We start from the raw sequence: 57671 nt of genomic DNA on the forward strand, positions 1-57671 counted from the left end.
GCGATGCAAAATCGGAGGATTTTGCACGCGTACTACACAATAAGATTTCTGAGTTGCGGGGTTGCATAAAAGTTCGGAGACGGTGTTTCAGTGGCTGTAAGGGGATTATCAAAATGGAAATCAAAGCCTGCCGGTTATGTCCGCGGGAATGCGGTGCGAATCGCTCAAAGGGGCTGGGTGCCTGCGGGGGAGGCTCTTTTGTAAAAGTGGCAAAAGCCGCATTGCATCAATGGGAAGAACCATGCATCAGCGGAAGTAACGGCTCTGGGACAGTCTTCTTTTCCGGATGCCCCCTGCGCTGTTGTTTCTGTCAAAATTATCAATTAAGTGCGCAGAACTTTGGAAAAGAAATCACTACGCAGCGGTTAGCGGATATCTTTTTAGAGCTACAGGATCAGGGCGCGCATAATATCAATCTCGTAAATCCGACTCATTATGTCCCATGGATCATTGAGGCGCTTGGGATCGTCAAACACAGGCTGCATCTGCCAGTGGTATATAATTCAGGCGGGTATGAGCGCTGCGAAACATTGCGCATGCTGGACGGCCTGGTAGATATCTATCTACCAGATTTGAAATTTGCGGAGTCTGACAGGTCAAAACGTTATGCGGGAGCGCCGGATTACTTCGATGTGGCAACCTCCGCAATTCTGGAAATGTACCGTCAGGTGGGCAAAATTGCTTTCGATCAGGATGGTTTGCTGAAGAAAGGCCTCATTATACGGCATCTTGTATTGCCAAAGGGCAGATTTGACTCTGTGGCTGTTTTGACATGGATTGCACAAAATCTGCCGAAGGAAAAGATTTTGCTTAGTCTTATGAGCCAATTTACGCCGTTTTACCGTTGCGCAGAGTTTCCGGAAATCAACCGCCGGATCAGTACATTTGAATACAACCATGTGTTGTCAAAAGCGCAGGAGCTGGGCCTGAAAGGATATATGCAGGAAAAAAGCTCTGCAAAAGAGGAATATACGCCTCTGTTTGATTTAAGCGGAGTATGACTGTGCAATCTTGCCTACAGGCATTGGAGCGGGTTTTCTGCGCCTGAACATACACCGCCGCTTTTTACTGAGCCTTTGCAGGAATATAGACAGACATTCAAATAAAGCGGCTTGCGCACAGAATTGATAGAAGCCGATACTGTCCGTTTCAAATGCGCCTGCTGTTCCAATCATAAAAAGTACACTGACTATTGAAAGCGCCTGTAAGAGAAAGCGGGTACGAAAATAAACTGCCATAATATTCACCACTTTGATGTTTTTATAGAACCTTGAGAGCGGTTCATTCAAATATGTTTTACTGCTTATACTATACAACAACCTATTGTAGTTGTCAATGCTTTTTTCACAACAAAATAGTTTGAAACAGTCTTGACATGTAACAACCAAAAGAAGTATAATATTTTCAAATTAGTGTATGAAATCTATATATTTTTATCATTACAAGCCGATTCTGCATGGATGGGCATTCAGATGGAAACCACGGAGGATAAGCGATGTTTTCAGATCGATTAAAGGCGCTTCGGAAGAGCTGTAAGATGTCCCAGGGGTCTTTGGCTTCGGAATTGGGAATCAGCCAGCAGGCGGTCGGCAAATGGGAAACCGGACGATCAACCCCCGATCCAGTCACGCTAAAGGCGATTGCGGATATTTTTCATGTCAGTGCGGATTTCCTGCTCGGGAGAGAAGAGGTTTCCATTAAGGTGCAGGCCGGCAGCTCTGCCGGCGAAGTGCAGGTGCCTGTTCTTGGCAGAGTAAAGGCCGGATACGGGGCATTGGCATTTCAGGAGGACTATGGCACAGAGCCTGCTAATGTCGGCCGCCCGTCGGATTATTTCTATTTGATTGTCCATGGCGACAGTATGGAACCGCGCATTCACAGCGGTGATTTGGCACTTGTTCACAAACAGCAGAATGTGGAAAGCGGGGAACTGGCAGTAGTGCTGGTTGATGGCGAAGAGGGGACACTAAAGCGTGTGATTAAAAAGGAAGGCGCAGTGATTCTGCAGCCCTTCAATCAGTCCTATCAACCCCAGATTTTTATGGGGGAAGAAATTGAACAGCTAATAATTGTCGGGAAAGTCGTGGAAACAAAAACAAAATGGTAATGCCTTAACTAAATTAAGCCCGCAGTCAGTATAAAAGCTGACTGCGGGCTTGTTTTTTCATCCGGTAATCAGAGTTTAAAAAGCGCCGCCCAATGGGCGGCGCTTTGCATATCATTTTGCGTATTCAATAGCACGGTTCTCACGAATGCAATGGACCTTAATCTGTCCGGGATAATCCAGTTCATTTTCAATTTTCTTGACAATTTCACGTGCAACAATGGCCATCTGGTCGTCAGATACCACATCAGGCTTCAGCATAATGCGAATTTCACGGCCGGCCTGGATTGCGTAGCATTTCTCCACACCCTCGAAAGTGTTCGCAATTTCTTCGAGTTTTTCAAGGCGTTTGATATAATTTTCAAGGTTTTCCCGGCGTGCACCGGGGCGGGCTGCCGAAATGGCATCTGCGGCCTGTACAAGACAAGCGACGATTGTTTTCGGCTCGACGTCATTGTGATGTGCCTCAATGGCATGAATAATTTCAGGATTTTCCTTGTATTTTCTGGCAAGATCGACACCGATCTGGACATGAGATCCCTCAATTTCGTGTGTCATTGATTTTCCGATATCGTGAATCAGCCCGGCACGGCGTGCCTGCGTTTCATCTGCCCCCAGCTCTGCCGCCATCATACCGGCAAGCTGAGAAACTTCAATGGAATGGCTAAGTACGTTCTGCCCATAACTGGAGCGGTAACGCATACGGCCAAGCAGTTTGACAAGTTCAGGATGCATACTGTGAACACCGCATTCCATGACAGCGCGTTCACCGTCCTGCTTAATCTTGTTCTCAATTTCCCGGCGGGCCTTTTCCACTGTTTCCTCAATGCGGGCGGGATGAATACGCCCGTCCTGAATCAGACGCTCCAACGCTACCCTCGCAACCTCGCGTTTGACAGCGTCGTGGCTGGAAAGCGTAATAGCTTCAGGGGTATCGTCGATGATCAGGTCTACGCCCGTAAGGGTTTCCAGCGTACGGATATTGCGGCCCTCGCGGCCGATAATCCGTCCCTTCATTTCATCACTCGGCAGCGGAACAACAGAAACGGTAATCTCCGCCACATAATCGGCGGCACAGCGCCCGATCGCTGCGGAAATAATTTCGCGGGCTTTCTGGTCGGATTCATCTTTGAGCTGCATTTCAAACTGGTTGATTTTCAGCGCTTTTTCATGTGTTAATTCGCCCTCCAGATTTGCGAGCAGATAATTTTTTGCCTGTTCGGCAGTAAATCCTGAAATTTTTTCGAGCATGTCAAACTGATGTGTTTTTACCTGTTCGGCTTCCTGCAGTTTGACATCGGCCTCTTTGATCTTGTTTTGCAGGGCTTCTTCTTTTTTCTCCAGATTATCAAGTTTTCTGTCAACGGATTCCTCTTTTTGCTGAATACGGCGTTCCAGACGCGAAACCTCCGAACGTCGCTCTTTCAGCTCCTTTTCGGAATCCTGTTTCAGTTTGTAAATTTCGTCCTTTGCTTCAATAATAGCCTCTTTTTTCTTTGTCTCCGAGGATTTAATTGCGTCGCTGATGAGTCTTTTTGCTTCTTCTTCGGCAGAACCAAGAACGGCTTCCGCCGATTTTTTTCTGTACTCCACTCCAAGGAAAAACGCTATGACAGCACCAACCAAAAACGCAACAATCACACAGATAACGAATGTGACTGTTCCTGGCATGAGTTAGAATAACCTCCTTCATTATGCAATTATCAATGTCCGCATTCCGGATACCGCGAAGGAAGCCGGAAAGAATATTTTCAGGCGCACCCATGAACCTATAAATCGATCTATAAATGTTCGTGAAGTCTATCTATAAAAAAATTTACAAATTATGAAGTGCCATAAAACATACTGCATGACACTCCTATTTTATATGGATTATGTATAGTTGTCAAGAAATTTTCTTGTTGACAACAAACCAGAGCGGTGTTAGTATCTAATATAGAAGATTAATACCGCAAAAATGCGATGACAGGGAATGCTGCCTGGCCAGATGCACCGCAGAGAGGCGCGCAAAAGCTGAAAGCGTGCTGTGCAGAACCCCGCAGAGACCGTCCCTTGAGCGTGTGCGATGAGCATGACGGCTGATCCCGTTACAGATCAACGAGTGGTGCGCGGCTATGCGTACAATTCGGGTGGAACCGTGGAGTTTTTGACTTCATCCCGTATGTAATTGCGGGATGAAGTCTTTTTATTTGGATTCGTTCAGAATCAAATCGGAAAGGAAGTTGTCTTATGATTCAAGTAACATTAAAGGGCGGCGTCATAAAAGAATTTGAGGCCGGAGTCACTGCGGCCGATGTGGCAAAAAGTCTGGGCGCAGGACTGTATAAGGCGGCTTGCGCCGCGAAAGTCAACGGGGTTACCGTCGATCTGCGCACCCCTCTGCAGGAGGACTGTGAGCTGGCGATTCTCACATTTGATGACGCGGACGGCAAAAAGACGTTCTGGCACACCGCTTCCCATATTTTGGCACAGGCGGTCATGCGCCTGTATCCCCAGACCAAGTTCACCATCGGCCCGGCGGTCGACAACGGCTTCTACTATGACTTCGACGTCGAGAAGCCCTTTACCCAGGAGGACCTCGAGAAGATCGAAAAGGAAATGGCGGCGATTGTTAAGAGCGGCATTGAGATCGAACGGTTTGTACTTGATGTGCCCGCGGCGAAAGAACTGATGAAAAATCAGCCCTATAAGCTGGAACTGATTGAGAAACACGCGTCCGAGGGTGGCCCCATCAGTTTTTATAAGCAGGGCGATTTTACCGATCTGTGTGCCGGCCCGCATCTGATGAGCGTGGCGCCGGTCAAAGCGGTCAAGCTGATTCAGTGCACCGGCGCCTACTGGCACGGCGACAGCAGTCTCCCAATGCTCTGCCGCGTATACGGAACCGCATTCCCCAAAGCAAGTGAGCTTCAGGGCTATCTGGATATGATGGAAGAAGCAAAGAAGCGGGATCACCGCAAGCTGGGCCGCGAGCTTGACCTGTTCGACATCTACGAGGAGGGCCCGGGCTTCCCCTTTTTCTTCCCCAAGGGCATGGTGCTGCGCAATACGCTGGAGAGTTTCTGGCGCGAGCTGCATAAGGCGCACGGTTATGAGGAGATCCGTACCCCGCTCATTTTGAGCGAGGAGCTCTGGCACCGTTCCGGACATTGGGACCACTATAAGGATAACATGTACACCACTAAGATCGACGAGAAGGATTACGCGATCAAGCCGATGAACTGCCCGGGCGGTATGCTGGTCTACAAGCGAAAGCTGCACTCCTACCGCGACCTGCCGGAACGCATGGCCGAGCTCGGCATTGTACACCGCCACGAGCTTTCCGGTGCGTTGCACGGTCTGATGCGGGTACGCTGCTTTACCCAGGACGATGCGCATATCTTCATGACCCCGGACCAGACCGAGGAAGAGGTGCTGGGCGTCATCCACCTGATCGACAGCATCTACAAGGTTTTCGGCTTCGAGTATTTTCTGGAGCTTTCCACCCGTCCGGAGGACTCGATGGGTACCGGGGAGCAGTGGGAGATGGCTACCAACGCCCTGCGCAACGCCCTGGAAAAGAACGGCAAGCCGTACACCATCAACGAGGGAGACGGTGCGTTCTATGGGCCGAAGATCGATTTCCACCTGCGCGATTCGATCGGGCGCACCTGGCAGTGCGGCACTATCCAGCTCGACTTTCAGATGCCTGAGCGTTTTGACCTGACCTATACCGGCAGCGACGGCGAGAAGCACCGTCCGGTGATGATCCACCGCACTGCCTTCGGCAGCATCGAACGGTTTATCGGCATCCTTACCGAGCATTACGCGGGCGCGTTCCCGCTCTGGCTTGCCCCGGTGCAGATCAAGGTCCTGCCGATCACCGACGATCATATCGCCTTTGCAGAGCAGGTCATGGAGCAGCTGAAGGGCGCGGGTCTGCGCGTCGAGATGGACAGCCGCAACGAGAAGGTCGGCTATCGTGTGCGTGAGGCGCAGCTCCAGAAGATTCCATATATGCTCGTAATCGGCGACAAAGAAGTGGAAGCGGACTCGGTCGCTGTCCGTTCCCGCCGCGACGGCGACCAGGGCGTCATGAAAGTGAATGATTTTATGGCGATGGCAGTAAAAGAGGTTGCCGACAAAGTGAAATAACAAATTTGTCCGCATGCCCGCTCTTTGCTTATAAACAAAGAGCGGGCATATTTTTGTCGTACGAAAACTCCCGGCTGTGCCGGGAGTTCAAAAAAGCTTTAGCGATGAGTATAGCAAAAAACCTCCTTTTGATATAATGAAGCTGCGGTCTGCCAACTGCAACGAGACATATCAAAAGGAGGAACATTCGACATGAAGACGAATGATATAGATAGTTTAAATCATACGAGCTGGAATTGCAAATACCATATAGTGTTTGCCCCAAAGTATCGAAGAAAAGTAACATACGGAAATATGCGGGCTGAGATAGGAAAAATACTGAGGGAGTTATGTAACTGGAAACAGGTGGAGATCATAGAAGCGGAGGTGTGTCCGGACCATATACACATGTTGGTGAAAATACCACCGAAGATGAGCGTTTCCGGATTCGTAGGATTTCTCAAAGGAAAGAGTACCTTGCTGATATTTGAGCGGCATGCGAATTTGAAATACAAGTATGGAAACCGGACATTCTGGTGCAGGGGCTATTTTGTGGATACGGCAGGGAAGAATGATAAAGCAATAGCCCAATATATCAAAAATCAACTGGAAGAAGATCAGGTTGAAGACCAGATGACACTCAAGGAGTACGTAAACCCGTTTACGGGTAGCAAGTAACAAACTTTTGCAATTGGCAGACCGTACCAGCGCCTTGAGGCGCAGCTAGTAAAACAGGGCTTTGCCCGCATATGGAGAACCCCCGGCTTTGCCGGGGGGTAACTATTATCTATTTTACAAACAAAACATAGATTTGTATTTATGAAGACAAAGATTGTTCACAGGAAACCACTTGCCTTAAAAGTTGATTTGAGATATAATAATGACCTACATATATTTTATAAATACATCCGCCGCCGTGTCTAATTGCGCGCGGCTTGAATGATGCGGCTTTCAGCTGATAAAATTGAGGGCTTTGGACCCACTAAAGCGGCCGAAAGGAGATGATGTGCTTGGCAAAACGCAGGAACAAGCGGAACAATCAAAACCGCTTTTCTGGCGAGAAACTGGGGGAGGCCGCCCGGCGTGAACATGACCGGGAAGCACAGGACTCCACCCACGATGATATGGCTGAGCTTGTTTTAGAAGAAGAGCCTTCGCTGCTTACTGAAAAAGATGAATTATTTGGACAAGCTGAGATAGAACCGTCGGAACTGATGGAGTTGGAGCATCCCGAGCCGGCAGAACCTGAACAAACGGAACACATTGATCAAATTGAACAGAAACCGGATTTGAAGCCGGATCAGCCTGATGATTCGCGCCATGAGACGGCGGATGCGCTGCCCAACAGGTTTTGGGTGGTTTTTTATGTTGTTTTTCGATACTGTTATTTTGTAGGAGTCCAACTGATACGGTTTGTCCGCCACCGTTTGCGCCGTGGTTCCGTTTATTTTCATAGATTTGAAAACAGTTTCAAACGCAGACGTGAGATGCATCGCCGTTCCCTCAAATGGTGGTTTCGAACAAAGTACCGCGAAATCTGCACCCCGTTTTGGGAACTTCGGGATAAGTACCACACATTCCGGACGGAGCTTGCCAACGCAAAGAAAAATGGTGCCGAAGGTCAGTTTGCCATATTGTGCCGCATGTTTGGGACGGCTCTTTTTCACCTCTGGCGCGGGATACTCTTTTTGCTGAGATGGTTGGCGCCTGTTGCCGGCGCTTTTGTGCTGCTCTATGTAATTCAGACCTATCAGAATCAAACATTGGCCTTAAAGGTCGAATATAACGGGGAAGACCTTGGCTATATCATGGATGAGGCGGTTTTCAATGAAGCTGAAAACGCCATGAAGGGAAGAATTATAAACGAGACTTACATAAAGCCGAAAGATATTGTTCCTCAATTTGAACTTTCCGCTGTGGACCCGGGCGAACTTCTTTCTGTGGATGAACTTACCAATAAATTAATTCGTGCATCCGGTAATAAAATTGAGGAAGCAACAGGACTTTATATTCAAAGCCGTTTTATCAGCGCTGTCCGCGAGGGAGACGGGTTGCTTGATTTTCTGAACGGCATGCTGGAAAAATACAGCGAATCTAGTATGGACCCAACCACCACCGTCCAATTTGTTAAAAAGGTGGAAATTAAAAAAGGGCTCTATCCGGCAAGCTCCATCCAGCCTTTGGAAGAACTGGAGAAAAAACTCAGCGGCGAAGAGCGCGGCGAGAAACGGTATATTGTTGAAGAAGAAGATACGCCGATACGAATTGCTTATAAAGCGGGCATTACGCTGAACCAGCTGAAAAATCTGAACCCCGGTGTGGAAGAAAATCTGCTGATCGGTGATTCCCTGCTGATTTCACAATCTGTTCCTTTTATGGGTGTGAAAGTAACCAAACTGGAAAAACATGAAGAGGAAGTGGAGTACAAGGTTCAGCAGGAGACCGACCCCAAACGCAATATCGGTTATACGGAAGTGAAGCAGGAGGGGGAAAACGGATTAATTGAAGTGACCGACCAGGTGGTATTGATTGATGGAATTGAAACCGAAAGGACTGCCGTCAACACAGTAACGCTGAAAGAGGCGGTTGATCAAATTATCATAGTGGGAGGAAACAAACCGCTGCAGTTTATTCCAAGCATTGCTTCCGGCAAGATTCCGTCAGGTACCTTTGGATGGCCGGCTGCGGGCGGATCGATCACCACGGGCTTCTTAGGCTATTATGGACATACCGGAAGTGATATCACGTTCTCCGGCTGCTATGGTTCACCGGTCTATGCTTCTCTGGACGGGCAGGTAGTCACGGCCGGCTGGCGCGGGGCATATGGTTATTGTGTCATTATCAACCACGGAGGCGGCATCCAGACGCTGTATGCACATTGCAGCAAGCTGTATGTAACGCCAGGCCAGCAGGTATCGAAAGGCGAGCAGATTGCCGCCATCGGCCGTACAGGAAACGCAACAGGGCCTCATCTGCATTTTGAAATCCGCATTAATGGTACCCCGGTCAATGCGGCACCGTATTTATACGGCTAAACTATTTTAGGTTCAATCTGTTCTGTTTATTAAAATGAAGACAGCTGAGCGGGAATTGCAGTTCCGCTCAGCTGTTTTTTGACGGCGAACGAATGAAAAAAATATTTAAAAGATGGATCGCTCCGGGTTTTGATTAATCGCTCTGTCATCGGCCCAAGATTATGTGTGAGAATTTTCGGATGAAAAGACAAAAAATGCTCTTTTAATTTAGATGCTGTGGTGGTATAATATAACTGTTGCAATATGCGTGTAACACGTTTGCATCGTTTCGGGGCCTGCCCGAAATGAGGGGAAAACCGCCGTGGAGGTTTTGTAATTTGGAAAAATTTATCATTGAAGGCCCAACCCGCCTGTGCGGTGAAGTAACGGTGAGCGGTGCAAAAAACGCCGCGGTAGCAATTATTCCGGCGACGATTCTGGCACAGGGAAAATGTGTCATTGAAAATATTCCAAATATCAGCGATATTACTGTTTTATTTAAAATTCTACGTGCGATGGGAGCAACCGTACGCGTATTGAATAGGTCTACTGTAGAAGTGGATACCACTTATATTGGCGAGCCGGTCGTTCCTTACGAGCTGGCTCGCTATATGCGTGCTTCTTATTATATGCTGGGTACGCTGTTGACCCGCTGCAACCGGGCAAGTGTTTCCATGCCGGGCGGCTGCAATTTCGGCGTGCGCCCGATTGATCAGCACATGAAAGGCTTTGAAGCACTGGGTGCTCATGTCTCCATTGACAGCGGTATGATTAATGCGCAGGCGGACATGCTTTTAGGCGCGCATATCTATTTTGACGTGGTTTCCGTGGGGGCAACCATCAATGTCATGCTTGCGGCGGTCAAAGCCAAGGGCATTACAATTCTTGAAAACTGCGCGAAGGAGCCGCACATCGTTGACCTTGCCAACTTTTTGAACTCTATGGGCGCGGATGTCCGGGGAGCCGGCACCGATGTCATTAAGATTCATGGCGTGGATATTCTGCACGGGACAACCTATTCCATTATTCCGGACCAGATTGAAGCGGGAACCTATATGGTTGCGGCAGCCGCAACCGGCGGGGATGTGCTGGTGAAAAATGTGATTCCAAAGCATCTGGAATCCATTATTGAAAAGCTGGAAAAAGCGGGCGCTGTGATAACAGAATACGATGATGCTGTCCGTGTTGCCAGAGACGGCGAACTGAGCAAGGTCAACCTCAAAACAATGCCGCATCCCGGGTTTCCGACGGATATGCAGCCGCAGATGACGGCGTTGCTTTCCATGGCATCCGGAACGAGCATCGTGACAGAGGGTGTATGGGATAACCGTTTCCGTTATGTCGATGAGCTGCGCCGGATGGGCGCGCTCATTCAGGTGGACGGCAAAGTCGCGGTTGTGGAAGGGGTTCCTCAGCTGACCGGGGCGCCTGTCCGCGCGGTGGATCTGCGTGCAGGAGCGGCAGTACTGATTGCCGCTATGGCTGCAAAGGGCACGACGGAAATAGAGGATATTGAACATATTGAACGTGGCTACGAAGATATTGCAGACAAGCTGACAGTGCTCGGCGCAAATGTAAAAAAGATGATTGTGCCGGAGAAACCTTTGCAGGCCGCATTGTAGCTTGATTTAAAGTGCCAGCGGATAAAACCTTATGGAGGATGTCCGTTCGCCGTACTGATTTTACCGGGAGGACACATGGCAAGATTTTGTTCGCTGTTCAGTGGTTCAAGCGGCAACAGCACCTATATCAGTTCATCAGACACCGCGATCCTGATCGATGCGGGACGTTCCTGCAAACAGCTTCTCGAAGCGATGCAGGCACGAGAAATTGACCCAAAATCAATACGCGCAATTCTGGTGACTCATGAGCACACCGACCATATCAGCGGGCTGCGCGTGCTGCTGAAAAAATTGAAAATACCGGTTTTCGCTTCCGCGGAGGTTTTACAGAAACTGGATTGGGATCATCTGCTGGAATCGGAAGCGGATGTCCGCCCCCTGGAAGGGGGGACAAGATTTACCGTGGGCTCGCTGGAAATTGATTCGTTTGATACGCCGCATGACAGTGTACACAGCTTCGGATACCGGGTATCCACTCCGGACGGCCGGAGGCTGATTGTAGCTACCGATATGGGGTACATACGCGAAAATGTTCGCGAAATGCTGACCGGATGTGATCTTGTGATGCTTGAATCCAATTATGACCAGCGGATGCTCAGTGCGTCCGATTACCCTTATTATCTCAAACAGAGGATTGCTTCTAATCTGGGACATCTTTCCAATGAGGACTGTTCCGAGGAACTGATCCGCCTTGTGCGCACCGGAAGTACCAGATTTATACTGGGGCATCTGTCGCAGAATAACAATCTGCCTGAACTGGCTTATCAGACCGCTTATTCCAATTTTGAACTGCATGGCATGCGCGAGGGCGTGGATTATACACTTCAGGTGGCGCCCCGTTCCAAACCGTCAGAGATGGTAGTGTTATGATTACCGCCCGCATACTTGCGGTAGGCAAAGTAAAAGAGGCGTGGATGCGGGACGGATGTGCGGAATATTTAAAACGTCTTGGCCTTTGGAGCGACGTTTCAGTCGTTGAAGTGGACGAATTCCGGCTTCCGGAAAATCCGTCTCCCGCCCAGATCGCAGAATGTATCGAAAAAGAGGGCGCGCGGATTTTGGATAAGACCCCCAGAAATTCCAGGCTCGTTGCCATGTGCATTGAAGGCAGGCAGTTTGCTTCGGAACAGTTTGCGGCGTGGATTTCGAAGTCTGCCGTAGATGGCTGTGGAGATTTTACGTTCGTAATTGGAGGGTCTTACGGCCTTTCCGATCAGGTTAAAAAACGTGCGTCGCTGCTGCTGTCCATGTCTTTGATGACATTTCCGCATCAGCTCGCGCGGGTTCTGTTATTGGAACAGCTTTACCGCGCATTTTCAATTCATGCGAATGCAAAGTATCATAAATAGGAAAAATAATTGAGAGGCTCCATTGATTTTATCAATGGAGCCTCTTTTCAGATTACTTTTTCATATATTGCGCCAGCGCGCGGGCCAGGCGCTCCGCCTGTTCATCGGACATCTCGGTTTCTGACTTCCTGGTTAACCGCTTTTCGGCGGGCGTTATTTGCTTCGGCGGTTTTTCAACCCTCTTCTTTTTGCTGAACAGTCCCATTGCAAAGCCCCCTTTTCTTTATATTACCATTTAGAAAAAAGAAAGGCAAGACAAGGGGGGACGGATAGAATCTGTTTATTTGCCGTTTAAAATTCGTTTGATATTGTCCTCAATTTCTGAAATTCCCGTTGTGGGTTCATAACGGACAATCACTTCCCCGTTTTTACCGATAAGGAATTTGGTGAAATTCCATTTGATGTCGTTGCCCTCAGCGTAATTTTCGTTTTCCGAAGATAAGATTTCATCCAGCTTTTTGCCGATCGGGTGTTTTAAATCGAACCCCTGAAACGGCTTTTGGGATGTTAAATAGGCAAACAGAGGCGACGCACCGGCCCCGTTTACCTCTACTTTTGCAAACATCGGAAAGCTGACGCCGTAGGTCAGCCTGCAAAATTCCTGAATTTTTTCATTGCTTTCCGGTTCCTGATTCAAAAACTGGTTGCAGGGGAATCCAAGAATGACGAAGTCCCGATCCCGGTAACGGCTGTATAGCGACTCCAGCTCTTCATATTGCGGGGTGAACCCGCATTTGCTGGCTGTGTTGACAATCAAAACCAGCTTTCCTGCATAATCGGAAAGGGAGATTTCTTTCCCATCAATCGATTTTACGGTAAACTCATGAATACTCATGCTGCACACCTCTCTTTTCAGTAGTATGTGTTGCATGGTTTTGAACTATGCGATTTTTACAGATCAGTAAAAATCTGGGTACCCAATAGAAAATCTGTTTAGAGATTTCTGGCAAAACCGCGGATCAGCTCGGCAGAGCGGTGGAATTTCTCCAGTTCGGTATCGGTCAGATGGAGTTCCACAATCTCTTTTACGCCGGTTCTCCCCAGAATTGCCGGAACGCCGCAAAACACGTTCCGTTCGCCGTATTCTCCGTCCAGCAGGGTCGAGATGGGGATAATCCTGTTTTCATCCTGCAAAATAGATTTGATGATGCCGGCCGCGGTGGTGGCGATGCCATAGTAGGTGGTTCCCTTGCGCTTCAAAATTTCCCAGCCTGCGCCAATCGTGTCATGGACGAGCTGGTCAAGGTCCACCCCTTTGAACCGATCCGGATTGTCCCGCAGGATTTCGGCGAAGGTTTTTCCGCCCACCGTCACGCGGGACCACGCGACCATCTGGCTGTCGCCGTGCTCTCCCAGCGCGTAGGCGTGGACGCTGCGCGGATCGATCTGCACCAGATCTCCGATCAGGTTTTTTAGACGAGCGGTGTCAAGCGCGGTTCCGGTTCCGATTACCTGACTTTTCGGAAGGCCCGAGAGCTTATAGACATACTGCGCAATGATGTCCACTGGGTTGGAAATGATTAAAAAGATGCCGGTAAATCCGCTCTCCATAATGGGCGAGACGATTGACTCGATAATTTTTTTGGAAGCACCCAGTGTATCAAGTCTCGTCTGGCCTTCACGAGGTGGAGCGCCGGCGGTAATCACCACAATGTCCGCGTCGGCACAGTCGCTGTAATCGCCGACATTCACTTTTACATTTCGGTTCAGATAGTCGATGCCATGGCGCAGGTCCATCATTTCGCCGCGGGCACGCTCTTTATTCAGATCGATCAGCAGTACTTCGTCGCAGGCGCCCTGTGTGACCAGGCTGAACGCAGTGGACGATCCTACCAGTCCCGTACCAATGATCGCTACTTTGCTTCGGTTGATTGTCATAAAATTCTCCCCTTTATCTCAATTGTCTCTTTCAGTATACCCTGATTTTAATTTGCTTTTCAACCACTTCAGCCGATCAGGTGCTTGGAACGCCATTTACCGCTGCGCCAGCGCAGGTATGACACCACCCCGCGGAAACCTTCGTCAATCGTCATCGCAATCCAGATACCCGGCAGTCCGAACCCCAGAATTTTGCCCAGCAGGAACCCTCCTCCAACCGCAACCGTCCAGACGGTCGTCACATTCAGGCAGATCGGGAAACGGATGTCGCCGGCTGTCTGCAAAGCGCGGAACAGAACAATATTGGCGGCGCGCCCCTGTTCCAGAAAGATTTCGATCAGCATAATGGTTTTGCACATCTTCAGTACCTGCGGATCGCTGGTAAACAGCCCGAACAGCGGCAGGCAGAACAGATAGAGCAGCAGTGAAATCATAAATGAAACAGCCATGGAAACGCGCAGCGTGGAATTCACACGCTGATCGGTCTCTTCTGTGCGCCGTGCTCCAATCAGGTAACCCACAACAATCTGCGTTGCCTGCGCAATTGCCGAAGTGAAAATATAGGACAGCATCGCGAACATATTGCAGTACGCGCGGGCGGTAATCACAAAGACAGGCAGGGTATTGCACATTGCCTGGATAAAAAGCTGCGTCATATTGTAAGAGATCGATTCGCCGCCGGATGGAAGCCCGATTTTCAGCAAAAGCGTCAGCTGTTTATGGGGGAAGGGCCGCAGATGTGACCAACTGATTGGTGCGGCAATGAATTTGCGGAACATCCAGATAATGATGCCTGCCCCAATCAGGCGGGACAGGTTGCTGGAAACAGCGGCTCCCGCGACGCCCATCATCGGAATGGGCCCAAAGCCGTTGATCAGAACAAAGTTTCCGGCGATATTCAGCAGGTTGATAATAATGGAGATCATCATTGTCTGCCGCGTCATGCCGTTTGCCCGGAAAAACGCTACAAACGTAAGATAAACAGCCTGAAGCGGCATCCCGATGCCGATGATGCGCAGGTAGCTCACGGACTCTGCCATCAACTCGCGCGGCACCCCCATCAGGCTGAAAATCTGCCCGGAAAATCCCGAAAGCCCCGCACTGATGACAAGGGAAAGCAAAAAATTGACCAGCAGGGAGATCGTATAGGTCTGCGCCACGCGATGGGTGCTTCCCGCGCCGATGTATTGCGTGATTAAAATGGTAGCTGCCATGGAAATCACGGAAAAGGAAATCAGCAGCAGGTTTGTAATCACGTTTGCGTTTCCAATCGCGGCAACAGCGGTGGAAGAAGTTTTTGCGACCATCAGTTGGTCGACATTGCTGACCAACATCTGCAAAACCAATTCCACAAAAATTGGCCAGGTGAGCCCCAAAAGGTAGCTTCGGGAATTAATTTTTTTGATGTCTTCCATATGTCCTGCAACCTCAGTTTTCTCCGGTGATTTTTATGCCCTAAAAGGCCGGCAGACATCATTATAGCGGTTTCAGCACCATTGTCAATATAGAAGCCTGATAAAATAAGCGCGAAAACGTTCTGAACGTTTTCGCGCTTATATGAATTATTTTTCCGCCATCAGGTCGCAGATGGCATTGGAAAATTTTACGGGATCTTCAATCGGCATGCCCTCAATCAGCAAGGCCTGTGTGTAGAGAAGATCGGCATAGGTTTTGATCTTTTCCTGATCGCTTTCAAAGAGCTTCTGCATGGAGGCAAACACGGGGTGGGAGGCGTTGATTTCCAGCACGCGTTCCGCTTTCACCTTGTTGTCGCCCGGCATCGTGTTCAGCACCTTTTCCATTTCCAGAGACAACGCGCCCTGGCTGGAAAGGCAGACAGGATGCGACTTCAGGCGGGAGGAGAGGCGTACGTCCTTCACTTTGTCTTTCAGGGCGTCTTTCATACAGGACAGCAGGTCCTTATTCTCTTCATTTTTCTGCTTAGCCTGTTCCTTCTCCTTCTCGTCCTCAAGACCGAGATCGCTGTCGGACACGGAACGGAACTCTTTCTTTTCAAATTCGAGCAGCATTTTAAGCGCGAATTCATCGACGTCTTCCGTCAGATAGAGGATTTCATATCCATTGTCGCGAACCAGTTCGGTCTGCGGCAGACGGTCAATCTTTTCCACGGTGTCTCCGCACGCATAATAAATGTATTTCTGCGATTCTTTCATGCGGCCGACGTATTCGGAAAGCGTGACGAGCTTCTTTTCACTGGAAGAATAGAAGAGCAGCAGATCGGAGAGCAGGTCTTTTTTTGCGCCATAATCGCCGTAAACGCCATATTTCAGCTGAAGGCCGAAGTTCTTGTAGAACGCTTCATACTTTTCACGTTCGTTCTGCAGCATGGAAAGCAGTTCGGAATGGATTTTTTTCTCCAGGCGCCCGGCGATCAGCTTGAGCTGGCGGTCATGCTGGAGCATTTCGCGGGAGATGTTCAGGCTCAAATCCTGCGAATCGACAAGCCCTTTCACGAAGCTGAAGCAGTCGGGCAGAAGGTCGGCACACTTCTCCATGATGAGAACGCCGCTGGCATAAAGCTGCAGTCCCTTTTCGTAATCGCGGCTGTAATAGTTAAACGGCGCGCGGGCGGGGATAAACATCAGCGCCTGATAGGTCGCGCTGCCTTCCGTACTGCTATGGATGATGCGGGCGGGATTCTCATAATCAAAGAATTTTTCTTTGTAAAACTCGTTGTAATCCTCATCAGTCACTTCGGATTTCATTTTTTTCCAGATCGGCACCATGCTGTTGAGCGTCTCGTTTTGGAGATACTGCTCATATTCCGGCTTATCCTCCGGGCAGCCTTCCTTCAGGCGGGAAGCGGGCATGTCCATCTTAATAGGATACCGGATGTAATCCGAATATTTCTTCACGATAGCGGAGATCCTGTGCGGATCCAAAAATTCGTCGTAGTTGTCGTCTTCCGTATTTTCCTTGATCTTCAGGGTAATTGTGGTTCCGTGCTCTTCTTTTTGGCACGGCTCAATTACATACCCGTCGGCTCCATGGCTTTCCCAGCGATAGGCTGTGTCCGAACCGAACTGTTTGCTTTCCACCGTTACGCAGGACGCGACCATAAACGCGGAATAGAAGCCGACCCCGAACTGGCCGATGATGTCTACGTCTTCTTTGGTTTCATTCTCCTGCTTAAACTGCAAAGAGCCGCTCCTGGCGATCGTCCCAAGGTTGTTTTCCAGTTCTTCCTGACTCATGCCGCACCCGTTATCCTGAATCGTAAAAATGCGGTTTTCTTTATCCACGGCGAGCCGGATAGAAAAATCATCCCGGGAGAGCCCGGTGTTTCCATCGGTCAGCGAACGGTAATACAGCTTATCGATCGCGTCGGAAGCGTTGGAAATCAATTCACGCAGAAAAATTTCCCGATGCGTATAGATTGAATTGATCATCAGGTCCAAAAGACGCTTCGATTCAGCTTTGAATTCTTTCGTTTCCATCCCAAATCCATCCTTTATCTTCATATAGTAAAAACAAGATTTAGCACTCATTTATATTGAGTGCTAACCTTACTATAATACACGGATGGAAAAAAATCAAGTATAAATTGTAAACAAATCCAGTAAGCCCCGTAGATACCGGGACCGGCCGGATTTTAAGGAATGCCTTTACGGCCAGCCGGAGAAAAACAGGCGTAGTAAAATGCATCTTACGCGGCAGTATTCTCAGCAAAATACACGCATTGTTTGCCTATCTATTTTGCATAGGCAAAGGAATGTTGCCTATCTTTTTCTACGAAAACGCCAAAAGCACCTGTTTTTTTATTGACTTAGTCCCTCGAAATAGGATATAACTAAAGCAAGAGATAGATTAACGATTGCCTGTGAAAAGAAGTTGAAATTTTCTAGTTTTGTTAATCTATTTTATTTTATCTATATAAGCAAACGATTACCGGTTAACGTTTGCTGATTCTATAAGGAGGACTTGGTAATCATGGCGGAACAATACGCGACTCTCAAAGACGTGGCCAAACGCGCCGGAACCACCGCGGCTACCGTTTCGTACGTGCTGAACAACTCGAAAAAACGTTACATCAGCGAAGAAATGCGCCGGCGGGTCGAAGAGGCCGCCCGCGATTTGCATTACGTCAAGAGCAGCGCTGCCAGCAGCCTGCGCGGTAAAAAACGCAAGATCATCGCGGTGCTTGTCCCGCAGTTCCAAAACCAGCTTTTTACTCAAATAATGCTGAGCATTGAAAATGTGGCGGATAGTTTTGGCTATATCCTTTCGATCTGCAATACCTTCGACGACCCGGAACGCGAGGCGGAAATCATTGACCGCATGCAGGCGCAGCGGGTAGACGGTTATATCATAACCCCTACGGCGCGCGGCGGCGAAAATACCCGACAAATCCGTCAGATGGGCGTGCCGCTCGTAGTGGTCGACCGTTCGCTTGACATTGACGAAGAATATTTCTGGGTTTCTTCCCAGAACTACGAAAGTATCCAGCTGGCAATGGATCAGTTTTTGCAGTGCGGCCACCGCAGGATTGCCTATATTGGCTGGAATGCCGATTTCGGTGGCCTCCAGATGCGCCAGAAAGCTTACCGTGACGCGCTGGAAGCGGCAGGAATCCCGGAGGAAGACGGAATCATCTACAACGGACAGTTTACAGAGGAGGACGGCGCGCGGCTGACTGAACAGGCGCTGCGGGAACATCCTGATGCAACCGCCCTGCTCTATGCCTATAACATCCAGGCGCGCGGCGGCGTACAGTACCTTGCAAAGAATCATATCCTGCCGGGGAAAGACATTTCGGTGATTATCGTCGGTTCGCCGGACTGGGCGCGCACCGGTTCAAATGATTTTACCTGTGTGGATCTCGGGGGTATCGGCCTTGGCAGGATGGCCGCCGAGATGCTCTTCAGGATTATTGAAAGCGAAAAACCCATTCGCCCGCATACCCGGATACAAAGCTGTTCTCTCATGGAGGGCAGTTCGGTATATAAACTATAAGGAGGATTCAGAATGGAAAAAAAGAAATCAATCCTGATCGTGGCGGCTATCGTTGTTGTGGTGGTTGTGGCCGGGCTTATCGCCACAAACTTTTTCAACAAAGAAGACAAGTACCCCTCGCGCGACATCAATATGGTCGTGCCGTGGAATCCGGGCGGGTCCACCGACCTGACCGGCCGCGCACTGGCCGACGCCATGGGCAAAAACATGGGATGCAACATCGTTGTCACCAACACCCCAGGCTCGGGCGGCTCAGTTGGTACATTAACGGTCATGAAGGCCGAGAAAGACGGCTATAACATCCTTGCCAACGGCATGCTGTCCCTCTCTACGCTGCCGGTGCTCGGCTATGCCGACACCACTCCGAAAGACTGGGATTTCTACCTTGCCACCTTTACTCCGAATGTGCTTGCCGTGCGCAAGGACTCTCCGTACCAGACCGCGCAGGATCTGCTTGACGCAATGAAAGCGAACCCCGGCGAGATCACCGACGGTACCGGCGGTATGGGCTCCGGCGGTCACGTTGGCATTGAAGTGCTCTGCGCGACGACCGGCCTTCAGTATAAGCACGTCCCATATGAGGGCGGCGGCAAAGCTGTTACCGCTGCGCTTGCCGGAGAAGTAGACTTCACCAGCCAGCTGCTCGTCGAAATGCAGGATATGTTTATTTCGGGCGATATGCGCGCACTCGCGAACTTCTCAGCCGAGGACATCACGCTTGAAAACGGGACAGTAATCCCTTCGATTCTGAAAGTTGTCCCTGAATTGGCCGACCGCCTCCCGATGGGCGAGACGACCGGAATTGCTGTCCCGAAAGGCCAGCCGGAATATGTCACCGCCGCTCTTTCCAAGTCGTTCTCTGAAGCACTCCAGAATCCGGATTTCCTCGCTTTCTGCAAGACGAAAGGCTTCCTTGTCAACGGCATGCAGGGCGAAGAGGCGGCTGCCTATATGGATAAACTGTCGTCTACTGTTACATGGACGCTGTATGACTGCGGTGTTGCTACAATTTCTCCCGAAAAATTCGGTATTTCGCGCTGAAAACTCTTTAGGTGATGCATCCAAAGGGGAAATGTGCTGTAAGCGATTTTCCCTTTGGATACCGGCCGGATTCGGAATAAGGCGTGTTTTGCACGCCGTATTGGAAAACGGTTAGATTTTGAAAAAGGTCTGACTGTTTTTCTATAGATAACCTTTTAAAGGAGCTGATTTTATGGAAAATGAGAGAAAGCAGTTTGATTTCCTCTCATCGATCATAATGTTTGCATTATCGGTCTATGTCATTCTTGCCGGCATCGGGATTTATCACAAAGCCGGCAAGCTCTTTTATGTTTCCCCGGCGCTGGTTCCAACCATGCTGGGTTTCATGCTCTGTTTGCTTTCGGTAATACTCTTCTTGAGCAGTATTCAGGATGGCGGCATATCCGTTCGCATCGCAGAGGTAAAAAGCTACTTTTCAGGAATCTTAAAAGATAAAAATACCATGCGCATGCTGATCGGTGTACTGCTGATGGCGCTTTACACTTTTGTACTGCTCGACCTGCTGCCGTTCTGGCTGTCGACCTTTTTATTCATGCTCCTGCTGATGTTCTTCCTTGATGCAGGTTCCCTTACAAAAATTCTTGTCATTACAGTACTCTGCTCCGCACTGATCGTACTTCTATTTCAGGTATGCTTCCGCGTGCCGCTGCCGTAAGGGGGAAAGATATATATGGCTTTGACCTATCTCGCGCAGGCGCTGGGGAACGTTCTGATGCCGTTGAATCTCGGCGTTTTGATCATCTCCACATTCGCCGGTCTTATCATGGGAATGCTTCCCGGACTCAGCGCAACCATGGCGGTAGCTCTCCTGACCGGACTTACCTACAGCCTGTCTCCGACCAGCGCAATCATCTCGCTGATCGGCGTCTATGTCGGCTCGATCTCCGGCGGCTGCCAGGCGGCTGTCCTGCTCAACATCCCCGGCACCCCGGCCAGCGCGGCAACCGCGCTTGACGGATTCCCGCTCGCAAATCAGGGCAAGGGAGGGCTTGCGATCTTCCTTTGCACCGCATCTTCCTGCCTGGGCACTTTGGTCAGCGTGCTCTGCGTGCTGACTCTGACCCCGTTGCTTACCAAGCTTTCGCTGCAGTTCGGCAGTTGGGAATTCTTTCTGCTCAGTATCTTCGGCGTTATCATCTGCGGAAATCTGACCTCCAAGGGCAGTGCGGTGAAGGGCTGGATTTCCGGTGTCATCGGTCTGCTGATCGCGCAGGTTGGGCTTGACCAGATCGATGCGTTTCCGCGCTTCTCCTACGGAAACGTCAACATCATGGCGGGGCTTGCGCTGATTCCGATCATGATCGGGCTGTTCGGCTTCCCGGAGATCATCAAAGCATTTAAAAAAACCGAGGAGCATATCCTTACCTATTCTCCCTACAAATTTAAAGAAGGGCTTGCGATTCTCAAAAAGCACATTGTTGCCATTATTCGTTCGTCTTTCATCGGCGTGGGCGTCGGTATTATCCCGGGTGTCGGCGAGGACGTTGGCGGCTGGCTCTCCTATTGGGCAACCAAATCGAACAGCAAGCATCCTGAAAACTTCGGCAAGGGCGAATACGCGGGCATCATTTCGGCCGAATCAGGCAATAACTCCTGCATCGGCGGCGCCATTATCCCGATTCTTTCGCTGGCCGTTCCCGGAAGTGCTCCGGCGGCGGTTCTGCTGGCGGCTTTCATGATGCACGGCTACCGTCCCGGGCCGCTTCTCATGAATGAAAGCCCTGAGTTCCTCTATCAGGTGGTCGTTGACCTGGCGCTTGCGGCGATTGTCATGTTTCTGCTGGCTCTGGTTATCGCGAAATTCTCCGTGCGCATCCTCGGCGTCAAGAAGGAAATTCTCATGCCGATTATCTATGTGCTCTGTGTTGTCGGCTCGTTCGTCATCAACCACATCACATTCGATGTGAAGGTCATGTTCTTCTTCGGGCTCGCAGGCTTCTTCCTCGCATGGGCGGAATATCCGGCCGCGCCGTTCCTGTTGGGTGTGATTCTTGGCTCGATGACCGACTCGAACCTGCGCCGCGCGCTGACCATCTCGAACGGCAGCTTCATGCCGATGTTTACACGCCCGATCAGCCTGATCTTCATTTTTGCCATCATCTGCCTGATTCTTTCGCAGTTTGGCGTATTCAGAAAGCTTAAGAAAAAGATGTCCGCCAAAGCGGCGTGACGCAGCGATAGAAAGGGGGGAGCCTGTTATGAAAAAGTTAAAAATCGGTATCTGCGGCAGCGGATTCGCAGCCGAACTGCATGTCGAAGCCTACCGTCTGACACACGGGTACGAGCCTTGCATCTGCGCGGTGGCGTCCCCGTCGCAGCGTGCGGTGGAATTTGCCGAAAAGCATGGCATTCCGCATACCTATACGAGCCTGGAAGAGATGCTCGATCATGAGCGGCTCGATCTGGTGGATATCTGCACGCCGCCGAACCTGCACGTTCCAATGATTAAAACCGCGCTGGCCGCCGGCTGCCATGTGATCTGCGAAAAGCCGCTCACCGGCTGGTTTGGCGACCCCAGAACTCCTGATATGCTGGAAAAGGTAACCGGGGAGCTTGATAGTCTCAAATCTGCGGTAGAACAGAGCGGAAAGCAGTTTTGCTATGCGGAAAACTTTGTCTATGCCCCGGCGGTTCAGAAAAGCCGTCGACTGCTTGAAGCGACGGGTGATAAAGTGCTGTTTTTGCGCGGCGAGGAATCGCACAGCGGTTCGCACGCACCGCACGCCGCACTTTGGAGCGCGAACGGCGGTGGCTCGCTGATCCGGCAGGGCTGCCATCCGCTCACTGCGCTGCTCTATTTGAAAGGCTGCGGGGTGCGCAGCGTAATCTGCGATGTCGGCAGTCTGGTACCGGAACTTACTGAAGAGGAGCGTCGGAATATCCATGCGCGTCCGCAGGACGTGGAGGATCTGGCGAACCTGCTCCTTACCTTCGAGGATGGAACCAAAGGCAGTGTCACCGCGGGCGATCTGATTCTCGGCGGGGTGCGCAATTCAGTTGAAGTGTTCACCACCGGCGGGGTACATCTCTGTAACCTCTCGCAGAGCGACCAGATGCGGGTTTACCATGTGGACGATACAAAGCTGCAAAATGAATCTTTTACCGAGAAGGTCGAAACCCGCCGCGGCTGGCAGTCGATCTTTCTGGATGAATCTTATGCTCGCGGTTATGTGGGCGAATTGCAGGATATTTTGGAGTGCGCGGCGGGGGACAAGGCAACGCCCGAATCGGATTTTGCGCTCGCTTATGAGACGATCCGGGTGACTTATGCCGCGTACCAGTCCGCGCTGGAGGGAAAAAGGGTTACCCTCTGATTATCCGGGCAAAATGCCCGATCAAAAAGGAGAGTTTCTCATGCTTGGAATTGCAATTTTGGGCGCTGGGGATATCGCGAACGTCCATATCGAAGCCTATCAGGCGCTGCATAATCGCTGTGAGATCCGCGCACTTGCTGACATTTTTCAGGATAAGGCCGAGGCAAAATGCCGGAAATACGGCCTTGCCTGTGATGTGGTTGCCGATTATCATGAGCTTCTGGAGAGAAAGGACATTGATCTTGTATCGATCTGTCTGCCGCCCTCTGCCCACTGCGAAGCGGTGGTAGATTTTCTGCGTGCCGGGAAACATGTCCTCTGTGAAAAGCCGATGGCGCCTTCACTTGAGGAGTGCGACCGGATGATTGCCGCCGCGAAAGCAGGCGGCGCGAAACTGGGCGTCGTGGCTCAAAACCGCTTTAAGCCCGACATCATGCGCACCAAGAAGCTGATCGACAGCGGCGTTTTGGGGCAGATCTATTTCGCGCAGGCAAATTCGCTCTGGTGGCGTGGAGACAACTATTACAATCTCTGGTGGCGCGGTACCTGGGAGAAGGAAGGCGGCGGCTGTACCTTTATCCACGCGGTGCACCATATTGATCTCTTCCTTTGGCTGATGGGAGATCTTGCGGAAGTTTCCGCCATGGTTTCAAACCAGAACCATCAAAACAGCGAGGTCGAGGATGTTTCGATTTCCACTCTGCGTTTTCAGAGCGGCGCAGTGGGCGCGGTAATCGCTTCGCTGCTGCACCATGGTGAGGAACAGAAAATCATCATTGACGGCGCGAACGGCTCGATTGAGATCCCACACAAGGCGATGGCCAGCCGGCAGAAGTCCAATGGTTATCCAGAGCCGGATAACGAGATGCAAAAAAAGATGGAAGATCTATTCGGGAGCTTCCCGGACCTCAAATACCGCGATCACTGCGGACAGATTGAGAACATGATCACCGCGATTGAAACCGACTCCAATCCGCTCATCACCGGTGTGGATGGACGCAGGACGATCGAATTGATTACGGCGGTTTACCAATCGGCATTCACGGGCGAAAAAGTGACGTTCCCGATGGGCGAGAAGGACCTCTTTTATACTAGGAAGGGGCTGTTAAGCAAGGCCGTCAGATTCCATCAGAAGACAAAGAGTGTCGAGAATTATGCAGATACCGGTATCCAGGTCGGCGGCACACTTTGAGAAGGGGAATGTAAATGCAGAAAACAGATGGAATGAATTATGCGCCTGTTTCACAGGGAAAGGTGGAGGTGGTCTGCAAGCCGGGCGAATTTAACTTTGCCGCAATTGGGCTTGACCACGGCCATATTTTTGCGATCTGCAACGGCCTGCTGGAGGCGGGCGCAACGCTGACAAAAGTCTGGGACTCCGACCCCCAAAAGGTGCGGGAATTTCTCGCTCGCTACCCACAGGCCAGCGCCGCTGAAAGTGAAACGGAGATTCTGGAAGACCCGGCCGTACAGATGGTAGTGAGCGCCGTGCGGCCCTGCCGCAGGTGTGAGCTGGGGCTTTCGGTTATGGCGCACGGTAAGGACTTTTTTGTGGATAAACCCGGGATGCTTACCGCGGCGGAGCTTGCTGCCGTGCGTGCGGGCTGCGAAAAAACCGGCAGAAAATATGTAGTCTATTATGGGGAGCGCATTCATGTAGAGGGTGCGGTATTCGCGGAAGAATTGATCCGGTCCGGCACGATCGGCCGGGTGCTGCAGGTGACCATTCTGGCTCCGCATCGCCTGAATCGACCGATCCGCTCCGACTGGTTTTTTGAAGAAAGCCAAAACGGCGGTATTATTACCGACCTTGGCAGCCATCAGATTGAACAGTTTTTAACCTATTGCGGAGCCGAAAGCGCTACCGTTCTTCAAAGCGCGGTGGCTAACTACGCCAACCGCGACAAGGCTCATTTTTACGACTTTGGCGAAGGGGTACTGCTTGCCGAAAACGGCGCGACGTGCTATTTCCGGGTCGACTGGTTCACACCGGACGGCATGTCCGCATGGGGGGATGGCCGTGTATTCGTCATGGGGGACAAGGGCTCCATTGAGATTCGTAAATATCTCGATGTAGCGGTTTCCGAGCAGGGAGACCATGTCATCTGGGTAGATCAGCAGGGGGAACATCGCGAGCAGGTAACCGGCAAGACCGGCTTTGTCTTCTTCGGCAGGCTGATCCGCGACTGCCTGCACCGCACCGAAACCGCGATCACGCAGGCACATACCTTCGAGGCAATGCGGCTGGCAATCGAGGCACAGGACAAGGCAATGAAAATCGGTCCGGCTGTCCGGACCGGCATAAACTAGAACAAAACAAATACGCTATTAAACAAAAGGATGGCAGTCCCCATCGTGCACAGGGACTGCCATCCTTTTTCGCTTTTGTAGCGGTAAAATATAGGTCAAAACCTGCATTTTACCGGAAGCAGATTACGCGATTTCCTCGTTCTGCCGTTCTTTGTAATGGTGCGCCTGCTCAAGCATCATGTCTTTGACCTTCATAAGCCTGATCTGTGTGGAACGCTCATTTTCGTCCAGCTTCATGGTGATATACTTGATTTTGTCCTGCATATCCGGAATCATCACGTGTTCCAGCGCGTTGACACGCCGGCGGGTCTTTTCGATTTCGGCGGCCATGAGCTGGCAGGATTTTTCGCATTCAGCAAGCCGGAGCATTTCCGGAAGAATATCTGCCAAAGATTTTACCGCACTGTCCAGATCAGCGGAAGTGAACGCGTAACCGTAGGAATAGATGTTGTTTGCGTCTGCTGTGCGGGTCTTATACTCAAATACGGGGATTTCAACGCTCATGACGTTGCGGTTGGAAGCCTCAAGATAGACTTCCTGCATCGGCGCCATTAAGGCGACGTTGAGCACCTCGTCGTTCATACCCGCGCGAGCCAGCACAAAATTTTTGTTGGCGGCGGCAATTCCCGCTTCTACCTTTTCGCGCAGGACCTTATTTTCGCGGACAAGGTCGAGAAACTGACGCATCAGCTCATCCCGCTTGTCTTTGAGCAGTTTGTGTCCGCGTGTGGCGGTAACCAGCTTCTTTTTCAGACGGGTCAGCTCCATACGCGTTGGGTTTACATTGGTATTCGCCAAGGGTTGTCACCCCTTTCCCGTAGAATTCAAAGCATTATTTGCCGTAATACTGGTCGAGAAACTCGTCCTTGATACGTTTCAGCTCGCTTCGCGGCAGGATATTCAGAAGTTTCCAGCCAATCGCAAGCGTATCCTCGATGTCGCGGTTGGTGTTATAGCCCTGAGAAACATATTCCTGCTCGAACTCATCCGCAAATTTCGCATACAGCTTGTCGATATCGGTAAGCGCCGCCTCGCCGAGGATGACCATCAGCTCTTTTGCGTCTTTACCGCGGGAATAAGCCGCGAACAGCTGGTTCATCGTGTTCGCATGGTCTGCGCGGGTCTTGCCCGCGCCGATACCCTTATCTTTCAGACGGGACAGGGAGGGAAGCACATCGATCGGCGGCGTAACGCCTTTGCGGTACAGCTCACGGGAAAGGATGATCTGGCCCTCGGTGATGTAGCCGGTCAGGTCGGGGATCGGGTGCGTCTTATCATCCTCGGGCATTGTCAGAATCGGAATCATGGTGATGGAACCGGATTTGCCTTTCTGACGTCCGGCCCGCTCATACAGCGATGCAAGGTCGGTGTACATGTAACCCGGATAGCCGCGGCGTCCCGGAACCTCTTTACGCGCCGCCGAAATCTCACGCAGGGAGTCGGCGTAGTTGGTGATATCGGTCAGGATGACCAGAACATGCATGTTTTTCTCAAATGCAAGATATTCCGCGGCGGTCAGCGCCATACGCGGAGTCGCGATACGCTCGACAGCCGGGTCGTTTGCAAGGTTCATGAACATGACCGCGCGGTCAAGCGCACCCGTTTCACGAAAGCTCTCGGTGAAGAAGTTCGCTTCCTCAAAGGTAATGCCCATTGCGGCGAAAACGACCGCGAAAGGCTCGTCGGTTCCGCGTACCTTCGCCTGACGCGCGATCTGTGCGGCAAGGTTGGCGTGGGGCAGGCCGGAAGCGGAGAAGATCGGCAGTTTCTGGCCGCGGACCAGGGTGTTCAGGCCGTCAATTGCGGAAACGCCGGTCTGGATAAACTCCTGCGGGTAGTTTCTGGCGGCGGGATTCATCGGCAGGCCGTTGATGTCCATACGTTTATCCGGCAGGATTTCCGGGCCGCCGTCGATGGGGCGCCCAAGGCCGTCGAACACGCGGGAAAGCATATCCTCCGAAACCCCCAACTCCATGCTGCGCCCGAGGAACCGGACGCGGGAATTGGAAAGGTTGATACCGGTGGAGCTTTCAAACAGCTGAACCAGTGCGTTGCTGCCGTCTATCTCCAGCACCTTGCAGCGGCGCTTTTCGCCGGAAGCAAGCTCGATTTCACCCAACTCGTTATAAGTGACGTTCTCAACGCCGCGCACCAGCATCAGAGGACCGGCTACCTCTTGAATCGTACGGTATTCCTTCGGCATTAGAATTCCTCCTTCTGCTTGGCAAGCTCAGCGATTTCATTGGAGAGCGCCTTGATGATTTCTTCATATTCGGCGCCGATCTGTTCACCCGGAATATACTTGAAACGGCCGATGCGCTCACGTACAGCCATCTTTACAAGGCTGTCGACCGACACGCCGCTGCGGAGCCCCTCAACTGCCGAGTCATAAAATGCGAGCACCAGCTGCATCATCTTATACTGCTTTTCCAATGAAGTGAAGGTATCGACTTCGTGGAATGCGTCCTGATGCAGGAAGTCTTCACGGATGGAACGGGCGGCTTCCAGCTTCAGGCGGTCAGGCGCGGACAGCGCGTCCATACCGACCAGCTTTACGATTTCATCCAGTTCGGATTCATCCTGCAAAAGCCCCATGATACGCTGGCGGAGAGCCATCCAGTCCTCGTGGACGCTGGTGTTGAACCACTTGGCCATGGTATCCACATAGAGGGAATAACTGGTCAGCCAGTTGATGGCGGGGAAGTGGCGCTGATAAGCCAGCTGTGCGTCGAGGCTCCAGAACACCTTAACGATACGCAGGGTAGCCTGCGAAACCGGCTCGGAAATATCGCCGCCCGGAGGAGATACGGCGCCGATAACGGAAAGCGAACCTTCGCGTCCGTCGGAACCGAGCGTTACAACGCGGCCTGCGCGCTCATAGAACTGTGCGAGACGGCTTCCGAGGTAAGCAGGGTAGCCTTCTTCACCGGGCATCTCTTCCAGACGTCCGGACATTTCACGCAGCGCTTCCGCCCAGCGGGAGGTCGAGTCGGCCATCAGCGCAACGGAGAATCCCATATCGCGGAAATATTCCGCGATGGTGATACCGGTATAGATAGAGGCCTCACGGGCTGCAACAGGCATATCCGAAGTATTTGCGATCAAAACGGTACGCTCCATCAGGGAACGACCGGTTTTCGGGTCTTTCAGTTCAGGAAACTCGTTCAGAACGTCGGTCATCTCGTTGCCGCGCTCGCCGCATCCGATATAAACGACGATATCAGCTTCCGCCCATTTGGCAAGCTGATGCTGCACAACGGTTTTGCCGGAACCGAACGGGCCGGGAACCGCCGCAACGCCGCCCTTTGCAATCGGGAACAGTGTATCAATGACGCGCTGGCCGGTGACGAGGGGGCGGTCGGGGGAAAGCTTCTGCTTGTAGGGGCGCCCGCGACGGACAGGCCATTTCTGCATCAGCGTGACTTCACGGTCATCGCCGTCGGCGGTCTTGACGACAGCGACTGCTTCCGTAACGGTGTAATCGCCCTCTGCGATGGATTTGAGTTCGCCGACGATGCCGAAGGGCACCATGATTTTCTGGGTGACAACATCGGTTTCCTGAACGGTTCCGATGATATCCCCGGCAGATACGGAGTCACCTGCTTTGAGGACAGGGACAAAATGCCATTTTTTCTCGCGGTCCAGTGAGGGAACCTCGACGCCGCGGGCAAGGGAGTTGCCGATTTTGGCCATGATGGCTTCCAGCGGGCGCTGGATACCGTCATAGATGTTGGAAATCAGGCCGGGTCCAAGCTCCACGCTCATCGGAACACCAGTGGATTCCACAGGCTCACCGGGGCCGAGACCGGAGGTCTCCTCGTAAACCTGGATGGAAGCCTGGTCGCCGTGGATCTCGATGATTTCGCCAATGAGGCGCTGCTCGCTGACGCGTACAACATCGAACATATTGGCGTCACGCATGCCCTCGGCAATAACCAGCGGACCGGCGACTTTTTTTATCGTACCTTTACTCATTTTTTGTACTCACCTGCTTCACTTTAGTTGCCGTTAAAGATGATATCGGAGCCCACTGCCTGCTCCACGGATTTTTTCACATTGCGGATACCCATGCCGGTGTTTCCGGAAACGCCGGGAATGGGTATAATTGCGGGAAGACGCTCGACGCGGTAACGGTCGATCTCCGTTTCCAGAGCTGCCGCCAGCGCCTCGGTAATATAGATCACTGCATATTCGCTTTCAGCAATCTGCCGAAGCTGTTTTGCCGCTTCGGCCTGCTCGGTGACGGGAAAGGTATCCAGCCCGAGCGCTGCGAAGCCGTAAATGCTGTCGCGATCCCCCATGACTGCTACTTTATACATACATTTCCCTTACCCTTTCTCTGACTGAAGCGTCGGGCAGCCCGTTGAGTTTGCCCGACAGGATAATGCGGACCGTTTTGATTTCGTTTTCACGCCCCAGAATATAAGCCGCGAGCGGCCCGATGCCAAAAGAGACATATTGCTGCGGGCGGATGTCACGGATCATCAGGTTGTCGCACCAGCGTTCAAACGCGGAGGGTGACTGCGCCAGCGCTTCCACCGCTTCCGCATAGTTGGTGGAGGAAAGATAGTCACAGATGGATTCGATTCCTTCCACCGCAGCCTGCGCAAGCTTCGCAGCGTTGAGCGTGTCACATTCCGCAAGCGCCCGCCGGATAAATTCAAGCGGTTTTCCGGTGCGGCAGCAGCGGACGGCGGTTTTAATATCAGCCGAGGCCACTGTCAATTCCGCATATTTTTCAATCAGGTCGTTATGAGAAGCCTTGCCGGCGGTATAAATTGCTTCCAGCGCGGCTTTGTCGATAATGATGTCGCACAGCTGGCCGTCCCTGGTCTGGGAAAGCGCTTCATAAGCCTCCTGGGCAGGTGCGCGCATTTTCTCAGGCAGCAGATAAAAATCATGCGCATTGACCATGTCATACAGCGCTTTGGCTGAAACAGTGCCATGCGAGATATAAAGGCCGAAATCCTCGGAGCCGGTGCAGACCTGTTTGACTGCGGCTTTGAGGTTATGATAGTCGTTTGCGTATAAGAACACATCGAAAACCGACAGATCGGGAACCAATTCGCCAATCAGGTTCCAGGTCTTCTCACGCTCCTGCGCGAGGAGTTCCTCGGCGCTGATCCGGCTGTCCCCGCTGCCCCAGCCCTTGTCCGCGAGCAGACGAATGCATTCGTCATAGCTTTTGGCGGATAAGAGCTGCTCAATGGCCTGGGCGTTAAAGAGCAGCAATTCCTTTGAGCGGATGCGCGCAACCGCATAGGTGTATTGCGTATCAGACATTTGGCTAACCTCCTTTTAGCGGATTACGCGCACCTTATGAGAAGAGTAATTCCTGCACTTTGTCCTGCAGGCTTTCACGCGCGGCGTAAAACAGCGCGTCGAATGAGCAGTTTTCTTCGACGCCGCCGTAAATCAGCACAAAGCCGCCGTCGATTTTACGTGTTTCACTGGAAACAGTCAGTCCGGCGGGAGCCGCTTCGGCGATCCTGGCGGAGAAGTCCGCGGGCAGACGTTTCAGATCGGATGCGGAAAAAAGAATCTCACCGCGTTCAGGCAGTGCGAACTTTTTCACCATTTTGAGAATCAAAGCAAAATATTCATCATCGGGCAGCTGGTAAATCGATTTTTGCGCATTGCCGATTACTTTTCCGATAATTTCCTGTTTGGCCTCTAGGACGGCACGGCGAACCTGGAGGGCGGCCGCGGATTTCGCGGCCGAAAGGGCATTCGCCACATCCGTTTTGGACTGGGCTTCAATCAGCGCGATCTGCGCTTTTCCTTCCTCCTGAGCCTTGTTTGCAATTTCTGCCGCCTCGGCGTTGGCCTGAGCAATCACAGCGTCCGCTGCCTGCTGCGCTTCGCTTTGAATCTGCTGTACAATTTTTTCTAGTCCTGTCATAGCAGAATTCTCCTAACTTTCATCAGTACGGAACGCTCCGCCGATTAGATATTGATATTGCTGACACCCATGATGGCGAGCAGAGAAATAAGAAGGGCAAGAATTGCATAGGTTTCAACCATTGCCGGGAAAATCATGGCTTTACCAAACTGGTCGGGCTTTTTGGCAACCAGCCCGATGGACGCGACGGAAGCCTGACCCTGGAATTTTGCGGAAACAAGGCCGGCAATTGCCATAGGCAGGCAGGCGCAGAAATACATGAGACCTTTTGCAAAGGAAACTTCGACCGGAGTTCCGATAACGCCGACCTGAGACAGGCAGATAAATGCGATCAGCAGGCCGTAAATGCCCTGTGTACCGGGGAGCAGCTGAAGAACGAGCACTTTGGAAAATTTATTGGGGTCTTCCGTAACAACGCCAGCGGCCGCCTGTCCTGCGACACCTACGCCGATCGCAGAGCCGGCGCCTGCGAGGCACGCGGCAAGTGCCGCTCCGAGAATTGCAAATGCGAGTCCGAGATTAGCCATGAGATTAGCCATTATGAATGTCCTCCTTGAATTTGTAATATTTGGTATGGGGTGCGAACGGCTGGAATTTACGGCCTCCGCCCTCATAAAACTTACCGAAGAATTCTACATACTGTAAGCGGTTGCAGTGCACATAAGCGCCCAGCAGGTTGATGCCAAGGTTCAGACTGTGTCCGAACAGGAATACAACAATAAACAGGATTGCGCCGATGACGCCGCCTCCGGCCATGGAGCCCATCTGGTTGATAACCGAGCCGATGACGCCTGTCGCAAGCCCGAGGGCGAGCAGACGGGAATAGGAAAGGATATCTCCGAGATAGCCGGTTACGTTATAAAGCTCATACAGGCCCTGCGCAAAACGCACCAGCGGATTTTTGGAATCCCCGTTTGTAAGCACAATCCCGATTGCGCCGATCACAGCGACCCATCCGAAAATGGAGCCGACCTGCGCGGGAAGCATAAACTTGAGCTGCAGAATACTGATGACCATTTCGGTGGAAAGGCCGAACAGGATGCCGCCGCCCACGAGCATGTACCAGAAAACCACTTTGGCGAGTGCGTCCATATAACGTTTGGCTTTCAGATGCTGATAAAGCTGGATTCCCAAGCCGGTAAACAGGTGAATGATGCCGACTGCCATGCAGAAGACAAGCATGCGCATCGGATCGTCCAGCGGAGTGAACCACAGCGGGGGGATGATTACTTCGTGCCCGAAGAAAGTTCTGGAGACGACAGTAACCACATCGCCGAAATAACTGCTGAACACAATGCCCCAGATCGCGGTTGAAATACCGCAGTAGCAGAACATGCGCATCGTGTTGCGCAGCCCGGCATCCATGTTTTTAAACTTGACCAGAAGCACACCGGTGGCAATTGCGAGCATTGCGCCGTAGGCAAAATCGGAAAGCATCAGCCCAAACAGGAAGTAATAGAATACCGCCATAATCGGGGTGGGGTCAATCTCGCCTTTCCCGGGGAGGCTGTAGGATTCCAGAATACCTTCCACAGTCTGTGCCATGTAATTATTTTTCAGCAAAGTGGGAGCATCGTCTTCTTCCGAGGGCGTCTCAAATTCAATGGAAATATCAAATTTCCCGCCCAACTCCGCTTCCAGCGCGGCACAATCCCTCTGCGGGATGTAACCGGAAAGCAGGAAGGTGCAGCGGGACTGGGCAAGCCGCCCGATGGCGTCATATTTTTCAGAACGTGTGCTGAAATAATCCACCATAAACCGCAGGGAGTCGCGCATTCCCGCCAGCCCTCGGATTTCCTCTTCGGCGGCGGCAACGGCTTTTTCCGCTTCCGCCTGGGATTGTTCCAGCATGACTTTACGCTCGGCGGGAGGCTCTTTCGCGGGGGAAGCGGGGCGGACAAATCCCATTGCGCGCAGCGCTTCCTCCACGGCGGGAGCGTCAGCCCGCGGGCAGACAACCATCACGCAGGTCTGCTCTTTGCTCTGGCTGATCAGGTCCACATTAACCGCCGATACTTCGGGAGCGTGTTCCGCCAGCTGCGTATAAACCGCTTCCAACGTCTGTTCGTCCGGCAGAGAACCGATAAAAGCTGCGGTTGTGCGGGTGCCAGTGAATCTCAGGGAGAGGTCCAGGCCGAGCCAGGGTGTTAAAGCGTCAAGCTGAGCCTGCAGCTTTAAAATTTCCGCCTTGTTTTCCGCTACTTTTTTGTTCAGGGATACCAGCAGGTTGGCTATGCGCATGACTTCGTCCCGCTCTTTGCTGAACGCCTCGTAATCCTCAACGGAAAGAAGCGCTTGACCGGCAAACATATCAAGCATTGAAGTCTTAAGCGGTTCATAGGTGTCCAGCACTTCAAGTGCCTGGCTGGCAGTCGCGGCATTTTTTTCAAACTGCGCTTTTGCCTGAGAAGTGTCTGCCTTTGTAAATACGCTGTCCTGCGGGGAAATGTCGGTGATTTCCACCACACCCCGACGCTGCAGGGTTTCTAAAATCTGTTTGCGGTTTTTCTTCAGTGCGCATATGCTGATGCGCTGCATCTGCAGCACCGCCATAGTACGGATGCCTCCTTTTACATAGGATGGAGATTGCCAACAGAATGACCCTGTTTGCCGTTAAATCAGCTCAGACAGGATCAGCCTTGTGGCGTCGGCTTCTCTGCCGCCGGCTTTGGCATGCAGCGCGGCTATTTCCTGCTTTGCCGTTTCCAGCGCTTCACTTTGCAGTTTTTCGCTCTGGATCTGCGCTGCTTTTAGAGCTTCCGCGGCACGAATCTTGGCGTCGGCCGTCATCCGGATAATGGTTTCCTTGGCGTCTGTTTTCGCCTTTGCCAATATCTCGTCACGTTTTGAGGCAGTCATTTTTTCAGTTTGCTCTGCCGCCAATTCGGCCTGTCGGACAGTTTCAATTGTCTTTTGCTCCATTTTTTCACCACCCATTTGTCTCAATTTGCGAAGATTGTCGCATTTTACATAGCCTTGCCATAAGAAATTGTATAACAATTAGATTTATTGTACAACATTTTCATGGTACAATCAATATAAAAAATAGCATTTTTCAGCAGATGAATAATAAAATATTATTGTTAATCAAAAAACTATCAGAAAATACGCGCTGCCAGTCGACAAAACCCCTTTTAATTTTACAATATTTCTTTAAAATTGACTGAATTTGTGTTAAAGACAGCATCATAGCAGGATAAGAATAATAAATTATTATAGCTGCCATCCTGCCGGAAGGATCTGTCCGGATGTAGGCAGGTATCTTGCATTTTTATGGAAAATAAGTTAGAATCGACCTATATATAATAGGAAAAGACAGGAACGAGTTTCCGGAGGGAGGGGCAAATGCTGCGTTTCAAGCGTACCGCAAGAATCTGTTTTTTGATGATTCTGTTGCTGCTTGCTGCTTTGGCGGGGGGCCTTCCGGTGTTTGCCGCCGAGGAACTTCCCATGATTCCCATGGTTTATGGAGATCCGGTTCCGCCTCTTCCAGAGAACATAAAAAGCTGGGATAAGGACCCCGGAGATAAGCCCAACGCTGAAACTTATACTTATACCCTCTCTGACGGCACGACGGGAAAACTCATTGTCAGCCCCTGCCCGATCACCGTTACCCCGGATTCCAAAACAAAAAAGGTTGGGGAAGCCGATCCGGTATTGACCTATCAGATCACTTCCGCTTCGCTTGATTCCGGGGATGCACTGGTTTTCGGGGATACGTTGAGCGGAGCGCTGACCCGTGTTTCGGGCGAATCGGTTGGCTCTTATTCGATTTTGCAGGGGGAACTGACCAACGAAAAAAACCCAAACTATGCAATCACATTTGTTGCCGGAAGGACTTTGACGATCACCGCCGATTCTTCCATCCACGACGTGACTGTATCTGTAAAATACGGAGACTCTTTTTCGAGCAACGGAAAAATGCCGGACCAATCTTACGGAACCAGCACGACCGCAGACCTTTCGGTCACGCTGTATCAGGAGACACCAAACAAGAGCGCGTCTTTACAGTTTGATGCGGAATTGTCGGGCGGCGGCCAGCCCGCCACGCCGGTTACCCTGTTTGTTGCGCTACCGTCCAATTTTTCAAAATCTAAGGAATATTATGTGCGCAGAACTTATGATGATTCAGACAGCCGCCTTTCTGCTGACATTGAGCGGCATGGCGATTACTATTTTGTAGTGTTTACCACATCCGTTGTGGATGACGCCACTTTTCGCGTCATTCGGAACTCTTCAGATGACGATGATGATGACTATAAAGTGTCCTCTTTCTGGGAAGATGTGATTGACGATATCGCGGATGCGGATTACGGTGACCGCATCCGTGTCAGTACAGGGACCAGAACGACCGTAGCAGCGGACGTCCTGCGGGAACTGAAGGGTTTGCCGATTACACTGTCGCTGAAACGTTCCAACGGGCAGGTCATCAATATCTACGGGAAAGACATCGGGTATATTTCTTCCGGCAAGGACTCCTATACAATGACCGAACTGGCAAGGGAATATGACAGTTCGGTGGTGTCCTCTTCCTCCTTCTCACAGGTGCCGTCATCCAGTCAGGCCGTTTCCTCCTCTTGTGTGCAGGAATCATCCGCACCGGCTGTTCCTGTGGTGCAGACATGGACGCCCGCACCTCCGCCGGTATCTTCCTCGTTGCCTGAAGCCTCCTCATCGGAACCGTCCAGTTCGGTTCCGGAAGAACTTTCTTCCTCGGAAACAGAGGAAGATGAGGAATCGGAAATTGAAATCATCGCGGAGGAGGACGAGCCTTATGTAGACGCTGACGGAGAATCCGATGATCAGACAGCCGGCTCCGTTTTTTATCCGTTTTTTGTGGTCGGATCGCTTTCCGCGGCCGGAATACTGGCCGGCGTAGTTACCGCGATTGCCTGCCGCAGCCGAAGGTAGATAAAAAGTGGACAAGAATTTTGTATGCAGCAACAGTTGTACTTTCTGAAAAGGTATGATATAATAAATTGTATAGAATATTTCTAACAATTTACTATATTTTTCGACATCTTCACACCCTCACCCCCCTATAGCTGAAACGGTCTGCAATTTTGCAGACCGTTTCAGTCTTTTTATCCCTTAAATCTTGACAGTAATTCTTGATTAGTGTACTATTGTGTTATTCTACTAATACATATAGAACAGTTAAATAAAATAATTGAAGTATTTTGATCAGATAACTCGTTGTTTATTATGGAGCTTTCTTTGCATCAATTTTTGGAAGATGAGCTGCGCTCTGATGAAAAGAAATTGTGATGGAAAGATGTTGGAAAGATGTATAAATTTTACAAAATGGGATAAAGGGGTAGAAACTATGGCAGAAGCAATCGAGAACCTGGAACAGACGGAGGAATCGACGGAAACCGGCGTACCTGCAGTCTGTGCGGAGCCGGAGAAAAAAATTTCTGTAAGCAATGATTTGAAACGGTTTACCCGTAAAAAGAAAAAGAAGAAAAAATGGGTGATCGCAGCTGTATTGCTCATCGCCGTCGGTTTTGCCGCCGTAAAATTTATGACGCGCGGGAATACGGGGATTCCTGTTACAACAACGCCGCTCGAAAAGGGAGATCTGGTGAACAGTGTCAGCCTTACCGGTGTCGTGCAGAGCGCGGATTCCATGCAGGTATATGCAAAAGCGAGCGGCAATGTCGATACAATCGCGGTTGCCGTAGGGGATCATGTGGAAGCGGGCGATGTACTTTGCCTGCTGGATTCGAGCGATATTAAACTGTCCATTGAGGAAAAAAACGCTTATATCGCAAACACCGCCAGGATGAATGAACTGGGGCTTTCCTCCACGCAGAAAGATTACGAGGATACGCTCAGCGATTTAAAAAATAAAATGGACAGTTCGGTGGAATCTGCGGAGCAGGCGCTTGATGCCGCACAGCGGGATCTCAACGACGCGCGCGCCGACTTGAACGACCATAAGGACGACATGGAATACGCGGATGATGTCATGTATGCCAGTGAAAAGAAGCTGTCCCGTGCGCGGGAGGCTTTTGATGAAGCCGATCAGGCGTTGGATGAGGCAGAAAAAGCATTAAACAATGTAGATAAAGATTCACCTGAATATGCTGATTTGGAAGCAAATCGTAAAAAAGCGGAAGAAAATTATAATGTTGCGAAAGATAATTATGATGCAGCGTTGAAGGAATGGAACGACAGCAATACCGAATATGGCGGTGATCTGTCGGCATACAGCAAGGCATATCGAAAAGCGCGCCTGAACTATGAAAGCGCGCTGTCCAACCGTGACATTGCGGTGAAGGAGTCCAAGCGAAAGTTGGAAGACCTGCAAAGTCAAATTGAAAAAAGCAAACTGTCGGCAGATCAGACCGCTGACCAGATCGCGCTGCAAAGGCTGCAAAAGCAGCTTGCCGATTCAACAGTAACCGCGCCGATTTCCGGTACCGTGACAGTTGTGGAAGCAAAACTGGGGGCGCCTGCTTCCGGACTGCTGTTCGTCATTGAGGATACCGATAGTCTGGTTGTCAAGACAAAAATCAAAGAATACGATGTGGCGACAGTCAAAGAAGGCTTGCCGGTAGATGTGAAGTCGGATGCCACCGGAGACACGGTTTTCAATGGACAGGTGCAGAAGATTTATCCGGCTGCCGTAAAAGCTGCCGACGGCACAACGAAAGACGAAGGCACTGTGGAGTTTGAAACCGAAGTGGCGCTCACCTCCAAAGATACCGGCCTGAAAGTCGGCATGAATGTCAGGCTGGGCGTTACCACAGGCGAGAAAAAAGGGGTATACTTTGTCCCGTTTGACGCGGTGACCACCAATGCCGATGGAAAAAATGTGATCTATATTGCAAAGCAGCAGGAAGAGGGCAAAATGACCGCTGAAGAAATTCCGGTTACAACCGGCATGGAAACAGATTTTTACATAGAAATCAGCGGTGATCAGCTCAGTGATGATGTTCAGGTCATTACAGATCCGTCCATGGTCACGCCGGGTATGCCGATCATGGTTCTGCCTGACGGCGCGGCGGCTTCGGCTCAGCCTGGCGTTGCGGCGATTGCGGTTGCGGGGTGAGGGCATGAACAATGAAAATCTCACACCCGGTTCAGAATCACAGCCGTTGATTATTGACATGAAGGGCATTGTAAAGCGGTTTTATATCGGCCAGCCGAACGAGCTTGAGATTCTGCGCGGCATCGACCTAAGCGTCCGCAAAGGGGAATTTGTATCCATCGTGGGGGCGTCCGGTTCCGGAAAGTCAACTTTGATGAATATCATCGGAGCGCTCGACCGCCCGACCGAGGGCACTTATGTTTTGGACGGCGTCCCGATGGATGATGTCCCGGACGATCTGCTTTCGGATATCCGCAATTGCAAGATCGGGTTTGTATTCCAAACCTTCAATCTGATTCCACGTACATCGGCGCTGAAAAATGTGGAACTTCCGATGCTTTATGCCAATATGCCGCTCGGTAAACGGACCGCCCGCGCGAAAATGCTGCTGGATCTGGTGGAAATGACCGAGCGGATGGGGCACCAGCCCAGTGAGCTTTCCGGAGGACAAAAACAGCGAGTAGCTATTGCGCGCGCGATGGCAAATGACCCTGCCATCATTCTGGCGGATGAACCGACCGGCGCGCTCGACACAGCAACAGGACGCCTAGTCATGGACTTGTTTCATACCCTGCACCGCGAACAGGGGAAAACAATTGTTTTGATCACACATAACCCGGAATTGGCAGCTGAAACGGAACGGGTCATCACTCTCAGCGACGGCAGAGTGATCGGCTGCGAGAGGAGGGAAGCCTTCCATGCAGGTGTTTGAGAATATTTTTCTGGCTATCAACGGACTTCGCGCCAACAAAATGCGCGCGCTTCTGACGATGCTTGGGATTATCATCGGTATCAGTTCTGTTATTACGATCGTCACCGTAGGAGACTCGATGACGAATTCAGTTACACAGCTGTTCAACGATATGGGAGCGAACAGTATTCAGATACGCCTTGCCGATAAGGCGGATGAATACGGCAATATCAATTCCAGCCGTGAGTGGGAGGAAAGCGACTATATTACAGATGATATGATCATGCAGTATCAGGAATCTTTCGACAGCGAAATCGAGGCTTGGGCCATCTCCACCTATGTGGGTTCCGGACAGGCGATGAACGGGCACAACCGTGCGCAGGGGGATGTCATAGGCACCAACGCCGGCGCGATTAAAATTCAGAATGTGCCGCTGGTTGCGGGGCATTTTCTGAACGATCGGGAAGTTTCCGGTGCGAAATATGTGGCGGTATTGTCAGACCGGTTCGTGGAGAAGCTGTTCCCGAATGTTTCGTATCAGAAAGCGCTGGGGCGTGAGGTAAAACTCCGGCTGGCCCAGGGAACCTATACATTTACAGTCGTCGGTGTTTACCGTTATGAAGTGTCGGGTATCATGTCCAGTATGACCGGCGATACCACAACAAACATCTTTATCCCTCAGCCGGTCGCCCAGCAGATTACCGACGGGGATGAAGGATACTACAGTATGCAGGTAAAAGCATCGGAAGAAGTAACGGACACCAAGCTGTTTGCCGAGCAGACCGCGCAGTATTTCAACCGCAGGTTTTACCGCAGCAACAAATACGTTGCAATTCAGGCGGAAAGTATGGACAGCATGATCGGCCAGATGACCGGCATGATGGATACCATGAAACTGGCCATCTCCGTGATTGCCGCCATTTCCCTTCTGGTGGGCGGTATTGGGGTCATGAACATTATGCTGGTATCGGTGACCGAGCGAACCCGTGAAATCGGGACCCGTAAAGCGCTCGGTGCAAAGAACAGCGCCATCCGCATCCAATTTATCGTTGAATCAATGATTATCTGTCTGATCGGCGGCGTTATCGGTGTGCTTCTTGGCACAACGCTCGGAAGGCTTGGGTCCGTTCTGCTTGGAGCCCCGGGCTGGCCGTCGCCGCTGGTTGTGACCGTCGCGGTCGGGTTTTCCATGGCGATCGGCATATTCTTTGGCTATTATCCTGCGAATAAAGCTTCTAAGCTGGATCCGATTGAAGCATTGCGTTATGAATAACTTTAGGCAGCACCCCAAAAACAGGCCGTGCATCTTTGATGCACGGCCTGTTGCTTTTGTAGAGGAAAGGTAAAATTTTGTTGTATTTTAGACGAAACCGGGGCTAGACATCATGGATTTGCAGTCATTTTATGAAATTCATCCGGGGGGCTTGCAATATACATTGAATTCCGGGCAATGTATGATATAATAATAACACAAACAACTAAATAGACAAACTGAAGGAGCTGTTAATCATGCCGTTGGTTACTACGACCGAAATGTTCAAAAAAGCATACGAGGGCGGCTATGCAATCGGTGCGTTCAATGTGAACAATATGGAGATTGTGCAGGGCATCACCGAAGCTGCGTCGGAACTGAAAGCGCCTGTGATTCTGCAGGTGTCTGCCGGAGCGCGCAAGTATGCCAAACATACTTATCTTGTGAAACTGGTTGAGGCTGCGCTTGCGGAAAACGATCTTCCCATCGCGCTGCATCTGGACCACGGCGCCGATTTTGAAATCTGCAAATCCTGCATCGACGGCGGATTTACCTCCGTCATGATCGACGGCAGTGCCCGCAGCTTTGCCGAGAATATTGCGGAGACCAAAAAAGTTGTTGAATATGCCCATGACCATGGCGTTGTGGTTGAGGCGGAGCTCGGAAAGCTCGCCGGCATTGAAGACGCTGTGCATGTGAAAGCGGAAGACGCTTCCTATACCAATCCTGCCGAGGTTGAGGAGTTTGTCACCAAGACCGGAGTGGACTCTCTGGCGATTGCAATCGGTACAAGCCACGGCGCTTATAAATTTAAACCCGGCCAGAAACCGCAGCTCCGCTTTGATATTCTTGAGGAGGTCAGCAGAAGGCTTCCCGGTTTCCCCATCGTTCTGCACGGAGCATCCTCTGTTCCGCAGGATCTGGTGAAGGTGATCAACCAGTACGGCGGGGAAATGCCCGATGCAATCGGCATTCCGGAAGAAATGCTGCGCCAGGCTGCCCGCTCCGCGGTATGCAAAATCAACATTGACTCTGATGTGCGTGTTGCAATGACCGCTGCGATCCGTAAATATATGGCGGAAAATCCCAGCCACTTCGACCCGCGCCAATACCTGACACCCGCCCGTGCGGCTGTTAAGGCAATGGTGGCACACAAGATCAATGAAGTGCTCGGCTGCGCCGGAAAAGCCTGAGCGTTCAATAACGGAAAGCCTGCCGCGAAACGATTGAAAAATCGTTGGCGGCAGGCCTTTTTTATCGGTTCTTTCTGGATGCTTTTTCTAAAATACTCTGAAGACTTGTTCCATGCGGTCTGTTAAAGCGGTTTAGGTGATAAAGTTCATCGGGATCGCCTGTCAGATAATTAACTTTTTCCGTGCAGGTAAGCGCGGCTTTGAATCCCAGTTCTTTCAGGATCGGGAGCGCTTCGTCACTGATCTGTCCATACGGATAGGTGAATGCGGTCGGCAGCCATCCGCCTAAATTTTCCCGGCATTCATCCTGCATTTTTCCGATATCGGAGATCAGCACCTGGCGGTAATCCGAATTGTTTTCGTTCCAGGCCTTTTTTGCGCCTCTCCGGCCGTTTGCCAGCAGATGCAGGTTATAGGAATGGTTCTGTATTTCCACAATCCCGCTTTTCTGCAATAAGGCAAGTTCATTCCATGTACAGTGGGAATAGCAAATATGGTGATCATCCATGCAGGAATACTGGTCGACATAGGTTCCCACCACGGAGAAGACCGCCCGGAACTTCATTTCCTTCAGGATTGGGAAGGCATATTCATAAAAGCTTTCATACCCATCGTCAAACGTAATCATGACCGGCTTTTCCGGCAGCTCCGCTTCGCCGTTTACATAATCAATCAGATCCTGAATCAGAATGGACTGATACCCATTCTTCTTGAGGTACTGCAGGTCCTGCCGGAACTCATCCGGGGATATGGTGTAAGAATTCAGCCGGGTCGGCTCTTTTAAAATGTGATGGTACATCACGATCGGTAAGGCCAGGGCCTGTGAACCAGCCGGTGCTTCCGCCGGAACGGCGATATGCGTGATTAAGCCGCTTAAAGAAATCATAAGTGCCAGGGACAACGTGAATATGGCCTGATTGATCCGTTTCAATTATATCACACCTAAATTCAGGATAATTCAGTTTATGTGACATCTTTTGAGGATATACCCGCGGCACCTGATTCGCAAAGCTTTGAAAAAACAGAGGGAACCAGCAGGGAAGCCGCGCCGACTGCCGCCGCGTTGCTTCCAAGCTGCGCGGCCCGAAGATCGGTTTTGCCGCTCCAAACGTGGCTTTTTACCGTGTCCGTCAGCCGGCCAAGGAAGATGTCGCGGTAACCGGACAGCTCCCCGCCGAGCACTACTGCGTCGGGATCTATCAGGTTAATGGCGTTTGCGACGGCAATTCCTGCATAATGTGCCGCTTTCAGAAAAATATTTTTAATGTAAGAATCTCCCGAACGCGCCGCTTCCGCCGCCGTCGCCAGGGTAAGCTGTCCGCCCGAATCCAGATGGCGGCGCAGCAGGGGAGCCTTGCCTGCGTAAACTGCTTCCGTACAGCGGCGCAGAATGGATTCCACGGAGGAGAAGGTTTCCAGGCATCCATAATTGCCGCAGTGGCACCGTTCCCCGCGCGGATTCATGGTCATATGCCCCAGTTCGCCGGCAGACCCGTTTTTCCCGCGGTAAATCTGTCCGTCTGCCATAATGCCCATGCCGATTCCGAGAGACAGTTGAATAAACAGAAAATTGTTCACATCACGCGCGGCTCCAAAAAAGTGTTCCGCCGAGGCCATGGAGTCCGGCGCATGACATAAAAGCACCGGCACCCCGAATTCCTCTTCCAAAATGAGGCTTAAGCGCTCGGGCTCGAAATTTCCGAACAGATGCGCCCATACGGACCCTCCACGGAAGGCGTCCATGTGCCCCGGCAGAGAAACGGCAATTCCTACAATGGAACCTTGCAGAGCCTGCTTCAGGACGGACTGGATGACTGCCCTGATATCCGGCAGAATCTGTTTCCCGCTCCTGTCGGGAACGAAACGGTTCTCACAGAGAAGTATATGACCGGCCAAGTCGGTAACCACTGCTGTCATGTGATCAAAACCAGCATCCAGACCGACGATCAGATGCTTGCTGCTGTTGATTTCCAGGCATGCAGGGGTGCGCCCCGCAGTTGCCTGCGGCGTCTTTTCTTCGCATAGAATCTCTCGTTTCAGCAGGTCGGCGCAAAGCATGGAAACGCAGCCCCAGCTGAGCCCGGCAGCGGACTGAATTTGCTTTTTTGTCATAGGCCCGTTGAGGCGGATACATTCGAATATACGCCGCATGTTGGGATTACGCAGTTCGTCGTGCCCGTCCGGCTTGATCATAACGTGCCGCCCCTTTCCGGATTTTTTCCCGATAGGTTTTGATCGAATGGTAATACTATACCATAAGCCTGCCGGACAAACAATACGAGCCCCAGACTGACCCTTCTCATATAAGACAAGATAAATTTGAAATAGCTTGGCATCCTGCATAAGAATATGCTATAATACTTATTAAAAATAAATAGTCAAAATAACGAAAGAAACAGGTTGTATATGAAATTTGAGGAACTACAGTTAATTGAACCGATTCTGCGCGCCGTGCAGGATGAAGGTTATACAAATCCCTCCCCCATTCAGGAACAGGCAATCCCGCCGGCACTTGCCGGCCGTGACGTTCTCGGCTGTGCCCAGACGGGGACGGGAAAAACCGCCGCCTTTGCAATCCCGATTTTACAGCACCTCACCGCCCAGAAACTCGAAAGCGGGCGGCAGCGGGTGATCCGGGCACTGATTTTGACCCCGACACGCGAGCTTGCCCTGCAAATTTGCGACAGCTTTAAAGCATACGGGCATTATCTGCGCCTGCGTACAGCGGTCATTTTTGGAGGAGTTTCACAAAATCCGCAGGTAGACGAGCTCAAACGCGGGATTGATATTTTGGTTGCCACACCGGGAAGGCTGAACGATTTAATCGGCCAGGGATATATCGATTTGCAAAATGTTGAGACGCTGGTGCTTGATGAAGCCGACCGGATGCTGGATATGGGTTTTATCCATGATGTGGAAAAAGTGATTACCCGTGTTCCGTCCGAGCGGCAGACCCTCTTCTTTTCGGCCACAATGCCGGACAGCATTATGCGGCTGTGCAACAGAATTCTGACCGATCCGGTTAAAGTTGCTGTCACGCCGGTATCTTCAACAGTTGACCTCATTGAACAGGCTCTTTATTATGTGGACAAAACAAACAAGCGCAAGCTGCTGCTTTATCTGTTGAAAAATCCCGCGCTGGTTTCTGTTCTGGTGTTCACGTTTACCAAACACGGGGCCGACCGCGTGGTGCGGGAACTGGAAAAAGGCGGCGTCCACGCGCAGGCGATTCACGGTAACAAAAGCCAGAACGCGCGGCAGAATGCGTTGAACGCATTTAAAAACGGGGATATCCGCGTGCTGGTTGCGACTGATATCGCGGCGCGGGGCATTGATATCGATGAGCTTTCCCATGTGATCAATTACGACCTGCCCAATATACCGGAAACCTATGTCCATCGTATCGGGCGCACCGGGCGCGCCGGTCTTGGCGGGACGGCGATCTCCTTTTGCTGTTTCGATGAAAAGGAGAGCCTGGCAGAGATTGAAAAGCTGATCGGCAAAAAGATTCCCGTTGTGGAAGATCACCCGTTCCCGATGGAAATTTTTGTACAGACTCCGAAACAGCCCCGCCAACCCCGTCAAAGGATTGCTTCGGAACGAGGAAAACAGCTGTCCGCGCGCAAAACGGCTGACGGCGTTCCCACCAAACCAGGCGGGAACAGGTCAAAACCGAAGTATTCCCGTAAAGGCTGATGCCCATATAGTTGCTGAACAGGCCGGCGCACTTGCGTGCCGGCCTGTTTTATGTTAAAATAGATCTGTTGCGCGTACATTTGTATTTGTATTGGATACAGCTGTACGATTGTGTTTGTCAATATAGGATGAGGAGTGTTTTTTGGGTGGATTTTCTGGGCGAAATAATAAAATCTGTAAATTCGTTTTTGTGGGACTTTGCGCTGCTGTTTTTACTTTGCGGAACCGGTGTCTATTTTACGGTGCGTTTAAAGTTTGTTCAGATCAGGAAGTTCCCGGCCGCATTGAAAGCGGTGTTCGGAAACATTCGGTTGAGAGGCGCAAAAGCCGACCATGAGGGAATGAGTTCTTTCCAGTCGCTTGCAACCGCCATAGCGGCGCAGGTGGGGACAGGGAATATTGCGGGCGCCGCGACCGCGATTGCTTCGGGCGGGCCGGGCGCCATCTTTTGGATGTGGCTGTCCGCATTTTTCGGTATGGCAACCATTTACGGGGAAGCAACCCTGGCACAGAAGTATAAGACCCGCATTGACGGACATGTAACAGGCGGCCCGGTTTACTATATTAAGGCGGCCTTTCGGGGAACGTTCGGCAAGGTGCTGGCGGCTGTTTTTTCCGTGTTCATTATTATTGCGCTTGGATTTATGGGCAATATGGTGCAGTCGAATTCCATCAGTGTGGCGTTTGAATCAGCGTTTGGCGTAAATAAGCTTTATGTCGGAATCATCGTAGCTGTAACTGCGGGCTTTATTTTTCTGGGCGGCGTGAAGCGGATCGCCTCTGTCACGGAAAAAATTGTGCCGATTATGGCGCTTTGCTATGTTTTGGGTTCGCTGATCATTATCATTGGAAATTTCAGCCGGATCGGCGAAGCATTCCGGCTGATTTTTGTCGGCGCTTTTGATCCGGCTGCCGTCATGGGAGGAGCGGTCGGTATCACTGTAAAGACTGCTGTGCGCTATGGCGTCGCACGCGGGTTGTTTTCCAATGAGGCCGGAATGGGGTCGACTCCTCACGCACATGCCATGGCAAAAGTAGACCATCCCTGTGATCAGGGGCTGGTGGCAATCGTGGGTGTCTTTATCGATACCTTTATCGTGCTCACGATGACCGCTCTGGTTGTTGTCATCACAGGTTCCTTCCAATCCGGGCTGACCGGTGTGGAGCTTGCGCAGTCGGCGTTCGTTTCCTTCTATGGAAAATTCGGAAATATATTTATCGCTGTCAGCCTGCTCTTCTTTGCATTTTCCACTATTATTGGCTGGTACTTCTTTGGGGAGCAGAATGTGAAATATCTGTTTGGAAGCAAAGCGGTAAAATTTTATGCGGCTCTGGTTGTTGTGTTTGTGATTGTCGGTTCGGTCATGAAAGTGGGCCTTGTCTGGGACATGTCGGATATGTTTAACGGGCTGATGGTCATTCCGAACCTTTTGGGACTGCTGGCGCTTTCAGGAGTAGTAGCCGCGCTCGACAAGGAATCAGAACATTTGTAAATAAAAAAACACCCATATGGCGACAGATGTCGTCATATGGGTGTTTTTTTATTTACAAATCTGATATAATAGTATCCATTCAATTTGAGGGCTGATCGCATAAGGAATTCAGTATATTGGGATGAGACAGGAGAGAATCCGATTTGTTATTGTTATCAGCAGAACACATCAGCAAAAGTTTTGGAGAAAAGCCGCTGCTGAACGATGTTTCGCTTTTTTTAAACGAAGGGGAAAAGGTCGGTGTAATCGGTGTCAACGGCACCGGCAAATCAACGTTTCTCAAAATTGTGGCCGGTCTGCTGCTGCCGGATGCCGGGACGGTAACCCGCGGCGGCGGGGTCCGTGTGGGGTATCTGCCCCAGAACCCGGATTTCCAGGACGGCGCATCGGTTCTCGTGCAGACACTGCGGGGGGCGGCCCCACAGACGGACGATCTGCTCGGGCATGAGGCAAAATCCATTCTCACAAAGCTTGGAATCACGGATTTTGATCAGGATGTGGGAACCCTGTCCGGCGGGCAGAAAAAACGGGTGGCGATTGCGTCTGCGTTAATGACGCCTTGCGAAGTGCTGATTCTGGATGAACCGACCAACCATCTGGATAATGAAATGATTGCATGGCTGGAAAAGTACCTGATGCGGTATTCCGGGGCCATTGTCATGATTACGCATGACCGGTATTTTCTCGACCGTGTGACCAACCGGATTGTGGAGATTGACAGGGCCTCCCTTTACAGCTATCCCGCCAATTTTACCCAATATCTTGCTTTAAAAGCAGAGCGGGAGGAAATGGACGAGGGGACCGCACGAAAACGCAGAAGCCTCTTAAAAAAGGAACTCGAGTGGGCGCAGCGGGGTGCCCGCGCCCGCGGGACCAAGAGCCGTTTTCGCCTGGAACGCATCGATGAGCTGAAGGAAGGCAGCGTCCCTCCGGCAAAGACAAAGCTGGAGCTTTCTTCCATGGCAAGCCGGCTTGGAAAAAAGACAGTGGAACTGGAACAGATCGAAAAGTCCTACGGCGAAAAAGCGATTATCCGGGATTTTTCTTTGATCGTACTGAGGGACGACCGGATTGGGATCATCGGGGACAATGGTGCGGGAAAGTCGACTTTGTTAAAGCTCATACGCGGAGAGGTTCAGCCGGACAGCGGAACGATTACCATCGGTGAAACGGTTCGGCTCGGATATTTTTCTCAGGAATGCGATGAAATGGATTTAAACCAGCGGGTAATTGATTATATCAGGGATACGGCGGAAAACATTGAAACGCCCGAAGAAACTCTTACCGCGGCGCAGATGCTGGAAAAATTCCTGTTCCCGGGTGATTTGCAGTGGAATACGATCGGACGGCTGTCGGGCGGTGAGCGCCGGCGGCTTTATCTGCTGCGTGTACTGATGGATGCGCCGAACATCCTGCTGCTGGATGAGCCTACAAATGACTTGGATATTGAGACACTCGCTATCCTGGAGGATTATCTGGACAACTTTCCCGGCGCGGTGATTACAGTTTCGCATGACCGCTATTTTCTGGACAGGGTTGTGGAGAGGGTATTTGCATTCCAGCCGGACGGAACGCTCAGGCAGTACCTCGGCGGCTACACGGATTATATCGAACAGTCGCGCGGGGAACAGGTACCTGTTGCGCAAAAGCCCTCAAAATCGTCACCACAGGACGGACGTGTGCGGGAACGCAAGCTGAAGTTTACCTATAAGGAAGAACGGGAATACGAGACAATCGATCAGGATATCGCGGGGCTGGAAAAAACGCTGGAGGAACTGGGCCGTGAGATAGAATCTGCGGGCAGCGACTTTGTGCGTCTTCAGGAGTTGCTGCAAAAAAAATCGGAAACACAGGCCGCTTTGGACGAAAAAATGGAGCGGTGGGTTTATCTTAGCGAACTGGCGGCGAAAATTGAAGCGCAGAACGGGTGAATCCCCGAAGCGTCTGGAGGATAATTTGTGGCTACAAAAATATACTTTTCAAAAGGTGATTTAAAGCGTCTGATTCTTCCGCTGATCGTTGAGCAGGTGCTTGGAGCCACGATCGGCGTAGCTGATACTCTGATGGTCGCAAGATGCGGAGAAGCGGCGGTTTCGGGCGTTTCTTTGGTGGATTCCATCAATATTCTCATGATTCAGGTGTTCGCGGCGCTGGCGACCGGAGGCGCGATTGTGGCTGCCCAATATCTGGGGCGCGAGGATGATGACAATGCCAATCTGGCAGCAAAACAACTTCTGCTGGTTACCGGAATTCTTTCGCTCGTAATCATGGCGGGCTGCCTGGCAGGGCGTTCCGAGATTTTGAGCGGCCTGTTCGGAACTGCGGAGCGGGCTGTAATGGAAAACGCAAAGATCTATTTTCTTTATTCGGCGCTCTCCTACCCGTTTATCTCCATCTATAATGCGGGAGCCGCCCTGTTTCGGTCGATGGGCAATTCACGGGTTTCGATGATGGCGGCGCTGGTCATGAATGTCCTGAATATCTGCGGCAACGCGCTGCTGATTTTCGGGTTCGGCATGGGAGTTGCGGGAGCGGCAATCGCGTCCCTGTTTTCACGGATTGTCGGGGCGGCGATGCTGTTTTTTCTGCTGCGCAGTCATCACAACCGTATTTGCGTCGACAGTTTATCCAATTTCGGGCTCCGGCCTAAAATGGTGAAGAATATCCTGCAGATTGGAATCCCGACGGGAACGGAAGCGCTGATCTTCCAGATCGGCAAACTGATGGTCGCGAGTTTTGTAACCACTTTTGGTACGGTGGCAATCGCCGCGAACGCTGTGGCCAATAATATGATGACCTTTTCCCAGATTACCGGTTCGGCGATCAGCCTTTCCATGATTACGGTGGTGGGGCAGTGCGTCGGAGGCGGAGACTACGAACAGGCAAAATCCTATATCTTCCGGCTGACCGGCCTGTCCTATCTGTTAATGCTGCTATTAAATTCCATGATGATGCTGTCGATGAAATGGATCATTGCGCTGTTTGCGCTTTCAGCGCCGACAGCTGCTTTGGCATGGCAGCTCAGCATGCTCTGCAGCTTGTTTGGAATTTTGTTCTGGCCGGCATCGTTTACTTTGCCGAACGGTCTCAAGGCGGCAAATGACGTAAAATTTACAATGGTGGTTTCTGTGCTGTCCATGTGGCTGTGGCGTGTGGGCCTCGGATGTTTGCTCGGCAGTGCAGCGGGCTTCGGGGCTTTGGGCATATGGCTCGGTATGGGCACTGATTGGATGTTCCGCATGGTGGTATTTGGTGCGCGGTTCTTCAGCGGGAAATGGCAGAACCGCCAGTTGATTTAAATGAATAGGAGCAGTTAGAATGGAACAGTTGATTGTTTTAGGGACGGGAAACGCGATGGTGACCAGGTGCTATAATACCTGTTTTGCCATCTCCGACGGAGCGGGGGAGTACCTGCTGGTTGACGCCGGCGGGGGAAACGGTATTCTGACGCAGCTGGAAAAAGCGGGGGTGGACCCCGCACATATTCACGATATGATTGTTACACATGAACACTGCGACCATCTGCTTGGTGTGGTCTGGATTCTGCGTAAGGTGGGGGCAATGATACAGGCCGGAAACTATGAGGGCTGCCTGCGGATCTACTGCCACCGGAATTTGATTCCGTCCATTATGACAATTGCTGGGCTCACCCTGCAAAAAAAGTTTACCAGTCTCATTGGAGACCGGATTTTGCTGTGCCCGGTTGCAGACGGAGACCGGAACAGCCTGCTGTCCAGAGAAGTCACTTTTTTTGACATTCATTCCACAAAAGCGGAGCAATATGGGTTTGTCATCGAGCTGAACGGCGGGAAAAAGCTTGTCTGTTTAGGGGACGAGCCTTATAATCCTGTTTGCGCGAGCTATGTGAAAGGCTGCCGGTGGCTGCTTTCCGAAGCGTTCTGCCTTTTTTCCCAGCGGGAAAAGTTCAAGCCCTATGAAAAGCATCACAGCACGGTGAAGGATGCCTGCCAGCTTGCGCAGGAGATGGATGTTCCGCATCTTGTGCTGTGGCATACTGAAGATAAAAACTATGATCGCCGGAAGGAGCTCTATACGGCGGAAGGGGCGCAATATTATGCGGGAGACCTGCATGTGCCGTATGATCTGGAAGTGATTGATCTTCTATAAGAGTCTGTGAAGAGGGGAGGGATTGCTGTGGAGATTATGACGATTGGGATAGCGGGGGGAACCGGCAGCGGTAAAACCACCCTGACAAGACGCTTGCAGCAGCAGTTTGGCAAAGACGTCAGTGTCCTTTATCACGACAACTATTATAAAGCGCATAACGAGATGACCTACGAAGAGCGGGCCAAGCTGAATTACGATCATCCCGATGCTTTTGACACGCCGCTGCTGATCGGGCATTTGTCCGCGCTCAAACGCGGGGAATCGGTGGATTGTCCGGTTTATGATTACACGGTTCATAATCGCTCGGATAAAGTGGTTCGCGTGTATCCCACAAAGGTGATCATTGTGGAAGGGATCCTGATTTTTGCGGACCCCGTCCTCCGGGATCTGATGGATATCAAAATTTTTGTGGACACCGACGCGGACGTGCGGATTTTGCGGCGCATCATGCGGGATGTGCAGGAACGGGGCCGCAGCCTGGAATCAGTCGTGACACAGTACCTTACCACCGTAAAGCCGATGCATGAACAGTTTGTTGAGCCAAGCAAGCGAAGCGCGGATATCATTGTGCTGGACGGCGGACATAATCTTGTGGCGCTGGATATGATCATTCAACGTGTAGACAGCCATGTGCACCATCGTCGCTGAATAAAAAAGGAACGCATCCAAAGATGCGTTCCTTTTTTAATGGCGCGGATGAGAACGGACTTGTAAAATTCCCTGTACCAGGGCTGTGGCAACCTCAGCGCTGTTTTGCTGAGCAACCACTTCAGGGATTCTGTCAGGCTGGATGACCATGTATTTAGGTTTCAATTTGTTGAGCGCGATAGCCGCGACGTCTTTTTTGCACTTATCACATTTGCAGCAATTGAATTTTGCAAATGCCGAGTCCAGTTTTTCAGTTACCAGGTATTCTACAATATTGACCAGTATCGTAGTTTCCTTTTTTTGAAGCTTGACCCCGCTGTCCCCAATAAACTGAGGATTCTGTACGGCAGGAGCCGGCTCGGAACCGTCCGCAGGAGAAACCGACTTTTCAGAGGGATCTGATGCCGCAAGCAGGCTGGACGGCATAATTTTGTTGAACATGATTTCCTTGTCAATTTCGCGCTTATTTCTCGCCAACCGTGATGCCTCCCTCCATCATTTCATCCAGCAGAGCCAAATAATCCTGCACACCGGTACTGTTCGGCGCGTATTCAATCATGTCGTGCTGAAGAGACTGCGCTTCAGTCATAGCGATGCAGGTACGGATACAGGAACGGAACAGCGGGATTCCTAAATTTTTGGAAATCATCTCAACAGTTCCGTGCACTTCCCTGGCAATACGGGTGCGCGGGTTGTATTTGACGAGCAGGATGCCCGCAATGGACAGCCGGGGATTGCTTCTCCGGCGGACATTTTCGACTGTTTCATAGAGCTGCGCGATCCCCTGCAGGCTGAAAATATCGGGCAGCATGGGAACGATTACGGAATCAGCCGCAGTCAGGGCGTTTACCGTCAGGACACCGATTCCGGGCGGGGAATCTATTAAAATATAGTCATATAGCTCGCGGACAGGCGCAAGCGCGTCACGGAGCAGAAATTCACGGCCTTTATCGGTGAATTCCAGCTCGATTCCGCTGAGCAGCATATTGGAAGCGATGATATCGGTCACCGGGGTGTGCTGAATCGCAAACTGTGTCCGGGCTTCCCCCTTCAGCACATGATAAATCGTTGCGCAGGTTTCACTGTCTGCCTTCATGCTGAACGAGAGATTGCTTTGAGGATCCATGTCTACCGCCAGCACCCGAAACCCTCTCTTTTTGAACCCGGCCGCAAGGGCACCGGCGGTAGTCGTTTTGCCAACTCCGCCTTTCTGGGTTGCAATGGCAATTATCTTACTCATAAGACTTTATACTCCTTTGTTTCATTCCCTCTTATGCAGTTAACTCTATTATACATACGGAATACGCTTTTTACAACATTCGACACGATTGTATGACAGGATCATTCTATAATTTTTTTACAAAGCTATTAAGTTCCATTTGTTCGTTACGAATAAATATAGTAGAAGAGTGATGAATCAAGAGAATTGGACGCGGTAACGTCCGGTATTTCAGGAATTGGAGTGTGAAATACAATGAAGATTAACCCAATGGCATTGAACCGTATTTATAAAGCGGGTTCTTCGAACGCCTCGATGGATTCTACTTCGTCTTTAAGCGTAAGCGAGGCCCGCGGCGCAGCCAAAGTTGATACGATTTCCATCAGCAGCGCCGGCAGCAGCCAGCGCGAAATAGGGAAACTTTCGAAAAGTGTCATGAACGAAATTGCGCAGATGGACAATCCGGGCAGAATCGAAGCGATCAGTAAGGCTGTCGAGGAAGGCACTTACCAGATATCCGCAAGTGCTGTGGCCGATTCTATCCTGCAGCGCATTTTTATAGAATGAGGATGAAGCCGTGGAAAATCTAACGACCTATCAGCAATATTTCAGTTTCATGAGCGAATATGCCGGCTTTCTGGAAGCAATGGTGGATACTGAAAAAGAAAAGCTGGACGCGCTGCTCTCCAATCAGCTCAAGCGGATTGAGCACTCCGTTTCCTGCCAGCAGGCCGTTTCCATGCAGATCGAGAATTATGAAAAAAGACGGCTCCAGCTTCAAAAGCAGGCCGGGTTTGGCGACATCACATTCCATGAAATGATTGAGCGGGTAGACCCTGAAGAGCAGGAAAAACTGAAAGAAATTTTCGGCCGTATGCGGAAAGCAGCGGAGGAAGTTAAGTTTCTGAATGAAAAATCGATGAAACTTGTAAAAGCCAATATGCAGGTGCTGAACAGTTCAGTGCCTTCTGATTTACAGGCGAATGGCCCGGGCTACACGCAGGATGGTATGCAGCCGGAATGGAACCAAAGCAGCAAAACGTTATTTGAGACAAAAATCTGACAGACGGGGGGAACAGTCTTGCGACCGACATTTTTAGGATTTGAGACAGGCAGAAAGGGGCTGTCGGTGGTTCAAAAAGGTTTGGACATCACCGGGCAGAATCTATCCAATATCAGCACCCCTGGGTACACCCGCCAAAGGGTCGATCAGGTTTCAGTCGGCGTTTCCAGTTTCCGTTCGAGATATGCCGTAAATACGACGTACCTCGCGGGGCAGGGCGTTTCGATCAGCGGGATCAGTCAGACCAGAGATTCATTTTTAGACAAACGTTTCCGCGAGGAGTTCAGCGATACCTATTATTACAATCAGAAATATACGATTCTCAGCGATATTGAGAGTGTAGTGGATGAATATGCATCGAGCAGCGGCATTTCGGATGCACTGAACGAAATATTCTCCGCACTTCAGGATTTCAGCGCGGAGAATGCGGATGAGGCTTCCTGCGCAAATATTCTTTGCACGACATTTAAGGGTATGACGCAGGTGCTGCAGGAGTCTATCTCCAAGCTGGACAAGGTTTCGGAGCAGCAGAAATTTGATCTCGGCGTTTCTGTGGACTATGTAAATGACGCGTTGAGCCAACTGGCAGGGCTTAATAAGCAAATTTCCACGGACATGGCCATTAATATCAATAATTCCGAATACAGTGCTCCGAATGAGTTGCTGGATGAACGAAATCTGATTTTGGACGAACTGTCACGATACGGGAATATTGATGTCGCTGAGCAGGCAAACGGCAGCGTCACGGTCACCATGAACGGGCACACGGTGGTAAGCGGGAATCAATTTGAAACCATTAACTACACGCAGCGTTCGGATGGTACAGTAAAGCTTAGCTGGCAGAGCGACGGCAAAGAAGTGAAACTCGCCTCCGGTTCTCTGAAAGCGTCGGTAGAACTGATTAACGGCAGAGGTCCCAATATCCAGTCTGCAAATGAAACGACTGAAAAAGGCGTGCTTTACTATAAAGACAGGCTGAATACGTTTGCGAGAACTTTGGCAGATACAGTGAACCATATTATACCCGAATTGGACGCCGACGGCAATATCCAGAAAGACAGCTTGGGAAATGTTGTCTATAAACAGTTGCTTGGCGCTTTGGTGCAAAACAGCGACGGTACTTTCTCAACTTCGCAGGATGTTATGATTACGGCGGAAAACATTTCCATTACGGATGCGTGGAGCAAAGATTCCAGTTACGCTGTTTTCCGCAATGGCAGCTTTGCGGGAAGCGATTACATCAATCAGATGACCAGCGCGCTGAAGGTAAGCGATCAAAATCAGTTCAATACCAATGGTTCCTATTTTACCGGGACCTTTTCCGATTATATTCAGGATATCAGCAACACCTGCGCGGCAGATACCAGCTTTGCATCAGGCAGGCTGGACGCGTCTGCCGCAATATCGGATGAGCTGCTCGACCGCAGGGATAATGTCATGGGCGTATCCGAAACGGAAGAGACAACCAATATGCTCATGTATCAGCGCTCTTTTCAGGCGATTTCCAGGCTGATGACCGCTATGGATGAAGCGCTGGATACCATCATTAATAAAATGGGAATTGTCGGCCGTTAACGGCAGCGTGATTAGAATTGGGAGATGAGTTAGAATGAGAGTCACTCAAGGCATGTTGACCAGAAGCTTTCTGAAAAATATCAATACAAATTTATCAAACCGCGCGAAATCCCAGGAGAAAATTGAAAGCGGAAAAAAATTCAGCAGGTCGTCAGAAAATCTGTCCGACGCCGCCCGCGCGCTGAAAGTTCGTGAAGAACTCTATGCAAACAAGAAATATCTGTCCAATATTGAAAATGTGCAAAGCCGCCTTTCTGCCGCGGAGACAAACTTAAGCTCCATTAACAGCGTTTTGGTAACGGCTTGGGACAAAATGCAGAAAGCGCTGACCGATACCTCGACCAACGAAAGGGATATCCTTGCCCAGGAAGTCGACAGCCTGAAGGACGAGGTTCTTCAGTTCGCAAACTCCCAGTTTTCCGACAAGTATCTGTTTGGCGGGAGCAACAACGGCAGCGCCCCGTTCACGGAGGACTCCGCTACCGGCAAAATCCTGTATAACGGCGTTCCTGTCGATGACATTAAAAAGGACACGGACGGTACTTATTATTACTATAAAACCCCGGCTGATGAAGCCGGCGATATCAAAACCGCTGTACCGGAAAACTCTGATGTTTATCTGGACATTGGGCTGGGGCTGAATATGACCGGAAGCACGGTGGATCCGCGTTCTGCGTTTAAGGTGTCTTTTTCCGGCCTTGATATCTTCGGGTGCGGAACGGATTCGGAGACAGGACTTCCCAACAATGTCTTCAGCCTCCTTTCAAACGCGGTGGATACAATGAATTCACAGCCAATGGACAGCGACCAACTTTCTCAGATCAGTGATTTTCTGAAAACCAAAACGCAGAAAGTGCTGCTGAGCATTACTGATATTGGCACAAAAACGAACTTCTTGGACAACAGTGCCAACCGCCTTGAAAATGATATTCTCAACTTAACGACGGCGCAGCAGACACTTGAGATCACGGATGACACATCAGAGACAATTCAATGGAAAATGTATGATTATGCGTATAAGGCAACTTTGCAGATGGGTTCAAAGGTGCTGCCCCTTTCCCTGATGGATTTTATTAGTTAAAGAAGCATCTGACAAAAGGCTGTAAGTGTTAAAGAAGGTGTTATACTTATGGAACCATTACTGAGGATTGAAACAATTCCAATTGAATATCAGTTGCAGATTCAAAGGCCGCGCCTTGAAATGCGCCAGGCGGACAATCCGCAGGGAGTCATGGAAAAAACTCCATCTTCCTTAAAAATCAGTACACAAAATATTCAGGTGCGCCTTGACACGACCGAGATGCGCAGCAGTATCGGTTTAAAAAGTGCAAAAACGCTGATCTCTGACGCCGCCACTTATGGAAAGCAGGTTGCGCTGGAAGCGATAGGGGAAATGTCTCGCTATGGGGATGAGATCAGTCAGATTCAGGACGGCGTGACGGTGGCGGGCTTAATTAAGCAAAAGATGCTTGAGCAGCCGGACACTGTGACTGTATTTCTACCCTCCACCGGACCTGTCATCTCGTGGGAGCCGAACCAAATGAACATACAGTATGACGCCGGAAAGCTTGAATTTGAGTGGGAAGTCAACCAAAATGTGATGAATTATGTCCCGGGAAAATTCGAAATGCTTATTAAACAGTATCCTAAAGTGCAGATTGAATACTTGGGGGACCCAAATTACGTTCCCCCAAGCGCGAATCCGAATTATGAGGAAGAATCTGCGTAAAATCAGAAAGACAGCTATGCAATTATGCTCATTTGCATAGCTGTTTGTCGTATCTGCGAAAGGATGTTGGTATGAAAATTTACACAAGGGATTTTGGAGAAGTAGATGTCGCCGAAGAAGACATTGTTACGTTTATTCAACCGATATATGGTTTTGAAACGCTTTCAAAGTATGTGTTTCTGTACGATCAGAATAACAGTCATATTGTCTGGCTGCAATCGGCGGAGGAAAAAGATATTTGTTTTATTTTAACCGATCCTGCAATCG

The 57671-nt window shown here is 50.8% G+C and carries 51 protein-coding genes (1 of these 51 running past the window's edge); 32 read left to right on the top strand and 19 right to left on the bottom strand.

Going from position 1 to position 57671, the window contains the following annotated elements; translation table 11 throughout:
* Nucleotides 1-113 precede the first annotated feature (113 nt).
* Together C1A10_RS05605 and C1A10_RS05615 are read left to right on the top strand one after the other, a co-directional pair.
* Nucleotides 114-1001, top strand: a complete 888-nt coding sequence (locus C1A10_RS05605; RefSeq protein ID WP_101909310.1) for a radical SAM protein — start codon at nt 114-116, stop codon at nt 999-1001.
* Between the two features lie 494 nt (nt 1002-1495).
* Nucleotides 1496-2107 (top strand): LexA family protein, encoded by a 612-nt coding sequence (locus tag C1A10_RS05615; protein WP_101909312.1) that lies wholly within the window; start codon nt 1496-1498, stop codon nt 2105-2107.
* Nucleotides 2108-2218: 111 nt separating this feature from the next.
* Here the strand turns inward: C1A10_RS05615 and rny are convergent, their stop codons facing one another.
* A complete protein-coding gene (rny, locus tag C1A10_RS05620) occupies nt 2219-3775 on the bottom strand; it encodes a ribonuclease Y (protein ID WP_101909313.1) in 1557 nt (518 codons plus the stop codon).
* A gap of 558 nt (nt 3776-4333) precedes the next feature.
* Here rny and thrS point away from each other — a divergent pair.
* The 6 genes from thrS (at nt 4334) to rlmH (ending at nt 12202) form a co-directional block, all read left to right on the top strand.
* Nucleotides 4334-6238 carry a threonine--tRNA ligase gene (gene thrS, locus C1A10_RS05625; RefSeq protein ID WP_101909314.1) on the top strand — a complete coding sequence of 635 codons (1905 nt, stop codon included), beginning with the start codon at nt 4334-4336 and terminating at the stop codon, nt 6236-6238.
* A gap of 192 nt (nt 6239-6430) precedes the next feature.
* Nucleotides 6431-6895, top strand: a complete 465-nt coding sequence (gene tnpA / locus C1A10_RS05630) for an IS200/IS605 family transposase (protein ID WP_101909315.1) — start codon at nt 6431-6433, stop codon at nt 6893-6895.
* 332 nt (nt 6896-7227) lie between these two features.
* Nucleotides 7228-9252 (top strand): M23 family metallopeptidase, encoded by a 2025-nt coding sequence (locus tag C1A10_RS05635; protein ID WP_180951012.1) that lies wholly within the window; start codon nt 7228-7230, stop codon nt 9250-9252.
* 317 nt (nt 9253-9569) lie between these two features.
* Nucleotides 9570-10853, top strand: a complete 1284-nt coding sequence (locus C1A10_RS05640) for a UDP-N-acetylglucosamine 1-carboxyvinyltransferase (RefSeq protein ID WP_101909317.1) — start codon at nt 9570-9572, stop codon at nt 10851-10853.
* A 75-nt stretch (nt 10854-10928) separates the two neighbouring features.
* Nucleotides 10929-11723, top strand: coding sequence for an MBL fold metallo-hydrolase (locus C1A10_RS05645; protein WP_101909318.1), 795 nt, complete (start codon nt 10929-10931; stop codon nt 11721-11723).
* Nucleotides 11720-12202, top strand: a complete 483-nt coding sequence (gene rlmH, locus C1A10_RS05650) for a 23S rRNA (pseudouridine(1915)-N(3))-methyltransferase RlmH (protein ID WP_101909319.1) — start codon at nt 11720-11722, stop codon at nt 12200-12202. The genes C1A10_RS05645 and rlmH overlap by 4 nt, the downstream gene beginning before the upstream one ends.
* A 52-nt stretch (nt 12203-12254) precedes the next feature.
* Here the strand turns inward: rlmH and C1A10_RS18435 are convergent, their stop codons facing one another.
* From C1A10_RS18435 to htpG, 5 genes are all read right to left on the bottom strand, one after another.
* On the bottom strand, nt 12255-12407 hold the full coding sequence (locus C1A10_RS18435) for a hypothetical protein (RefSeq protein WP_180951013.1): 153 nt from the start codon (nt 12405-12407) through the stop codon (nt 12255-12257).
* Between the two features lie 75 nt (nt 12408-12482).
* Nucleotides 12483-13037 (bottom strand): glutathione peroxidase, encoded by a 555-nt coding sequence (locus C1A10_RS05655; RefSeq protein WP_101909320.1) that lies wholly within the window; start codon nt 13035-13037, stop codon nt 12483-12485.
* A 98-nt stretch (nt 13038-13135) separates the two neighbouring features.
* Nucleotides 13136-14080 (bottom strand): L-lactate dehydrogenase, encoded by a 945-nt coding sequence (locus tag C1A10_RS05660; protein WP_101909321.1) that lies wholly within the window; start codon nt 14078-14080, stop codon nt 13136-13138.
* Nucleotides 14081-14148: 68 nt separating this feature from the next.
* The gene (locus C1A10_RS05665; protein WP_101909322.1) at nt 14149-15495 is read right to left on the bottom strand and encodes an MATE family efflux transporter; all 1347 of its coding nucleotides are present in this window, start codon (nt 15493-15495) and stop codon (nt 14149-14151) included.
* 147 nt (nt 15496-15642) lie between these two features.
* Nucleotides 15643-17538 carry a molecular chaperone HtpG gene (gene htpG, locus C1A10_RS05670; protein WP_101909323.1) on the bottom strand — a complete coding sequence of 632 codons (1896 nt, stop codon included), beginning with the start codon at nt 17536-17538 and terminating at the stop codon, nt 15643-15645.
* Nucleotides 17539-18031: 493 nt separating this feature from the next.
* Between htpG and C1A10_RS05675 the strand changes: the two genes are divergently transcribed.
* The 7 genes from C1A10_RS05675 (at nt 18032) to C1A10_RS05705 (ending at nt 25719) form a co-directional block, all read left to right on the top strand.
* On the top strand, nt 18032-19054 hold the full coding sequence (locus tag C1A10_RS05675; protein WP_101909324.1) for a LacI family DNA-binding transcriptional regulator: 1023 nt from the start codon (nt 18032-18034) through the stop codon (nt 19052-19054).
* Nucleotides 19055-19066: 12 nt separating this feature from the next.
* Complete coding sequence (locus C1A10_RS05680; protein WP_101909325.1) at nt 19067-20095, top strand: tripartite tricarboxylate transporter substrate binding protein; 1029 nt, start codon at nt 19067-19069, stop codon at nt 20093-20095.
* A 172-nt stretch (nt 20096-20267) separates the two neighbouring features.
* Nucleotides 20268-20750 (top strand): tripartite tricarboxylate transporter TctB family protein, encoded by a 483-nt coding sequence (locus C1A10_RS05685; protein WP_101909326.1) that lies wholly within the window; start codon nt 20268-20270, stop codon nt 20748-20750.
* A 15-nt stretch (nt 20751-20765) separates the two neighbouring features.
* Nucleotides 20766-22265: a tripartite tricarboxylate transporter permease gene (locus tag C1A10_RS05690; RefSeq protein WP_101909327.1), complete on the top strand. Its 1500-nt coding sequence runs from the start codon at nt 20766-20768 to the stop codon at nt 22263-22265.
* Between the two features lie 28 nt (nt 22266-22293).
* Nucleotides 22294-23409 (top strand): Gfo/Idh/MocA family protein, encoded by a 1116-nt coding sequence (locus C1A10_RS05695; RefSeq protein WP_101909328.1) that lies wholly within the window; start codon nt 22294-22296, stop codon nt 23407-23409.
* 40 nt (nt 23410-23449) lie between these two features.
* Nucleotides 23450-24601 (top strand): Gfo/Idh/MocA family protein, encoded by a 1152-nt coding sequence (locus tag C1A10_RS05700; protein WP_101909329.1) that lies wholly within the window; start codon nt 23450-23452, stop codon nt 24599-24601.
* Between the two features lie 14 nt (nt 24602-24615).
* A complete protein-coding gene (locus tag C1A10_RS05705) occupies nt 24616-25719 on the top strand; it encodes a Gfo/Idh/MocA family protein (RefSeq protein ID WP_101909330.1) in 1104 nt (367 codons plus the stop codon).
* A 123-nt stretch (nt 25720-25842) separates the two neighbouring features.
* Here C1A10_RS05705 and C1A10_RS05710 read toward each other — a convergent pair whose 3' ends face one another.
* Genes C1A10_RS05710 through C1A10_RS05750 form a run of 9 tightly spaced genes read right to left on the bottom strand, consistent with a single transcriptional unit; the run spans nt 25843 to nt 34543 of the window.
* Nucleotides 25843-26517 carry a V-type ATP synthase subunit D gene (locus C1A10_RS05710; protein WP_101909331.1) on the bottom strand — a complete coding sequence of 225 codons (675 nt, stop codon included), beginning with the start codon at nt 26515-26517 and terminating at the stop codon, nt 25843-25845.
* Nucleotides 26518-26551: 34 nt separating this feature from the next.
* Nucleotides 26552-27922: a V-type ATP synthase subunit B gene (locus tag C1A10_RS05715; protein WP_101909332.1), complete on the bottom strand. Its 1371-nt coding sequence runs from the start codon at nt 27920-27922 to the stop codon at nt 26552-26554.
* On the bottom strand, nt 27922-29694 hold the full coding sequence (locus C1A10_RS05720; RefSeq protein WP_101909333.1) for a V-type ATP synthase subunit A: 1773 nt from the start codon (nt 29692-29694) through the stop codon (nt 27922-27924). Before C1A10_RS05720 ends, C1A10_RS05715 begins: the two co-directional genes overlap by 1 nt.
* 23 nt (nt 29695-29717) lie before the next feature.
* On the bottom strand, nt 29718-30038 hold the full coding sequence (locus C1A10_RS05725) for a V-type ATP synthase subunit F (RefSeq protein ID WP_101909334.1): 321 nt from the start codon (nt 30036-30038) through the stop codon (nt 29718-29720).
* The gene (locus tag C1A10_RS05730) at nt 30031-31002 is read right to left on the bottom strand and encodes a V-type ATPase subunit (protein ID WP_101909335.1); all 972 of its coding nucleotides are present in this window, start codon (nt 31000-31002) and stop codon (nt 30031-30033) included. Before C1A10_RS05730 ends, C1A10_RS05725 begins: the two co-directional genes overlap by 8 nt.
* 34 nt (nt 31003-31036) lie before the next feature.
* Nucleotides 31037-31621: a V-type ATP synthase subunit E gene (locus C1A10_RS05735; protein ID WP_101909336.1), complete on the bottom strand. Its 585-nt coding sequence runs from the start codon at nt 31619-31621 to the stop codon at nt 31037-31039.
* Between the two features lie 44 nt (nt 31622-31665).
* Nucleotides 31666-32148 (bottom strand): V-type ATP synthase subunit K, encoded by a 483-nt coding sequence (locus C1A10_RS05740; RefSeq protein WP_180951049.1) that lies wholly within the window; start codon nt 32146-32148, stop codon nt 31666-31668.
* Nucleotides 32149-32152: 4 nt separating this feature from the next.
* Nucleotides 32153-34174 carry a V-type ATP synthase subunit I gene (locus C1A10_RS05745; protein WP_101909338.1) on the bottom strand — a complete coding sequence of 674 codons (2022 nt, stop codon included), beginning with the start codon at nt 34172-34174 and terminating at the stop codon, nt 32153-32155.
* 60 nt (nt 34175-34234) lie between these two features.
* Nucleotides 34235-34543, bottom strand: a complete 309-nt coding sequence (locus C1A10_RS05750) for a hypothetical protein (protein ID WP_101909339.1) — start codon at nt 34541-34543, stop codon at nt 34235-34237.
* A gap of 423 nt (nt 34544-34966) precedes the next feature.
* Between C1A10_RS05750 and C1A10_RS05755 the strand changes: the two genes are divergently transcribed.
* From C1A10_RS05755 to fba, 5 genes are all read left to right on the top strand, one after another.
* Complete coding sequence (locus C1A10_RS05755) at nt 34967-36532, top strand: MBG domain-containing protein (protein WP_101909340.1); 1566 nt, start codon at nt 34967-34969, stop codon at nt 36530-36532.
* A gap of 415 nt (nt 36533-36947) precedes the next feature.
* Entirely contained in the window at nt 36948-38678 is a 1731-nt protein-coding gene (locus tag C1A10_RS05760; RefSeq protein ID WP_180951014.1) for an efflux RND transporter periplasmic adaptor subunit, read from the top strand.
* A 4-nt stretch (nt 38679-38682) separates the two neighbouring features.
* Nucleotides 38683-39429, top strand: a complete 747-nt coding sequence (locus C1A10_RS05765) for an ABC transporter ATP-binding protein (RefSeq protein ID WP_101909342.1) — start codon at nt 38683-38685, stop codon at nt 39427-39429.
* Complete coding sequence (locus C1A10_RS05770; RefSeq protein ID WP_101909343.1) at nt 39416-40681, top strand: ABC transporter permease; 1266 nt, start codon at nt 39416-39418, stop codon at nt 40679-40681. Before C1A10_RS05765 ends, C1A10_RS05770 begins: the two co-directional genes overlap by 14 nt.
* 236 nt (nt 40682-40917) lie before the next feature.
* Complete coding sequence (gene fba / locus C1A10_RS05775) at nt 40918-41853, top strand: class II fructose-1,6-bisphosphate aldolase (protein WP_101909344.1); 936 nt, start codon at nt 40918-40920, stop codon at nt 41851-41853.
* A gap of 61 nt (nt 41854-41914) precedes the next feature.
* Here fba and C1A10_RS05780 read toward each other — a convergent pair whose 3' ends face one another.
* Together C1A10_RS05780 and C1A10_RS05785 are read right to left on the bottom strand one after the other, a co-directional pair.
* Nucleotides 41915-42784, bottom strand: a complete 870-nt coding sequence (locus tag C1A10_RS05780; protein WP_101909345.1) for a polysaccharide deacetylase family protein — start codon at nt 42782-42784, stop codon at nt 41915-41917.
* A 32-nt stretch (nt 42785-42816) separates the two neighbouring features.
* Entirely contained in the window at nt 42817-44046 is a 1230-nt protein-coding gene (locus C1A10_RS05785) for an ROK family protein (protein WP_180951015.1), read from the bottom strand.
* Nucleotides 44047-44259: 213 nt separating this feature from the next.
* On the opposite strand from C1A10_RS05785, the gene C1A10_RS05790 reads away from it, so the two are divergent.
* The 6 genes from C1A10_RS05790 (at nt 44260) to udk (ending at nt 51818) form a co-directional block, all read left to right on the top strand.
* Entirely contained in the window at nt 44260-45549 is a 1290-nt protein-coding gene (locus C1A10_RS05790) for a DEAD/DEAH box helicase (RefSeq protein WP_101909347.1), read from the top strand.
* Nucleotides 45550-45695: 146 nt separating this feature from the next.
* Nucleotides 45696-47042 carry an alanine/glycine:cation symporter family protein gene (locus C1A10_RS05795; protein ID WP_101909348.1) on the top strand — a complete coding sequence of 449 codons (1347 nt, stop codon included), beginning with the start codon at nt 45696-45698 and terminating at the stop codon, nt 47040-47042.
* Between the two features lie 143 nt (nt 47043-47185).
* Nucleotides 47186-48973 (top strand): ABC-F family ATP-binding cassette domain-containing protein, encoded by a 1788-nt coding sequence (locus C1A10_RS05800; protein WP_101909349.1) that lies wholly within the window; start codon nt 47186-47188, stop codon nt 48971-48973.
* Nucleotides 48974-49000: 27 nt separating this feature from the next.
* Entirely contained in the window at nt 49001-50341 is a 1341-nt protein-coding gene (locus C1A10_RS05805) for an MATE family efflux transporter (RefSeq protein WP_101909350.1), read from the top strand.
* A 19-nt stretch (nt 50342-50360) separates the two neighbouring features.
* Nucleotides 50361-51170: an MBL fold metallo-hydrolase gene (locus tag C1A10_RS05810; RefSeq protein WP_101909351.1), complete on the top strand. Its 810-nt coding sequence runs from the start codon at nt 50361-50363 to the stop codon at nt 51168-51170.
* A 27-nt stretch (nt 51171-51197) separates the two neighbouring features.
* Nucleotides 51198-51818 (top strand): uridine kinase, encoded by a 621-nt coding sequence (gene udk, locus C1A10_RS05815; RefSeq protein ID WP_101909352.1) that lies wholly within the window; start codon nt 51198-51200, stop codon nt 51816-51818.
* 36 nt (nt 51819-51854) lie between these two features.
* Here the strand turns inward: udk and C1A10_RS05820 are convergent, their stop codons facing one another.
* Together C1A10_RS05820 and C1A10_RS05825 are read right to left on the bottom strand one after the other, a co-directional pair.
* Complete coding sequence (locus tag C1A10_RS05820; RefSeq protein ID WP_101909353.1) at nt 51855-52295, bottom strand: late competence development ComFB family protein; 441 nt, start codon at nt 52293-52295, stop codon at nt 51855-51857.
* The gene (locus C1A10_RS05825) at nt 52282-53058 is read right to left on the bottom strand and encodes a ParA family protein (protein ID WP_101909354.1); all 777 of its coding nucleotides are present in this window, start codon (nt 53056-53058) and stop codon (nt 52282-52284) included. Before C1A10_RS05825 ends, C1A10_RS05820 begins: the two co-directional genes overlap by 14 nt.
* Before the next feature lie 234 nt (nt 53059-53292).
* Here C1A10_RS05825 and C1A10_RS05830 point away from each other — a divergent pair, with 234 nt between their 5' ends.
* The 6 genes from C1A10_RS05830 to fliW all read left to right on the top strand — a co-directional run.
* Complete coding sequence (locus C1A10_RS05830; RefSeq protein WP_101909355.1) at nt 53293-53604, top strand: flagellar biosynthesis anti-sigma factor FlgM; 312 nt, start codon at nt 53293-53295, stop codon at nt 53602-53604.
* Nucleotides 53605-53614: 10 nt separating this feature from the next.
* Nucleotides 53615-54100, top strand: a complete 486-nt coding sequence (gene flgN, locus C1A10_RS05835; protein WP_101909356.1) for a flagellar export chaperone FlgN — start codon at nt 53615-53617, stop codon at nt 54098-54100.
* An 18-nt stretch (nt 54101-54118) separates the two neighbouring features.
* Nucleotides 54119-55675, top strand: coding sequence for a flagellar hook-associated protein FlgK (gene flgK / locus C1A10_RS05840; protein ID WP_101909357.1), 1557 nt, complete (start codon nt 54119-54121; stop codon nt 55673-55675).
* Nucleotides 55676-55709: 34 nt separating this feature from the next.
* Nucleotides 55710-56756 carry a flagellin N-terminal helical domain-containing protein gene (locus C1A10_RS05845; RefSeq protein ID WP_101909358.1) on the top strand — a complete coding sequence of 349 codons (1047 nt, stop codon included), beginning with the start codon at nt 55710-55712 and terminating at the stop codon, nt 56754-56756.
* Nucleotides 56757-56804: 48 nt separating this feature from the next.
* Nucleotides 56805-57404: a DUF6470 family protein gene (locus tag C1A10_RS05850; protein ID WP_101909359.1), complete on the top strand. Its 600-nt coding sequence runs from the start codon at nt 56805-56807 to the stop codon at nt 57402-57404.
* A gap of 71 nt (nt 57405-57475) precedes the next feature.
* Nucleotides 57476-57671: the beginning of a flagellar assembly protein FliW gene (gene fliW, locus C1A10_RS05855; RefSeq protein WP_101909360.1), read on the top strand. The gene runs 233 nt beyond the window's last position; only the first 196 of its 429 coding nucleotides appear in the window; its start codon is at nt 57476-57478; its stop codon lies off the right edge, out of view.

It is taken from the genome of Marasmitruncus massiliensis, from assembly GCF_900186535.1.
Classification (GTDB): Bacteria; Bacillota; Clostridia; order Oscillospirales; family Ruminococcaceae; genus Anaerotruncus; species Anaerotruncus massiliensis_A.

Bases quoted from the DNA above. Each gene is read 5' to 3' on its own strand.
- C1A10_RS05750 (WP_101909339.1), bottom strand. From the start codon at position 34,543: ATGGAGCAAAAGACAATTGAAACTGTCCGACAGGCCGAATTGGCGGCA.
- C1A10_RS05790 (WP_101909347.1), top strand. From the start codon at position 44,260: ATGAAATTTGAGGAACTACAGTTAATTGAACCGATTCTGCGCGCCGTG.
- C1A10_RS05695 (WP_101909328.1), top strand. From the start codon at position 22,294: ATGAAAAAGTTAAAAATCGGTATCTGCGGCAGCGGATTCGCAGCCGAA.
- C1A10_RS05690 (WP_101909327.1), top strand. From the start codon at position 20,766: ATGGCTTTGACCTATCTCGCGCAGGCGCTGGGGAACGTTCTGATGCCG.
- C1A10_RS05725 (WP_101909334.1), bottom strand. From the start codon at position 30,038: ATGTATAAAGTAGCAGTCATGGGGGATCGCGACAGCATTTACGGCTTC.
- C1A10_RS05665 (WP_101909322.1), bottom strand. From the start codon at position 15,495: ATGGAAGACATCAAAAAAATTAATTCCCGAAGCTACCTTTTGGGGCTC.
- C1A10_RS05740 (WP_180951049.1), bottom strand. From the start codon at position 32,148: ATGGCTAATCTCGGACTCGCATTTGCAATTCTCGGAGCGGCACTTGCC.
- thrS (WP_101909314.1), top strand. From the start codon at position 4,334: ATGATTCAAGTAACATTAAAGGGCGGCGTCATAAAAGAATTTGAGGCC.
- C1A10_RS05685 (WP_101909326.1), top strand. From the start codon at position 20,268: ATGGAAAATGAGAGAAAGCAGTTTGATTTCCTCTCATCGATCATAATG.
- C1A10_RS05735 (WP_101909336.1), bottom strand. From the start codon at position 31,621: ATGACAGGACTAGAAAAAATTGTACAGCAGATTCAAAGCGAAGCGCAG.
- C1A10_RS05745 (WP_101909338.1), bottom strand. From the start codon at position 34,174: ATGGCGGTGCTGCAGATGCAGCGCATCAGCATATGCGCACTGAAGAAA.
- C1A10_RS05830 (WP_101909355.1), top strand. From the start codon at position 53,293: ATGAAGATTAACCCAATGGCATTGAACCGTATTTATAAAGCGGGTTCT.
- C1A10_RS05755 (WP_101909340.1), top strand. From the start codon at position 34,967: ATGCTGCGTTTCAAGCGTACCGCAAGAATCTGTTTTTTGATGATTCTG.
- C1A10_RS05810 (WP_101909351.1), top strand. From the start codon at position 50,361: ATGGAACAGTTGATTGTTTTAGGGACGGGAAACGCGATGGTGACCAGG.
- C1A10_RS05705 (WP_101909330.1), top strand. From the start codon at position 24,616: ATGCAGAAAACAGATGGAATGAATTATGCGCCTGTTTCACAGGGAAAG.
- C1A10_RS05785 (WP_180951015.1), bottom strand. From the start codon at position 44,046: ATGATCAAGCCGGACGGGCACGACGAACTGCGTAATCCCAACATGCGG.
- tnpA (WP_101909315.1), top strand. From the start codon at position 6,431: ATGAAGACGAATGATATAGATAGTTTAAATCATACGAGCTGGAATTGC.
- C1A10_RS05655 (WP_101909320.1), bottom strand. From the start codon at position 13,037: ATGAGTATTCATGAGTTTACCGTAAAATCGATTGATGGGAAAGAAATC.
- C1A10_RS05715 (WP_101909332.1), bottom strand. From the start codon at position 27,922: ATGCCGAAGGAATACCGTACGATTCAAGAGGTAGCCGGTCCTCTGATG.
- C1A10_RS05605 (WP_101909310.1), top strand. From the start codon at position 114: ATGGAAATCAAAGCCTGCCGGTTATGTCCGCGGGAATGCGGTGCGAAT.
- C1A10_RS05760 (WP_180951014.1), top strand. From the start codon at position 36,948: ATGGCAGAAGCAATCGAGAACCTGGAACAGACGGAGGAATCGACGGAA.
- C1A10_RS05730 (WP_101909335.1), bottom strand. From the start codon at position 31,002: ATGTCTGATACGCAATACACCTATGCGGTTGCGCGCATCCGCTCAAAG.
- C1A10_RS05615 (WP_101909312.1), top strand. From the start codon at position 1,496: ATGTTTTCAGATCGATTAAAGGCGCTTCGGAAGAGCTGTAAGATGTCC.
- C1A10_RS05845 (WP_101909358.1), top strand. From the start codon at position 55,710: ATGAGAGTCACTCAAGGCATGTTGACCAGAAGCTTTCTGAAAAATATC.
- htpG (WP_101909323.1), bottom strand. From the start codon at position 17,538: ATGGAAACGAAAGAATTCAAAGCTGAATCGAAGCGTCTTTTGGACCTG.
- C1A10_RS05770 (WP_101909343.1), top strand. From the start codon at position 39,416: ATGCAGGTGTTTGAGAATATTTTTCTGGCTATCAACGGACTTCGCGCC.
- rny (WP_101909313.1), bottom strand. From the start codon at position 3,775: ATGCCAGGAACAGTCACATTCGTTATCTGTGTGATTGTTGCGTTTTTG.
- C1A10_RS05765 (WP_101909342.1), top strand. From the start codon at position 38,683: ATGAACAATGAAAATCTCACACCCGGTTCAGAATCACAGCCGTTGATT.
- C1A10_RS05645 (WP_101909318.1), top strand. From the start codon at position 10,929: ATGGCAAGATTTTGTTCGCTGTTCAGTGGTTCAAGCGGCAACAGCACC.
- C1A10_RS05700 (WP_101909329.1), top strand. From the start codon at position 23,450: ATGCTTGGAATTGCAATTTTGGGCGCTGGGGATATCGCGAACGTCCAT.
- C1A10_RS05720 (WP_101909333.1), bottom strand. From the start codon at position 29,694: ATGAGTAAAGGTACGATAAAAAAAGTCGCCGGTCCGCTGGTTATTGCC.
- C1A10_RS05660 (WP_101909321.1), bottom strand. From the start codon at position 14,080: ATGACAATCAACCGAAGCAAAGTAGCGATCATTGGTACGGGACTGGTA.
- fba (WP_101909344.1), top strand. From the start codon at position 40,918: ATGCCGTTGGTTACTACGACCGAAATGTTCAAAAAAGCATACGAGGGC.
- rlmH (WP_101909319.1), top strand. From the start codon at position 11,720: ATGATTACCGCCCGCATACTTGCGGTAGGCAAAGTAAAAGAGGCGTGG.
- C1A10_RS05675 (WP_101909324.1), top strand. From the start codon at position 18,032: ATGGCGGAACAATACGCGACTCTCAAAGACGTGGCCAAACGCGCCGGA.
- C1A10_RS05850 (WP_101909359.1), top strand. From the start codon at position 56,805: ATGGAACCATTACTGAGGATTGAAACAATTCCAATTGAATATCAGTTG.
- C1A10_RS05825 (WP_101909354.1), bottom strand. From the start codon at position 53,058: ATGAGTAAGATAATTGCCATTGCAACCCAGAAAGGCGGAGTTGGCAAA.
- C1A10_RS18435 (WP_180951013.1), bottom strand. From the start codon at position 12,407: ATGGGACTGTTCAGCAAAAAGAAGAGGGTTGAAAAACCGCCGAAGCAA.
- C1A10_RS05680 (WP_101909325.1), top strand. From the start codon at position 19,067: ATGGAAAAAAAGAAATCAATCCTGATCGTGGCGGCTATCGTTGTTGTG.